The organism is Arhodomonas sp. AD133 (genome assembly GCF_051195215.1).
Classification (GTDB): domain Bacteria; phylum Pseudomonadota; class Gammaproteobacteria; order Nitrococcales; family Nitrococcaceae; genus Arhodomonas.
Window position 1 is genome coordinate 1 of the sequence record NZ_JBNAZM010000018.1, and the last position, 56,838, is coordinate 56,838.

General features: G+C 65.6%; 48 protein-coding genes, 2 tRNA genes, 1 pseudogene and 1 CRISPR repeat array (1 of these 52 only partly in view). Of the genes and pseudogenes, 24 read left to right on the top strand and 27 right to left on the bottom strand.

Translation table 11 applies throughout. The features are described from left to right. Nucleotides 1–142: 142 nt before the first annotated feature. A pseudogene (locus tag ACPEES_RS11875) lies at nt 143–414 on the top strand (integrase core domain-containing protein); the annotation flags it as partial. 253 nt (nt 415–667) lie between these two features. Here the strand turns inward: ACPEES_RS11875 and ACPEES_RS11880 are convergent. The 7 genes from ACPEES_RS11880 to ACPEES_RS11910 all read right to left on the bottom strand — a co-directional run bounded on the left by ACPEES_RS11880 (nt 668) and on the right by ACPEES_RS11910 (nt 6,829). Continuing rightward, nucleotides 668–741 (bottom strand) — tRNA-Cys (locus tag ACPEES_RS11880). 108 nt (nt 742–849) lie between these two features. Continuing rightward, a tRNA-Gly gene (locus ACPEES_RS11885) sits at nt 850–925 on the bottom strand. A gap of 40 nt (nt 926–965) precedes the next feature. Further along, a complete protein-coding gene (gene pgsA, locus ACPEES_RS11890) occupies nt 966–1,547 on the bottom strand; it encodes a CDP-diacylglycerol--glycerol-3-phosphate 3-phosphatidyltransferase (protein ID WP_435103706.1) in 582 nt (193 codons plus the stop codon). An 82-nt stretch (nt 1,548–1,629) separates the two neighbouring features. Then, nucleotides 1,630–3,456: an excinuclease ABC subunit UvrC gene (uvrC, locus tag ACPEES_RS11895; RefSeq protein WP_435103707.1), complete on the bottom strand. Its 1,827-nt coding sequence runs from the start codon at nt 3,454–3,456 to the stop codon at nt 1,630–1,632. A gap of 15 nt (nt 3,457–3,471) precedes the next feature. Further along, the gene (uvrY, locus tag ACPEES_RS11900; protein ID WP_435103708.1) at nt 3,472–4,110 is read right to left on the bottom strand and encodes a UvrY/SirA/GacA family response regulator transcription factor; all 639 of its coding nucleotides are present in this window, start codon (nt 4,108–4,110) and stop codon (nt 3,472–3,474) included. A gap of 83 nt (nt 4,111–4,193) precedes the next feature. Next, nucleotides 4,194–5,528, bottom strand: a complete 1,335-nt coding sequence (locus tag ACPEES_RS11905; protein WP_435103785.1) for an MFS transporter — start codon at nt 5,526–5,528, stop codon at nt 4,194–4,196. A 5-nt stretch (nt 5,529–5,533) separates the two neighbouring features. Further along, nucleotides 5,534–6,829 carry an MgtC/SapB family protein gene (locus tag ACPEES_RS11910; RefSeq protein WP_435103709.1) on the bottom strand — a complete coding sequence of 432 codons (1,296 nt, stop codon included), beginning with the start codon at nt 6,827–6,829 and terminating at the stop codon, nt 5,534–5,536. 72 nt (nt 6,830–6,901) lie between these two features. On the opposite strand from ACPEES_RS11910, the gene ACPEES_RS11915 reads away from it, so the two are divergent. After that, nucleotides 6,902–7,726, top strand: a complete 825-nt coding sequence (locus ACPEES_RS11915) for a RibD family protein (RefSeq protein WP_435103710.1) — start codon at nt 6,902–6,904, stop codon at nt 7,724–7,726. 12 nt (nt 7,727–7,738) lie between these two features. On the opposite strand, the gene ACPEES_RS11920 is transcribed toward ACPEES_RS11915, so the two are convergent. Further along, on the bottom strand, nt 7,739–9,133 hold the full coding sequence (locus tag ACPEES_RS11920) for a class II fumarate hydratase (protein WP_435103711.1): 1,395 nt from the start codon (nt 9,131–9,133) through the stop codon (nt 7,739–7,741). 98 nt (nt 9,134–9,231) lie between these two features. Between ACPEES_RS11920 and purB the strand changes: the two genes are divergently transcribed. From purB to ACPEES_RS11935, 3 genes are read left to right on the top strand one after another with little or no spacing between them, the layout of a single operon-like run. Continuing rightward, the gene (gene purB / locus ACPEES_RS11925) at nt 9,232–10,599 is read left to right on the top strand and encodes an adenylosuccinate lyase (protein WP_435103712.1); all 1,368 of its coding nucleotides are present in this window, start codon (nt 9,232–9,234) and stop codon (nt 10,597–10,599) included. After that, nucleotides 10,600–11,790, top strand: coding sequence for a cupin domain-containing protein (locus ACPEES_RS11930; protein ID WP_435103713.1), 1,191 nt, complete (start codon nt 10,600–10,602; stop codon nt 11,788–11,790). It abuts the gene before it with no gap. Next, the gene (locus ACPEES_RS11935) at nt 11,780–12,211 is read left to right on the top strand and encodes a GNAT family N-acetyltransferase (RefSeq protein ID WP_435103714.1); all 432 of its coding nucleotides are present in this window, start codon (nt 11,780–11,782) and stop codon (nt 12,209–12,211) included. The genes ACPEES_RS11930 and ACPEES_RS11935 overlap by 11 nt, the downstream gene beginning before the upstream one ends. Before the next feature lie 25 nt (nt 12,212–12,236). Here the strand turns inward: ACPEES_RS11935 and ACPEES_RS11940 are convergent, their stop codons facing one another. From ACPEES_RS11940 to ACPEES_RS11955, 4 genes are all read right to left on the bottom strand, one after another. Then, entirely contained in the window at nt 12,237–12,575 is a 339-nt protein-coding gene (locus tag ACPEES_RS11940; protein WP_435103715.1) for an aldo/keto reductase, read from the bottom strand. A gap of 155 nt (nt 12,576–12,730) precedes the next feature. Then, the gene (locus ACPEES_RS11945; protein WP_435103716.1) at nt 12,731–13,108 is read right to left on the bottom strand and encodes a hypothetical protein; all 378 of its coding nucleotides are present in this window, start codon (nt 13,106–13,108) and stop codon (nt 12,731–12,733) included. Between the two features lie 111 nt (nt 13,109–13,219). Next, nucleotides 13,220–14,335 (bottom strand): branched-chain amino acid aminotransferase, encoded by a 1,116-nt coding sequence (locus ACPEES_RS11950; RefSeq protein WP_435103717.1) that lies wholly within the window; start codon nt 14,333–14,335, stop codon nt 13,220–13,222. Nucleotides 14,336–14,522: 187 nt separating this feature from the next. Continuing rightward, nucleotides 14,523–15,359, bottom strand: coding sequence for an alpha/beta fold hydrolase (locus tag ACPEES_RS11955; RefSeq protein WP_435103718.1), 837 nt, complete (start codon nt 15,357–15,359; stop codon nt 14,523–14,525). Between the two features lie 214 nt (nt 15,360–15,573). Here ACPEES_RS11955 and ACPEES_RS11960 point away from each other — a divergent pair, with 214 nt between their 5' ends. The 12 genes from ACPEES_RS11960 to csb2 (ACPEES_RS12015) all read left to right on the top strand — a co-directional run bounded on the left by ACPEES_RS11960 (nt 15,574) and on the right by csb2 (ACPEES_RS12015) (nt 31,552). Further along, on the top strand, nt 15,574–17,607 hold the full coding sequence (locus tag ACPEES_RS11960; RefSeq protein WP_435103719.1) for a CocE/NonD family hydrolase: 2,034 nt from the start codon (nt 15,574–15,576) through the stop codon (nt 17,605–17,607). 90 nt (nt 17,608–17,697) lie between these two features. Beyond that, a complete protein-coding gene (locus ACPEES_RS11965) occupies nt 17,698–20,160 on the top strand; it encodes an ABC transporter substrate-binding protein (RefSeq protein ID WP_435103720.1) in 2,463 nt (820 codons plus the stop codon). Then, nucleotides 20,157–21,269, top strand: coding sequence for an ABC transporter permease (locus ACPEES_RS11970; protein WP_435103721.1), 1,113 nt, complete (start codon nt 20,157–20,159; stop codon nt 21,267–21,269). The genes ACPEES_RS11965 and ACPEES_RS11970 overlap by 4 nt, the downstream gene beginning before the upstream one ends. A gap of 28 nt (nt 21,270–21,297) precedes the next feature. Continuing rightward, the gene (locus ACPEES_RS11975) at nt 21,298–22,629 is read left to right on the top strand and encodes an ABC transporter permease (RefSeq protein ID WP_435103722.1); all 1,332 of its coding nucleotides are present in this window, start codon (nt 21,298–21,300) and stop codon (nt 22,627–22,629) included. Nucleotides 22,630–22,704: 75 nt separating this feature from the next. Beyond that, the gene (locus ACPEES_RS11980) at nt 22,705–23,673 is read left to right on the top strand and encodes a helix-turn-helix transcriptional regulator (protein WP_435103723.1); all 969 of its coding nucleotides are present in this window, start codon (nt 22,705–22,707) and stop codon (nt 23,671–23,673) included. A gap of 103 nt (nt 23,674–23,776) precedes the next feature. Next, nucleotides 23,777–24,025 (top strand): DUF6364 family protein, encoded by a 249-nt coding sequence (locus ACPEES_RS11985; RefSeq protein WP_435103724.1) that lies wholly within the window; start codon nt 23,777–23,779, stop codon nt 24,023–24,025. A gap of 194 nt (nt 24,026–24,219) precedes the next feature. Further along, complete coding sequence (locus tag ACPEES_RS11990) at nt 24,220–24,627, top strand: type II toxin-antitoxin system VapC family toxin (RefSeq protein WP_435103725.1); 408 nt, start codon at nt 24,220–24,222, stop codon at nt 24,625–24,627. Between the two features lie 121 nt (nt 24,628–24,748). Beyond that, complete coding sequence (gene cas7g, locus ACPEES_RS11995; RefSeq protein WP_435103726.1) at nt 24,749–25,912, top strand: type I-G CRISPR-associated RAMP protein Csb1/Cas7g; 1,164 nt, start codon at nt 24,749–24,751, stop codon at nt 25,910–25,912. Between the two features lie 5 nt (nt 25,913–25,917). Beyond that, a complete protein-coding gene (csb2, locus tag ACPEES_RS12000) occupies nt 25,918–27,273 on the top strand; it encodes a type I-G CRISPR-associated protein Csb2 (RefSeq protein ID WP_435103727.1) in 1,356 nt (451 codons plus the stop codon). A 5-nt stretch (nt 27,274–27,278) separates the two neighbouring features. Further along, a complete protein-coding gene (gene cas3g, locus ACPEES_RS12005) occupies nt 27,279–29,915 on the top strand; it encodes a type I-G CRISPR-associated helicase/endonuclease Cas3g (RefSeq protein ID WP_435103728.1) in 2,637 nt (878 codons plus the stop codon). After that, nucleotides 29,912–30,796 (top strand): type I-G CRISPR-associated protein, Cas3-extension family, encoded by an 885-nt coding sequence (locus tag ACPEES_RS12010; RefSeq protein WP_435103729.1) that lies wholly within the window; start codon nt 29,912–29,914, stop codon nt 30,794–30,796. The genes cas3g and ACPEES_RS12010 overlap by 4 nt, the downstream gene beginning before the upstream one ends. A gap of 78 nt (nt 30,797–30,874) precedes the next feature. Then, entirely contained in the window at nt 30,875–31,552 is a 678-nt protein-coding gene (csb2, locus tag ACPEES_RS12015) for a type I-G CRISPR-associated protein Csb2 (RefSeq protein WP_435103730.1), read from the top strand. 16 nt (nt 31,553–31,568) lie between these two features. Here the strand turns inward: csb2 (ACPEES_RS12015) and ACPEES_RS12020 are convergent, their stop codons facing one another. Together ACPEES_RS12020 and ACPEES_RS12025 are read right to left on the bottom strand one after the other, a co-directional pair. Further along, nucleotides 31,569–31,910 (bottom strand): type II toxin-antitoxin system PemK/MazF family toxin, encoded by a 342-nt coding sequence (locus tag ACPEES_RS12020; RefSeq protein ID WP_435103786.1) that lies wholly within the window; start codon nt 31,908–31,910, stop codon nt 31,569–31,571. Then, entirely contained in the window at nt 31,910–32,206 is a 297-nt protein-coding gene (locus tag ACPEES_RS12025; RefSeq protein WP_435103732.1) for a ribbon-helix-helix protein, CopG family, read from the bottom strand. Before ACPEES_RS12025 ends, ACPEES_RS12020 begins: the two co-directional genes overlap by 1 nt. Nucleotides 32,207–32,279: 73 nt before the next feature. On the opposite strand from ACPEES_RS12025, the gene cas4g/cas1g reads away from it, so the two are divergent. From cas4g/cas1g to ACPEES_RS12045, 4 genes are all read left to right on the top strand, one after another. Further along, on the top strand, nt 32,280–33,992 hold the full coding sequence (gene cas4g/cas1g / locus ACPEES_RS12030; protein ID WP_435103733.1) for a CRISPR-associated endonuclease Cas4g/Cas1g: 1,713 nt from the start codon (nt 32,280–32,282) through the stop codon (nt 33,990–33,992). A 10-nt stretch (nt 33,993–34,002) separates the two neighbouring features. After that, on the top strand, nt 34,003–34,299 hold the full coding sequence (gene cas2 / locus ACPEES_RS12035; protein WP_435103734.1) for a CRISPR-associated endonuclease Cas2: 297 nt from the start codon (nt 34,003–34,005) through the stop codon (nt 34,297–34,299). A gap of 240 nt (nt 34,300–34,539) precedes the next feature. Beyond that, nucleotides 34,540–37,133: a CRISPR direct-repeat array (repeat unit 36 nt; unit sequence GTATTCCTCGGCAAAACGCCGAGGCCTCATTGAAGC). A gap of 255 nt (nt 37,134–37,388) precedes the next feature. After that, a complete protein-coding gene (locus ACPEES_RS12040) occupies nt 37,389–38,363 on the top strand; it encodes an ABC transporter ATP-binding protein (protein ID WP_435103735.1) in 975 nt (324 codons plus the stop codon). After that, nucleotides 38,360–39,376 carry an ABC transporter ATP-binding protein gene (locus ACPEES_RS12045; RefSeq protein ID WP_435103736.1) on the top strand — a complete coding sequence of 339 codons (1,017 nt, stop codon included), beginning with the start codon at nt 38,360–38,362 and terminating at the stop codon, nt 39,374–39,376. Before ACPEES_RS12040 ends, ACPEES_RS12045 begins: the two co-directional genes overlap by 4 nt. A 210-nt stretch (nt 39,377–39,586) precedes the next feature. Here the strand turns inward: ACPEES_RS12045 and ACPEES_RS12050 are convergent, their stop codons facing one another. The 3 genes from ACPEES_RS12050 to ACPEES_RS12060 form a co-directional block, all read right to left on the bottom strand. Then, nucleotides 39,587–40,678, bottom strand: coding sequence for a hypothetical protein (locus ACPEES_RS12050; protein WP_435103737.1), 1,092 nt, complete (start codon nt 40,676–40,678; stop codon nt 39,587–39,589). 258 nt (nt 40,679–40,936) lie between these two features. After that, on the bottom strand, nt 40,937–41,992 hold the full coding sequence (locus ACPEES_RS12055; protein WP_435103738.1) for a D-alanine--D-alanine ligase family protein: 1,056 nt from the start codon (nt 41,990–41,992) through the stop codon (nt 40,937–40,939). 91 nt (nt 41,993–42,083) lie between these two features. Then, complete coding sequence (locus ACPEES_RS12060; protein WP_435103739.1) at nt 42,084–42,872, bottom strand: methylenetetrahydrofolate reductase; 789 nt, start codon at nt 42,870–42,872, stop codon at nt 42,084–42,086. 382 nt (nt 42,873–43,254) lie between these two features. Between ACPEES_RS12060 and ACPEES_RS12065 the strand changes: the two genes are divergently transcribed. Together ACPEES_RS12065 and ACPEES_RS12070 are read left to right on the top strand one after the other, a co-directional pair. Continuing rightward, nucleotides 43,255–43,752: a hypothetical protein gene (locus ACPEES_RS12065; protein WP_435103740.1), complete on the top strand. Its 498-nt coding sequence runs from the start codon at nt 43,255–43,257 to the stop codon at nt 43,750–43,752. Then, nucleotides 43,749–44,519 (top strand): hypothetical protein, encoded by a 771-nt coding sequence (locus tag ACPEES_RS12070; protein WP_435103741.1) that lies wholly within the window; start codon nt 43,749–43,751, stop codon nt 44,517–44,519. The genes ACPEES_RS12065 and ACPEES_RS12070 overlap by 4 nt, the downstream gene beginning before the upstream one ends. 6 nt (nt 44,520–44,525) lie before the next feature. On the opposite strand, the gene ACPEES_RS12075 is transcribed toward ACPEES_RS12070, so the two are convergent. The 6 genes from ACPEES_RS12075 to ACPEES_RS12100 form a co-directional block, all read right to left on the bottom strand. Next, nucleotides 44,526–45,122, bottom strand: a complete 597-nt coding sequence (locus ACPEES_RS12075; RefSeq protein WP_435103742.1) for an NUDIX domain-containing protein — start codon at nt 45,120–45,122, stop codon at nt 44,526–44,528. 41 nt (nt 45,123–45,163) lie between these two features. Next, the gene (rlmD, locus tag ACPEES_RS12080) at nt 45,164–46,495 is read right to left on the bottom strand and encodes a 23S rRNA (uracil(1939)-C(5))-methyltransferase RlmD (RefSeq protein WP_435103743.1); all 1,332 of its coding nucleotides are present in this window, start codon (nt 46,493–46,495) and stop codon (nt 45,164–45,166) included. A gap of 26 nt (nt 46,496–46,521) precedes the next feature. Then, a complete protein-coding gene (locus ACPEES_RS12085) occupies nt 46,522–47,301 on the bottom strand; it encodes a 3'-5' exonuclease (RefSeq protein WP_435103744.1) in 780 nt (259 codons plus the stop codon). After that, nucleotides 47,301–48,191 carry a cysteine synthase CysM gene (gene cysM / locus ACPEES_RS12090; protein WP_435103745.1) on the bottom strand — a complete coding sequence of 297 codons (891 nt, stop codon included), beginning with the start codon at nt 48,189–48,191 and terminating at the stop codon, nt 47,301–47,303. Before cysM ends, ACPEES_RS12085 begins: the two co-directional genes overlap by 1 nt. A gap of 903 nt (nt 48,192–49,094) precedes the next feature. After that, entirely contained in the window at nt 49,095–50,642 is a 1,548-nt protein-coding gene (locus ACPEES_RS12095; protein WP_435103746.1) for an aldehyde dehydrogenase (NADP(+)), read from the bottom strand. Further along, nucleotides 50,639–51,550, bottom strand: a complete 912-nt coding sequence (locus tag ACPEES_RS12100; RefSeq protein WP_435103747.1) for an SMP-30/gluconolactonase/LRE family protein — start codon at nt 51,548–51,550, stop codon at nt 50,639–50,641. Before ACPEES_RS12100 ends, ACPEES_RS12095 begins: the two co-directional genes overlap by 4 nt. Before the next feature lie 348 nt (nt 51,551–51,898). Here ACPEES_RS12100 and ACPEES_RS12105 point away from each other — a divergent pair, with 348 nt between their 5' ends. Continuing rightward, the gene (locus ACPEES_RS12105; RefSeq protein ID WP_435103748.1) at nt 51,899–52,669 is read left to right on the top strand and encodes an SDR family NAD(P)-dependent oxidoreductase; all 771 of its coding nucleotides are present in this window, start codon (nt 51,899–51,901) and stop codon (nt 52,667–52,669) included. 390 nt (nt 52,670–53,059) lie between these two features. On the opposite strand, the gene ACPEES_RS12110 is transcribed toward ACPEES_RS12105, so the two are convergent. The 4 genes in view from ACPEES_RS12110 to ACPEES_RS12125 are tightly spaced (at most 36 nt apart) and all read right to left on the bottom strand, a layout consistent with a single transcriptional unit that may run on beyond the window. Beyond that, on the bottom strand, nt 53,060–53,848 hold the full coding sequence (locus ACPEES_RS12110) for an ATP-binding cassette domain-containing protein (protein WP_435103749.1): 789 nt from the start codon (nt 53,846–53,848) through the stop codon (nt 53,060–53,062). Further along, on the bottom strand, nt 53,845–54,873 hold the full coding sequence (locus tag ACPEES_RS12115; RefSeq protein ID WP_435103750.1) for an ABC transporter permease: 1,029 nt from the start codon (nt 54,871–54,873) through the stop codon (nt 53,845–53,847). Before ACPEES_RS12115 ends, ACPEES_RS12110 begins: the two co-directional genes overlap by 4 nt. Nucleotides 54,874–54,876: 3 nt before the next feature. Then, nucleotides 54,877–55,968 (bottom strand): sugar ABC transporter substrate-binding protein, encoded by a 1,092-nt coding sequence (locus tag ACPEES_RS12120; RefSeq protein ID WP_435103751.1) that lies wholly within the window; start codon nt 55,966–55,968, stop codon nt 54,877–54,879. A 36-nt stretch (nt 55,969–56,004) separates the two neighbouring features. Then, nucleotides 56,005–56,838, bottom strand: the 3' portion of a protein-coding gene (locus tag ACPEES_RS12125; RefSeq protein WP_435103752.1) for an aldose epimerase family protein. It continues 315 nt past the right edge of the window; the window shows 834 of its 1,149 coding nt (coding positions 316–1,149); its start codon lies off the right edge, out of view; the stop codon is at nt 56,005–56,007.

Below are 56,838 nucleotides of genomic sequence, written 5' to 3' on the forward strand. Positions count from 1 at the left end.
ATCAACGCATGCATCACCTCGCGACCCATCCATAATGCATATCGTGACGGGTCTATGCAATCGTCGGGGACCCGACAGCTAGGCGGCGTCGGTGTCGTCCGGGTGGTGGTCAGACGGCGCCTTCGTGGCCGGTGGGGTTCGGCGCCGGGCCGCAGCCGGCATCGAGCCCTCCATGGGTAGCGTTGGAGACTCGTGTGACTATGCTCTCGCCGAGAGCATCAACGGCCTGTACAAGACCGAGATGATTCGCCGCCGCGGTCCCTGGTCAAACCTGGGGATCATCGAGTCCGTGACGCTCGAGTGGAGGGACTGGTACAACCATCAGCACATCAGGAAACCATCGGCAACCGGCCTCCGGCGAAAGTCGAGATCGCCTGCTACCAGCAACTCAACGAGTCAGCCGAAGCGGCCTGACTCACAACAAACGGTCCCCGGAGAAGCTGGAACGGTTCACTCCAACAGTCCGCTGAATGGGTTTCAACGAAGTGTCCGCGCGAGAGTGCCCAAGCGTGCAACACGGTGCAGATGCAACGACGCAAATTCTTGTATTGCTGAGAGAGGTCGCGCCGCTGACGGGACCGAAGCCACGCCCAACGATCGTCGTTGTACCTCGGTCGTGTACCCGGGCCGCGGAATGGACGCTGTATCGAGAGAAGGCAAGGAAAGATGGAGGCTAGGGCCGGAATCGAACCGACGTACACGGCTTTGCAGGCCGCTGCATCACCACTCTGCCACCTAGCCTCTGATGCGGGCGGGATCATATCAAGATCCTCGCCGCTTGGCGAGCCCTGAATCCGGGTCCGGCTCGCCGAAACTAAAAGGCCCCGGCGATTGCCGGGGCCAGATATCTGGAGCGGGAAACGAGACTCGAACTCGCGACCCCAACCTTGGCAAGGTTGTGCTCTACCAACTGAGCTATTCCCGCTGTGTTGATGGCGCGTATTTTACAGGGATGTGTCTTCGCGTCAACCCCTGTTTTTTTCGGCTTCGGCGGTTCCGTTCACCGCGCGCCACGCCGCAGAAAGATACAGAACCATGGAGTAGATAGTCAACACCGCCGCGATGTACAGCAGACCAAAGCCCACCATGAACGCGGACACGCCCATAATCGGCTCAGCGTAGAGCATGAGCAAGATTGCCACCATCTGTGCAGTGGTTTTGATCTTGCCGAGCCATCCAACGGCCACGCTCGCCCGCAAGCCGAGCTCGGCCATCCACTCGCGCAGTGCCGAGACAGTGATCTCGCGGCCGATGATCACGGCCACGGGTACGGCGACCCATGCGTTGGCGTTGGCGGTGAGGATCGCCACCAGGGCGACGGCCACGATGAGCTTGTCAGCCACCGGGTCGAGGAAGGCGCCGAACGCGGAGGTCTGCTTCCACAGGCGCGCGAGGTAGCCGTCGAGCCAGTCGGTCACCGCCGCCACCCCGAAAATCGCTGCGGCGATGACGTTCGACCACGGGTACGGTAGCAGGAACATCAGCCCGAGTACCGGGATCATCGCGATGCGCAGAAGGGTGAGAATGTTCGGCAGATTCCAGCTCATGTGCGGGCCTTGATTGGGTTCGTATGGCCTGATGTAGAGACGGCCGGAACGAGACTCTATCACGCTCCGCGGGTATCACTGTCTACCCGTTGAGGCTGTCATGGATGCGCTCGGCGAGCGCCTGACTGATCCCCGGAACACGCATGAGGTCCTCCACCCCGGCACGCTGTACGCCACGCAGGCCACCGAAGTGCTTGAGCAGCGCCTGACGCCGCTTGGGACCGAGCCCGCCGATGTCCTCGAGCACGGAGTGGGTACGCTGCTTGCCGCGCCGACCGCGGTGGCCGGTGATGGCGAAACGGTGGGCCTCGTCGCGGACGTGTTGCAGCAGGTGCAGGCCGGGAGCATCCGGGGCCAGGCGGAACTCGCCGGCGCGCCCGGCGATGTGCAGGACCTCCTCGCCGGGCCGCCGCCGCGGCCCCTTGGAAATGCCCACGATGGTGACATCGACGAGCTGAAGCTCCTGGAGCACCGCCTCCGCCTGGGCGAGCTGGCCCTTGCCGCCGTCGATGAGCAGCAGGTCGGGCACCGGGGCCTCGCCCTGCTTCACGCGGGTGTAGCGCCGCTCCAGCGCCTGACGCATGGCGGCGTAGTCGTCGCCGGGTTCGATACCGGAGATATTGAAGCGCCGGTAGTCGGACTTCAGCGGCCCCTCGCGGTTGAACACCACGCAGGAGGCGACGGTGGCCTCCCCCTGGGTATGACTGATGTCGAAGCACTCGATGCGCTCCGGAATGGCATCCAGGCCCAGGCCTTCCTGCAGATCCTCGTAGCGCCGATCCATGCTCGCCTGGGTACTCATGCGTGCGGCGAGCGCGTGTTCGGCATTGCTGCGCGCGAGTTGCACCCAGCGACGGCGCTCGCCGCGAACGCGGCTGGCGATGCGCACGCGGTGCCCCGCGTCACCGGAGAGCGCTTCCTCGAGCACCTCGCGGTCCTCGATCTCGTGGCTGACGAGCAGCTCCGTCGGCGCGCTGTCGCCCAGGTAGTGCCGTGCGATGAAGGCGTAAAGAATCTCGCCGGCTTCCGTGCCCTCCGGCGCCTTGGGAAAGAACGTGCGGTTGCCCAGGTTGTTGCCGTTGCGCACCACGAAGACCTGCACGCAGGCGACGCCCTCGCGCAGCTCACAGGCGATGACATCCACGTCGCCCTTGGCGCCGGCGACGTACTGGCTCTCCTGGATGCGGCGAAGCGCGGAGATACGGTCGCGCAGGCGCGCGGCCTCCTCGAATTCCAGCGCCTGCGAGGCCGCCTCCATGCGGCGGACGAGCTCGTCGATCACCGCATCGCTGTCGCCGTCGAGGAACATCTCCACGTGGCGCACGTCACGGGCGTACTGCTCCTCGCTGACGTAACCGACACAAGGCGCGGTGCAGCGCTCGATCTGGTACTGCAGGCATGGCCGGGTGCGGTTCTCGAAGAAGGTGTCCCGGCACTGGCGCACGGGAAAGACCTTCTGCAGGTGGTTGAGCGTCTCGCGCACTGCCCCGGCGCTGGGGAACGGGCCGAAATAGCGCCCCGCGCCACGCCGGCTGCCGCGATGGAAAGCGAGCCGCGGAAAGCGCTGCTGGCTCGACAGGTAGATATACGGATAGCTCTTGTCGTCGCGCAGCAGGACATTGTACCGGGGCCGATGCTCCTTGATCAGGTTGTTCTCGAGGATCAGGGCCTCGGCCTCGGTGTGCGTGACGGTGATCTGCACGTCCCGCACCTGCCCCACCATGGACTGGGTCTTGGCGTTGTGGGCGCCGCGATTGAAATAGCTGCTCACCCGGCGCTTGAGGTTACGCGCCTTGCCCACGTAAATGATCGCGCCGCGGGCATCGAGCATGCGGTAGACGCCCGGGCCCTGGGGCAGCGTCCGAAGTATCGGTTTGGCGTCGAATGCGGTTTCGGGGGTATGGGTCATGAGCGATCGTCCGGCTCAGGCATCACCGTCGACCAACCCATAGCGTATCACCAGACGGGTGAGCTCGACGTCATTGGAAACGCCGAGCTTCTCGTAGAGGCGGTAGCGGTAGGTGCTCACCGTCTTGGGGCTCAGGCACAGGCGGTCGGAAATCTCCTGGAGGCGATAGCCCTCGGTGACCATCATCATGACCTGCATCTCGCGCTGGGAGAGCTTGTCGAAGGGCCGGTCACCGCCCTCGAGTCCGGCAATCGCCATCTGCTGGGCAATGTCCGCGCCAATGTAGCGCCGCCCTGCCGCCACGGTACGAATCGCGCGGATGATCTCGCGTTCATCGCAGCCCTTGGTGAGATAACCCATGGCGCCGGCTTCGAGCAGACTGCTGGGGTACGGTTCGCGCACGTGTACGGTCAGCGCGATGACCCGCAGGCCCGGATCCACCCGCAACAGTTTGCGCGTGGCCTCCAGACCGCCGATGCCGGGCATGTGCACGTCCATGAGCACCACGTCCGGACACTCGGCACGCACCAGGCGCAGGGCCTCCTCACCGGACTCCGCCTCGCCGACCACGTGGATGTCGTCGGCCTCGTCGAGGATCCGATGAATCCCGGCGCGCACCAATTGATGATCGTCCACCAGCAGAACCTTGGTCATCCCGACCGTGGCCTCCCTCTTCGTCCAATGCCCGTCAACCGCCGGGCGCCGCCACCCGGCAATAGCAAATGGTTGTTATTCTATCATTCCCCCCCCGTATCCGAGGCCAGCATATGCTCCGCCTCGGGCATGGCTACCGCGGCGAATGCCGCCAGAACCCCCATCGCACCGAGCACAGTGATCACCCAGGTGACCCCCGCCACCTGTGCCAGCACGCCGAGCAGTCCGCCCGCGAGCGCCAGCAGGCCGACAGAGGTATTGGAAAACGCCACGTAAAGCGGGCGCTCGTCCGAGGGCGCGGCATCCACCAGATAGGTCTTGCGCCCGAGGCGCACCCCCTGTTCCGCGATGCCGAGCAGCACGAAAACCACCGCATAGAGCCACGGCGAGCGTATCGCTTCCGGCAGAGCGCCCACGGCCAGCGCCATGACCGCGATGGCCATCGCCAGCCAGCCGCTGGCGATCATCACCGAGCGGCTGGAGCGATCGGAGAAACTGCCCCATACGGGGCTGCTCAATACATTGCCCAGACCCACGGTTATGACGAAGAGGCCCAGCGCCGCAACGCCGTCGGTGAAGAGATCCTGGGCGTAGAGTGCATAGAACGGCATGGCGAGCTCCACGCTCAGCAGCAGCGCCCGCACTGCCAGAAAACGGCGATACCCGGGTACTTTCGCCACCAAACCGAATCCCGCCCGCAGCTCATCGGCGAGCCGGCGGCCACCCTGGGTCGCTCCAGCGCGCTCGGTGATGGCGGCGAAAAGCGCCGCCGCAAGCGCCCACAATCCGGCCGCCACGAGCACGGGCACGACGTAAGCGGACGCAGGCGCATCGGTACCCAGCCAGTACTGCAACAGGCCGCCGGCGACCATGGTGAGCACGCCACCGATCATCGCACGATTGGAGAGCATCATGCCGCGCCGGCCCTTGGGCACGGTTTTGCCGGTAACGTCCTGAAACGCCACGGAGCCGGTGCCGCTGGCCACGCTGAATGCGGTGAAAAGTACCAGCGTGGCGATACCCGCCGGCAGTGGCGGCAATGCCACCGCCGCTACCGCGATCAGCACGAGTGCCGCGGCCTGGGTCGAACCGGCCCCTGCCCAGACCGTCTTACGCCGCGCCACGGCGCGGATACGCCCGGCCACGAACAGCTGCGGCAACAACGACCCCACCTGCTTGATCGGCATGAGCAGTCCGACGACCGCCGCGGGTGCGCCCAGCGCCCCCAACAGCCACGGCAGCACGAGATTGGGTCCGGCGATCTGCTCGGCGAGCTTGGTGCACGCCCCGTTGGCCACATTGAGCATGTAGTTGCGCGGCAGATCGGTACAGGCGGAATCGGGAATCGCCTCACAGGCACGTTCGTCGGAATCGTCACCGCTTAGAATTCTGTACGCCTGATCCAGGCGCTGAGCCATGGTGCTCAAGCTGACCAACCTCCCGTCACCAACAATTGCCCCCAAACGGCGGCGCCACCCGCCATGGGCACCGCCAGCAACAGCAACGCCGCGCGCAACGCCAGGCGCGGACAGCCCGCCGCGGCGATAAGCCCGACCTTCACCACCACCGAGCTCGCCGCCGCGATCACCACGGCGAGGACGGCCGCGGTAACGCCGAGATCCCCGCCGTAGAGCTGCGCAACGGACAGGGTGATGGCGTTGACGTCGGCGATGGCCGTCACTGCGGCCACCGCATACAGCGCCCCCGTGCCCAGAAAGCGGTAGCCGGCTTCGGCAATGGCGGTCACCGCCACCAACAAGACGCCGAACCGCAGCGTCTCGCGGAGCCGGAACGGCGAGCCGGTCGCCAGCGCCTCTCCGACGTCCTGACCGCGCACCCCCAGCCACAGAATCACCGCCACCAGCACACACACACCGGCCATCACGGCCAGCGACGGCGCGGCGGCCAACGCGAGCGACGGCGAGACCACAAAGGCCACCACCAGCATACGCGGGAAGACCATCGCCTGCGCGAGCGTGATGCCGACGAGCAAAAGCGCGTCGCGGCCGCCGTTGTTCCGCGCGAGCCGGGCGAAACTCAGCGTCAGCGCCGATGACGAGGCCATGCCGCCGAATACGCCGGTGAGCAGGATGCCCCGCGTCTCGCCCAGCAACCGTACGGCGAAGTGCCCGGTGAATGCGATGGCAGCGATCAAAACCACCAGCCACCACAGGCGATTGGGGTTGAACGCCTCCCAGGGCCCCATGCCGGTATCGGGCAGCAGCGGCAACACCACCACCGAGAGCATGAGAAGCTTGAGCGCGGCGAGCAGCTCCTCACGGTCCAACCGCTCCAGCCAGTCGTGCAGCTCCGGCTTGAGCCCGAGCAGCACCGTGACCACGACCGCGCCGGCCCCCGCCACCGCGGGTTGCCCCATGGTGGCGAGCGCTCCCAGCGTAAACGCGATGAACGAGGCCATTTCGCTGGTGATGCCGTATTCCCGGCGCTCCCAGGTGGAGACGATGTGCGCGGAGACGAGAATGACGGCCATGGCGAACAGCGCCACCGCCATGACGACGGCACCGAGCAGCGCCGCGAGCAGGCCGGACGCGCCGCCGGCGAGGCCAATGAGCGCGAACGTGCGCAATCCCGCGACGCGTTGCCCCTCACCCGCCTCGCGTTGCTGCCAACCCCGTTCCAGGCCGATCAACAGACCGATGCCCAGGGCAACCGCCAGATTGGCGAACAGCTCGATGTTGGCTGCCTGTTCGATCTGCATGATTTGATACGTTACCAGTCAGCGCGGCGCGGCGGCACCGCGTGATACAGCAGGCGGCCCATGGAGAACGCGATGGCGCAACGGATCACCCCCCTCCACCCCACCCCCGGCGAGCCGTGCACCCTGGAAGGTACGTACCTCACCGCACCGCTGGCACCGGAGGAGCACCAGGGCTTGTTCGTCTACGCCAACTTCGTCACCAGCCTCGACGGGCGCATCGCCGAACATGGCGCCGACGGCGTGGATGCCGTGCCCGATGACATTGCCAATCCGCGGGACTGGCGCCTTTTTCAGGAGCTCGCCGCGCGTGCCGACGTGCTGATCTCCTCCGGGCGCTATTTCCGCGATCTGGAGGCCGGCCGTGCACAGGACGTGCTGCCCGTGGGCACGACCGGGGCGTTCGCCGACCTGCGTGCGTGGCGGCGGGAACAGGGCCTGCGGGAACAGCCCGACGTGGCGATTATCAGCGCCACGCTGGACTTCACCGTACCGGCGCTTCTGCGCCGCCAGGGGCGGCGCATCCTCGTACTCACCGGCAGCGACGCAGACGTGGAACGTCGCCGGGCCCGCGAGGCGGAAGGCGCCGACGTGGTGGTCGTCTCATCCGGGGCAGGCGTGCGCGGCGCCGACGCCACGCGCGCCCTCGCCGAGCGCGGCTACCGGCATGCCTACTCGGTCACCGGTCCGTGGGTGCTGCAAACCCTGGTGGCGGACGGCTGCCTCGATACGCTCTTTCTGACCACCGTGCCGCGTCTCATCGGCGGGCGGGGGTATACCAGCATCTTCGAGGGCGAGCGCCTGTCACCCGCCGCGGACTGGCGCCTTCGCTGGCTCTACCACGACCCCCATGCCCCGGGGCCCGGCGGGCAGTTCTTCGCCCGCTACGACCGGCCCTGAGCGACCGTCAGCTCATCCCTTGCCCGGCAGGCCACCGTGGGTGAGCGCCTGCGGGTCGAGCAGGCGTTCGAGCTCGGCCTCGGAGAGGTCGGTCATCTCGGCGGCCACCTCGCGGACGGGTCGGCCCTCCTGATAGGCCCGCTTGGCGATGGCCGCGCCTTTCTCATAGCCGATGACGGCATTGAGCGCGGTCACGAGGATGGGATTACGCGAGAGGGCGTCATCGAGCTTGTCCTCGTTCACCGTGAAGCCGGCGACGGCGTCGTCGGCGAGTGCCCGGGAAGCATTCGCCAGCAGCGTCACGCTCTGGAGCACGTTGTGGGCGATCACCGGGAGCATCACGTTCAGCTGGAAGTTACCGGACTGCCCCGCGACGCCCACGGTCGCGTCATTGCCCATCACCTGCGCGGCGACCATGGCCACGGACTCCGGAATGACGGGATTGACCTTGCCCGGCATGATGCTGCTGCCCGGCTGCAGCGCCGGCAGCGCGATCTCGCCGAGCCCGGCGAGCGGGCCGCTGTTCATCCAGCGCAGATCGTTGGCGATCTTCATCAGGCTCACCGCCACGGTGCGGAGCTGGCCGGAGAGCTCCACGGCCGCGTCCTGGGCGCTCAGGGCCTCGAAGTAGTCGTCCGCCGCCCGGAACGGCACCTTGGTCTCGTCGGCGAGGCGTCTCGCGACCCCCGCGCCGAAGTCCGGATGGGCATTGATGCCCGTGCCCACTGCGGTGCCTCCCTGGGCGAGCGCGCACACGCGCGCGAGCGAATCCCGCAGCCGCGCCGCACCGTTTCGCACCTGCGCGGCCCAGCCGCCGAGCTCCTGGCCCAGAGACACCGGCATCGCATCCATGAGGTGGGTGCGCCCTGTCGTGGTGACGCCCCGGAGCTCCTTCGCCCGGGTTTCGATGGTCCCGGCGAGATGATCCAGCGCCGGCAGCAGGGTCTCGTGACAGGCGAGCGCCGCGCTCACGTGGATGGCGGTGGGGATCACGTCATTGCTACTCTGGCCCATGTTGACGTGATCGTTGGGGTGCACGGCGGAGGCAAGCTCTTCACTGGCGAGGTGGGCGATCACCTCGTTGGCGTTCATATTGCTGCTGGTGCCCGACCCCGTCTGGAAAACGTCCACGGGGAAGTGCTCGTCGTACTCGCCGCTCGCCACGGCGCGGGCGGCGACGGCGATCGCGGCGGCGATGTCGTGATCGAGCAGGCCGAGATCGGCATTGGTTTCCGCGGCCGTGGCCTTGATCAGGCCGAGGGCGCGGATGAACTCCCGCGGCATCGTCAGCCCGCTGATGGGGAAATTCTCCACCGCGCGCTGGGTCTGCGCCCCGTAGAGCGCCTGCGCGGGCACCCGCAGCTCGCCCATGCTGTCGTGCTCGATGCGATAGTCCTGGTCGCTCATCAGTTGCCTCCCTTACCGTGGATGCGACGCCCCCTCGCCGGGGGTAAAATCACTGGTTTTCTCTTCTCGCCGTTAGCAACCTGGAGACCCTCGACCTCATGGAGCTCACGCGACTCACCGCCATCTCGCCCGTGGACGGCCGCTATGGCAGCAAGGCCAGCGCCCTGCAGCCGCTGGTCAGCGAGTACGGTCTCATCCGCCAGCGCGTCACAGTCGAGGTGCGATGGCTGCAGGCGCTCGCCGCCGAGCCGGCGATCGCCGAGGTACCGGCGCTCTCCGCGGACGCCAGCGCCGCACTGGATGGGATCGTCGAGCATTTCGATCTCGCCGCCGCCGAGCGCGTGAAAGCCATCGAGGGCACCACCAACCACGATGTAAAGGCGGTGGAGTACTTCCTCAAGGAACGCTTCGCCGACCATCCGGAGCTCGCGCGCATCAGCGAGTTCACGCACTTCGCATGTACCTCCGAGGACATCAACAACCTCGCCTACGCCCTGATGCTCCGCGCGGCGCGCAACGAGGTGCTGCTGCCGTGCATCGACGCCATTATCGAACAGCTCCGCGGGCTCGCGCACGCCTTCGCGGAGCTGCCCATGCTCTCGCGCACCCATGGCCAGCCCGCCTCTCCCACCACCCTGGGCAAGGAGATCGCCAACGTCGTGGTACGGCTGCGCCGCCAGCGCGAGCAGCTCGCCGGTGTCGCCATCCTGGGCAAGATCAACGGCGCCGTGGGCAACTACAACGCCCACACCGCCGCCTACCCGGAAGTGGACTGGCCAGCGTTCGCCAGGCGTTATGTCGAGGGCCTGGATCTCGACTGGAACGCCTACACCACCCAGATCGAGCCCCATGACTACATCGCCGAGCTCTTCGACGCGCTCGCGCGATGGAACACCGTGGCCATCGACCTCGCCCGCGACGTCTGGGGCTACATCAGCCTGGGCTACTTCCGCCAGCGCCTGGTGGAAGGCGAAGTGGGCTCATCGACCATGCCCCACAAGGTCAATCCCATCGACTTCGAGAACGCCGAGGGCAACCTGGGTATCGCCAACGCGATGCTCGAGCACCTGGCACGCAAGCTCCCGGTCTCGCGCTGGCAGCGCGATCTCACCGACTCCACGGTGCTGCGCAACATCGGCGTGGGCCTGGCCCACACCGTGATCGCCTGCCAGGCGCTGGAGAAAGGCCTGGGGAAACTCGAAGCGGACGAAACCCGGCTCGCCGAAGATCTGGACGCCAACTGGGAAGTCCTCGGCGAGGCGATCCAGACGGTCATGCGCCGCTACGGCATCGAGCAGCCCTACGAAAAGCTCAAGGCGCTCACCCGCGGCAAGCGCGTGGACCAGGCCGGCCTCGCCGATTTCGTGGACACGCTGGAGCTGCCGGAGACGGTCAAGGCCGAGCTCGCCGCCCTGACCCCGGCACGCTATATCGGCCTTGCCGCGGAACAGGCGCGGAACGTCTGAATGACGGCACTACTTGGCGGCCTGACCCCGGAGGCGTTTCTCGCGGAGTACTGGCAGCAGCGCCCGCTGCTGGTGCGCGGCGCGTTCGAGCGCCTGCCGGTGGCCATCTCACCGGAAGAGCTCGCCGGCCTCGCTCTGGAGAGTGACGTGGAGTCGCGGGTGGTCATGGGCGAGACCGCGCGCGAGGACTGGATGGTAGTGCACGGACCGTTCGAGGCGGAGTTCTTCACCGAGACACCGGACGACGACTGGACCCTGCTCGTCCAGGACGTGGACAAGCACCTGCCGGCCTTCGCGGCGATGCTCGCACCGTTTCGCTTCCTGCCGGACTGGCGGATCGACGATCTCATGGTGAGCTACGCTGCCCCCGGTGGAACGGTCGGCCCCCACCTGGACCGCTACGACGTCTTCCTGATCCAGGCGAGTGGCCACCGGCGCTGGAAGATCCAGCAACCGGCCCCGGCGCACGAGCGCCTGCGTGACCACCCGCAGCTGCGCCTGCTCGCGGACTTCGAAGCCACCGATGAATGGGTCCTCGGCCCGGGTGACATGCTCTACCTGCCGCCGGGGGTGCCCCACTACGGCATCGCCGAAGACGACTGCGTCACTTATTCCGTGGGTTTCCGGGCCCCGTCCGGCCCGGAGCTGCTGGCCGCATGGGCGACAGAACGTCAGGCCGCCCCCGGCGACGACGACCGCTACCGCGACCCACCGGGGGCAACCGCCACGCCGGGCGCACTCTCCGCCGACACCCTGGCGGCGCTGCGTCGGCTCGTCCGCGAGGCCGCAGCCGCCCCGGACGCGACCCTGGACGACTGGATCGCCCGCCACCTGACCGAGCCCAAACCCGCCTTTCGGCAGCTTCACGCAACCGGCAACAATGATGCCGACGCCATCGCCGCGCGCCTTGCCGCCGGCGAAACCGCTCATCTCAACCCGGCCGTGCGCCTGCTGATCGCCGATACGGCGAGCGGACGCGCCGTGTACATCCATGGCGAGCTGGCGGAGGTTGCCGCGCCGGCGCACGCTGTCGCCGAGCGACTCGCCCACCACCACCGCCTTGAACACGCCGACCTGCCGGCTGCCGGCGCCGGGCGCGATACCGCACTCGAGCTGCTGGCGCGCTGGCGTGGTTACGGCTATGTGCTGTTCGACGAGGATCTGGAGGACGTCGAGAGCGATGAACATTGACGACCTGGAGTTCCGTACCGGCGACTGGGAGACCCTGGCGCCCTATGCTGCGCCGCTGCGCGCTGCCGTTTTCATCGAGGAACAGTCCGTCCCCGAAGACCTGGAATGGGACGGCATCGACGACGAGTGCCTCCACGTGGTGGCACTCACGCCGGACGGCACCTGTGTAGCGACCGCACGGCTGACCACCGACGAACACATCGGCCGCATGGCCGTCCACCCCGACTGGCGCGGCCGCGGCGTCGGCCTCGCGATGCTGGAACGTCTCGTCGGGCTCGCCCGTGAGCGCGACTACACCCGCCTCGCCCTCGCCGCGCAGGTCCAGGCCCAGGCCTTCTACGCCAAGCTTGGCTTCGAGGCCTACGGCGACGTCTTCGACGACGCGGGCATTCCCCATCGGATGATGGCGCGGGATCTCTGATCCCGCGCCCGCTCCGGTTGGCCATTCAAAGCCTGGCTGTCACCGGCGGCGGATTACGCTCGGCGAACTGCCCGTTCCAGTACGGGTAGGGCGGCATCACGGTGCTCGCTTCGTCCAGCCGGGCCACCTGCTCGTCATCGAGCTGCCAGCCGACGGCGCCCAGATTCTCGCGTAACTGCACCTCGTTACGGGCGCCGATGAGCACACTGGACACCGTCGGACGCCGCAGCAGCCAGTTCAGAGCAACCTGGGGCACCGTCTTGCCGCTTTCGCCGGCGATGGCATCGAGCACATCGACGAACCGATACAGCCGTTCCTCCTCGATCGGTGGCGGCGAACACGCGATCAGGGTGACGGGACGCATCCAGACCAATCAGGGGGACCTCTCAGGGCCGCCGCAGTGGGAAACGTAACCACGGGGCAGCACCGCATCGGTACGTTACCGGGAATCAGCGTGCGAACGTCATGGCATGGCGTTGGGAACGCTCGCGACGCAACGCGGCCGCGTAGAGCGGTTTGTCAGAACGGCTCACCAATTCCCCAATGAGCAAGGCCCTCAGGCAGGTTCGCCTTGCTGCCAATATACCGTCCTTCTTTGAACAGGAGTTTCGTACCGTCGACCACGAGCACGCGGCCATGTGAACCCAACCACGCGTCTCCTGTCTCCTGTGCGGGTAAGGCCTCGTAGTCCCCGAATTTCCGCTCGACAATCGTCTTTACCGACTCGTACGAGACATTGGCCTCGGACTCCATATACAACCGCTCGACAGTCGACGTCGCGAGGATTTGTTGCGTCCAAGCCTCCTGCCACTGACTAATCCGACCGAACAGGTAGGCATTCGCAACTACAGAACCGAGCAGGCCAAGAGCCAGGAACCAAGAGATCCTTCTACGCATGAGACCTGCCCCATTTCGGCCGTCCAACAGGCATCACGCAGAGGTGAACCGGCTCCCGGCGGGGAAGACATTGGAGCCGGTTTCGTGACGGGTACACTGGGCGCCGGGCGGTCAAACCGCCGTCAACCAGCCCCAGCGGTCCTCGATCTCGCCCTTCTGAATGCCGCGCACGCGATCGTAGAGTCGCTGCAATACGGGCCCGACGCCTTCCCGTGGGCCAGCCTCGACCACCTCGTCGCCGCGCACGATGCGGTTCACCGGGGTGATGATGACCGCCGTGCCGCAGGCGCCGATCTCACTGAATCCGGGGAGCTCCTCCCAGGCCACCTGACGCCGCTCCACCGGCATGTCGTCCTCCTCTGCCAGCGTCATCAGGGTGTCGTTGGTCACGCTGCGCAGGATGGATTCGGCCGCTGGCGTGACATAGCGACCGTCGCCGGTGATGGCGATGAAGTTCGAGGTACCGAACTCCTCCACGTACCTGTGCTCTCGCGGGTCCAGGAACAGATTGATCGGATAGCCCTGCGCCGCGGCGATCCGGCTGGCCATCATGCCCGCGGCGTAATTGCCCGCGACCTTGACGTTCCCCACGCCCTGGGGCGCTGCGCGGTCGTGGCCGTCGACCACCAGGGCGCTCACCGGCGAAAGACCGCTGGGGTAGTAATCACCCACTGGCGTCACATAGACGAGAAACGTGAATTCCTCGGCTGGCTGCACGCCGATGCGCGGCCCGCTACCGATCAGCAGTGGCCGGATGTAGAGCGCACCGTTGGTGCCATAGGGCGGTACGTAGTCCTCGTTGGCCTTGACCACCTTTCGGATGGCGTCGACGAAGAGCTCGGTGGGCACTTCCGGCATGAGCACACGCCGTGCCGTAGTGGCGAACCGGCGGCCGTGGTCCTCGGCGCGAAACAACCTGACGGCACCGTCCTCACAAGCGAACGCCTTCAGCCCCTCGAAGGCGGCCTGACCGTAGTGCAGGGAGGTGGCGGCAATGTGCATGGGCAGGTAGGGGCTTTCTTCCATTACCTCATCGCCCCACTCGCCATCGCGCCAGGTATATCGGATGTGGCAGCGGGTATTGACGTATTGGAACCCGAGCCGGCTCCAGTCGATTGCCATGAATTGTTTCTCCGAGAAATTGGATCGCCGCACTCGGGCACAGGACGCCCGGCGCCCAAACGTTGTATCAACGGTAATCCTTTTGAGATTGCCACTTCCGCCCACCGCCGATCAAACGCCGGCCGTCGACCGCCCGGGAAACGGTGTGTCCGTTGGCCGCGGGCAGAACGTGGCACGCAACGGCACGTCGACTATCGGACGATCCATTCACGTTTGGCGACCAGGCCGTTGTCGGAACACGCCGGTTGACGCGCGCTGGCACGAGCCCGGTATCCGCCGGGCAGCGCAATGGTCAGCCCCGCGCGGTGTCATCACCCGCGAGGAAAGGCCGGATCGTAGCAATAACCTCCTCGGGCCGTTCCTCGATCACCAGGTGTCCGGCATCGTCGATCACGCTCAGCCGGGATCCCGGAATCATGGCGTGCAGCCTCTCGCCGCGCTCCAGCGGAATCCAGGCATCCTCCCGCCCCCAGACGATCTGAACCGGTATCGAGATACCCGCATAGGCAGCCTGAACTTCGTCGGTGTAGGCAGAGTCCGCCTGAGCGATTTGCCGGTAGAACGCCGCCTGACCGGCGCTGCCCGTCCACGGCGCGACGATGCCGTCGAGAATCGCCTCCGCCAGGGGCTCGAAAGCGGCCGTCTTCACGTACGCCCGCACGATGGCGTCGTGGATGAAATCCGGCAGCCCGGCGAACGCCGCCTCATGGTCCCGGACGTGCCGAAAGAACGGCGACCCCCAGGGCGAGACCGCGACTGGATCGATCAGCACTAGCTTCTCGAATGCGCGGCCATCGATGAGATAGGTGCGCAGCGCCGTGGCACCGCCGAAGTCGTGACCGATCACCAACGGCCGGTGGAGTTGCCAATGATCCAACAGTGCGCTCAGCACGATGTTCTGGACACCCAGCGAGACGTCGCCTTCCGATTTATCCGATTGTCCGTATCCGAGGAGATCGTAGTAGTAGACCGTATGGTCGGCGGAAAGGCGCCGTATCAGGTGGCGCAGATTGAACGACGACCAGGGCGTGCCGTGCACCAGCACGACCGGCGGACCGCTACCGCAAACGTCGTAGCGCACCGTGCGGCCGTGAAAATCGAACGACCTTTCGAGCTGCCATGCGGTCATCGAATTGTTCTCCCCGTCTGTCGCTGCTCATCACGTGGATCCTGGACGATCACTTTACCCGGTGAAGCGCGCCGGCACCGGGTATACGTTCCCACCGCCCGCCACCAACTGCGACGGCCCGTGTGCCATCGGCCGCGACGCCAGCTGCTATACGTTAAGGGCAGCGGTCCGAGACCATGGTGGCTGTCCGCGCACCGCCGCAGAGGGGGCGATCATGAAGGTGATCGAGACATTCCCGCGCCGGGTGCGGGTGATCGAAAACGCCTGGATCCCGATGTCCGATGGCTGCCGGCTGGCAGCACGCATCTGGCTGCCGGAGGACGCGGATTCCGATCCGGTGCCGGCACTGCTCGAGTACATGCCCTACCGCAAGCGAGACTTCACCCGTTTACGCGATGAGCCACTGCATCACTACTTCGCCGGGCATGGCTACGCCTCGGTGCGCCTGGACCTGCGCGGCTCGGGGGATTCCGACGGCCTGCTGGCCGATGAATACTTGCCCCAGGAACAGGAAGACGCGGTGGAGGCCATCGCCTGGCTCGCCGCCCAGCCCTGGTGCACCGGCGCAGTGGGGATGCTGGGCATCTCCTGGGGCGGCTTCAACGCTCTGCAGGTCGCCGCGCGCCGACCGCCGGGTCTGCAGGCGATCATCACCATGTGCTCCACCGACGACCGCTACGCCGACGATGCCCACTACAAGGGCGGTTGCCTGCTCAACGAGAATCTCGCCTGGGGCTCGGTGTTCCTCGCCTGCGCCGCCTGCCCGCCGGACCCTGCCATCGTCGGCGCATCCTGGCGGGAACGCTGGCGCGAGCGGCTGGACAACGCCGTGCTCTACCCCGCCACCTGGCTGCGTCACCAGCAACGCGACGAGTACTGGAAACAGGGATCGGTGTGCGAGGATTTCGACGCCATCGAATGCGCCGTGTACGCCGTCGGCGGCTGGGCGGACGGTTACAGCAATGCCGTGCCGCCGCTGATGCAGAACCTGAGCGCACCGCGCAAGGCGCTCATCGGCCCCTGGGCCCATGCGTTCCCCCACGTCGGCGCCCCGGGACCGAGCATCGGTTTTTTCCAGGAGGCGCTGCGCTGGTGGGACCACTGGCTCAAGGGCAAGGACACCGGGATCATGGACGAGCCCATGTTCCGTGCCTGGATGGAGGAATACACGCCGCCGGCGCCCTACCATGACGAGATCCCCGGCCGCTGGATCGCCGAGGATAGCTGGCCCTCCCCCCGGCTGCAGAGCCGCTCCTGGCACCTGAACGTGCTCTCCCTGGGCGAACGCCCGGACGCGGAGGACAGGGTATTCATCGCCTCGCCACAGACCATCGGCCTGGCCGCCGGCGACTGGTATGGCTTCGGTGCGGAGGGGGAATCCCCCATCGATCAGCGCGAGGACGACGGCAAGTCCCTGGTGTTCGATTCAGACCCGCTCACCGAGCGCCTGGAAATCTTCGGTGCCCCGACGGTGACACTCGAACTCGCCGCGGATCAGCCGGTGGCCTACGTCGTCGTACGCCTGAACGACGTTGCTGACAATGGTGCCGCCTCGCGCGTGAGCTACGGCGTGCTCAACCTCACTCAGCGGGAAAGCCGCGAGCAGCCGACGCCCCTGGAACCCGGTCGGCGCTATCGCGTAACCATGCGGCTCAACGACATCGCGTACGCTTTCGACCGGGGGCACACCATGCGACTGGCAGTCTCTACGGCGTACTGGCCCGTGGTCTGGCCGGCGCCCCGGCCAGTGAAGCTAACACTCTACACGGGCGTCAGCACGCTCACTCTGCCGGTCCGCCCGGAACGTCGCGAGGACACCGACCTGCCTCCCTTCGACCCGCCCGAGCGCGGACCGGCGCCGGAATACACGACATTGCGCATGACACCGTTCCGCCGCCAGGTCGAGCGCGACCTGACCACCGAGGAGACGCGATACACCGTCTCAAGCGATGGCGGCGATTTCGGCGGCGCCGCCCTCGCACGCATCGACGACATCGACCTCACGGTGGGCTATACGATCCGCAAGCATTACCGCATCCACGAGTACGATGCGTCCCAGGCGCGCACCATCATCGAACAAACAACGCTTCACGCGCGCCAGGACTGGACCACACGCCTGGAATGCCGCACCGAGCTCACGGCCACACCCACCCACTTCCGCATTCAGGGAACGATACGCAGCTACTGCGGCGAGGAACCGTTCGTCTCTCGGGACTGGGACGAATCCATTCCGCGCCACCTGATCTGAGCCGTGACGCGCCGAGCCACCCCGGCTGGCACCACGGGGACGCGCAGGACACCGCCTGCACGGTGGCATGCCCCGCGCGCCGCAGCGATCGTGGTGGCCGCCGCCCTGGCCGCGATCGGCACCCCGGCGCCGGGGGCATCCGGCTCGGATCCGGCCGGGTCCGAGCCGTCACAACGGCGCGGCGCCCTGGTCGACCGGGTCGTATTCACCGAGGAATCCAATCCCGGCAAGGTGGTGGGGCAGATCGAAACCGGCGCCCGCCACGTCCTGGCACAGGGCATCACCAACGCCGTCATCCACCGCCAGCTGCTCAACGCGCGGCAGGTGACGTTCGCCGTATCCTATGGCTCTTCCGCGGAGCTCACGTTGAACCCGGCCGGCCCGGCGCTCGCCGACGGCTCGCTCAACCCCTTCGGTGTGCCGGCCATCCGGGAGGCGTTGAACTGGCTCGTCGACCGCCAGTACATCGCGAGCGAGCTCTACGGCGGCCTGGCGGAACCGCGGTATCTGCCGCTGAGCACCGCCTTTCCGGACTACGCGCGCCTGGCCGCGACGGCACGGAAGCTGGAGCTGGCGTACAGCTACCAGCCCGAGCGTGCTCGCCGCATCATTACCCGCGAGATGAACGCCCTCGGTGCGAGACTGCGCGACGGTCGCTGGCACTACGACGGTGAACCGGTTCGGCTGAAGCTGTTGATCCGCACCGAGGACGCCCGCCGCCAGGTGGGCGACTACGTGGCCAACCGACTGGAAGCTGTGGATTTCGCCGTGGACCGGCTCTACCGCACCGCCGACCAGGCAGCCCCGATCTGGCTGGCCAGCGACCCCGCCGCGGGCAAGTGGCACCTCTACACCGGCGGCTGGGTGTCGACGGTCATCAACCGGGATCAGGCCCAGAATTTCGCCGATTTCTACACGCCGCGGGGGCGTCCCTCCCCCTTGTGGCAGGCCTATGAACCGTCCGACGAGCTGGACGAAATCGCCCAGCGGCTGGAGCGCCGCGACTATGACTCGTCGGCGCAACGCCGTGAGCTGATGATCCGCGCCCTGACCCTCGCCATGGAGAATTCGGTGCGCGTCTGGCTCGTGGATCAGCTCAACCTCTGGCCCCATGCCGCGAACGTCGAGCTGGCAGTGGATCTTGCCGGGGGCGTCGCCGGCTCGCGGCTGTGGCCGTACACGCTGCGCTTCACCGACCGGGTGGGCGGCGAAGTAATCGTCTCCTCCCCGAGCGTGCTCACCGATCCCTGGAATCCGGTGGCCGGCACCAACTGGCTCTACGACCAGATGATGATCCGCGCCCTCCAGGACGCCGCAGTGCTGCCGGATCCGTTCACCGGCCTCTATTGGCCGCAACGCCTCGCCGGCGCCGAAGTGACCATCGTCGAAGACACTCCGGTTCAGCGCACCCATGACTGGCTCACCCTCGACCGGCAGGCGGAGATCACCGTCCCACCGGATACGTGGATTGCCTGGGACGCCGGGGCCGGGCGATTCGTCACCGTCGGCGAGCGTTACCCGGAGGGCCTGACAGCGCGAACCCGCACACGGCTTCGCTTCGAGCAGGGCTACCTGGACCGCCGGTGGCACGACGGCACGCGCATGTCCCTGGCCGACATGGTGCTGCCCTGGATACTCGAATTCGCCCGGGCCGACGAAGCGAGCGCGCTGATCGACCGCAGTCACGTGCCCACCCACGAGACCTTCCGCGAGCATTTTCGCGGCTGGCGGATCGTCTCGCGGGAACCGCTGGTGGTGGACGTGTACAGCGATCAGATCTATCCGGATGCGGAAACCATCGTCGCGGCACGCACTCCAGTGGTGCTCCCGTGGCACGTGTTGGCGCTGGGCATCCGCGCGGAGACCTCGGGGGAGCTCGCGTTCTCCTCCGACAAGGCCGACCGCCGCAGCGTGCCCTGGCTGAGCCTGGTCTCCGGACCGAGCCTGCCGGTGCTCGACCGTCACCGCGAGGGCGCGCTGGCCGACGGCTACGTGCCCTTCCGCCGGACACTGGCGGAATACGTCGGCGAGAGTGCGCCCGCCCGCCGCTACCGCGCCCTCGGCGAGTGGCGCGCCGAGCGCGATCACTACTGGGTCGGTGACGGCCCGTTCTATCTCGAATCCGTGCACCCGGTGGCCGGCACCCTGGTGCTCGCGCGCTTCCCCGACTTTCCCGACCGCAGCGACAAGTGGCTTCGCTTTACGTCCGTGCCGATTCCCGAGCCCGCCGTGGATGGCCCGATCACCGTGGCACTGGACGAATCAGCGCGGTTCCGGCTCTCCATCACTTCCGGGGGCGACCCCTATCCCCCGGAGGCCATCCGGACGGTCAGCTATCTGCTGTTCGACGGCGCCGGCGTGCTGAGTCACCAGGGCACCGCCGAGCCCACTGACGGTGGCTGGCGCATCACCCTGCCACGGGATCGAATCGAGACCCTGGGCGCCGGCGCCAACCGGCTGGAGGTCACGGTGCGCTCCGACCGCGTCGCCCTGCCACGCTTCGCCACCCACGTGTTCGCCACCATCCCGGCGGACGGGGAGCTCCCGCAATGACAGTATCGAAGCCGCAAACGAGGCGACAACGCCGCGGCTGGCTCCGGGATCTGCGGCGGCTCGCGCTGTTCGTGCTCAGGCGTACCCTTGCCCTGCTGGTCACCGTGCTGATGGGCGTCTATCTCACCATCATCATCGCCAACATGGGCGGCCGGGTGGACGAAATCCGCCGGGTACAGATCCGCAGCACCATCGCCGAGGAAGTCCGCGCCAGCCCCGAGTTCAGCGACCTCGGCGCGGAACGGCGCAACGACCTCATCGAAGAGCGCGTACAGCTCGAGGTCGAGCGGCTCAACCTGGACGAGCCGTTCATCTACCGCAGCTTCGACTACCTCAATCAGGCAGTCCGGCTGAACCTGGGGCGCGCCGAGCAGATGACCAGCGATCGGGGCTCGCGACGGGTGCGCGACATCATCACCGAGCGCCTGCCGGCGACCCTGGTGTTGTTCGGCACGGCCAACCTGCTGGTGTTCTTCACCGCCGTGTTCGTCGCGCTGCGGCTGTCCCGGCGCTACGGCAGCGCGCTGGACCGCACGGTCATCGGTCTGGCACCGAGCTCCGCCGCGCCCGGCTGGTTCTACGGCATCTTCCTCATCCTGGTGTTCGCCTTCATCCTGCCCGTACTGCCCGCCGGCGGCATGCTCGCGGTGCCGCCGCCACAGGGAACGCTCGCCTATGCGCTGAGCGTGCTCCAGCACATGGCCCTGCCCGTGGCGGCGATGTTCATCTCCCAGATATTCATCTCCATCTATTCCTGGCGCACCTTCTTCCTCATTCACGCCAGCGAGGACTATGTGGAGATGGCACGGGCGAAAGGTCTGCCCGAGCGCGCCATCGAGCGGCGCTACATCCTCCGCCCGACGCTGGCGCCCATCGTCACGAGCTTCCTGCTGATGCTCATCGGCCTGTGGAGCGGCGCCATCATTCTCGAGCAAGTATTCAACTGGCCGGGGCTGGGCACCCTGCTCTTCCAGGCCATCGGCCACCGGGACACACCGGTGATCATCGGCGGCGTGGTGATATTCGCCTATCTGCTGGCAGCCACCGTGTTCGTGCTCGACATCCTCTACGCCATCCTCGATCCCCGCGTGCGAGTGGGGCCGGAATGAGGGAAGGAGCCACCATGGAGGTCGCCCGATGAGCCGCTGGCGCGAAGGCCTGGCGCAGCTCCGCGAATACCCCTCCGCCATCGCGGGTGCGGTGATCGTGCTGTTCCTCGTGGCGCTGTCGGTCTACACCGTCATCGCCATTCCGTACAGCGAGGCCCTGGAGAAATGGCGCGGCGGCGCGGTATGGCAGCGTAACCCGGTGAACGCCTCGCCGGCGTGGGCGGACCGTCTCGCTGGGGGCAACCTGCCCGCGACGCTCACGGTAACGAGCGCTGCGGCGGATCAAAGCGTCGAGACGTTCCCCGGCGGCCGCCGCATCAGCATCCCGCTCGCGTTCCGGTTCGACGCCGGCGGATTCCCCAGCGAGATCAGCCTGTTCCTGGAAGCGCAGTTCGACAAGCGCCCGCCGTTCGTGCGACTGACCTGGGAAACACCCGACGGCCGCACGATCCCCCTGGGGAGCTATCAGGCCGCCGAGCAGGAGCGCATCGCCCTTTCCCAGGACTGGGCCCTGCAGCGCCGTCTCGGCGAACCCGCCCACGTCGGCCTCTTCGCCCGGCCCGACGGCCAGAGCCCTCCTGAAGTGCAGACCGGCGACTACCGCCTGACCGTGGATGCCATCGTCTTCGAGGAGAATGCCGGCGTCTCCGCCGACCTGGTGGTCTACGGCCAGGTCCACGGCCTCGCCGGCACCGACCACCAGCGCCGCGACCTTCTGCTGGCGCTGCTGTGGGGCACACCGGTGGCACTGGCCTTCGGCCTGCTGGCCACCGTCGGCACCACCGTCACCACCCTCGTGGTCGCGGCGGTGGGCGTGTGGTACCGGGGCTGGGTGGACGCCCTGATCCAGCGGCTCACCGAGGTCAACATGATCCTGCCGATCCTGCCCGTGCTGGTGATGGTGGGCACCCTCTACTCCACCAGCATCTGGGTATTGCTGGCGGTGGTGATCGCGCTGGGCATCTTCAGCGCCAGCGTGAAAATGTACCGCGCCATGCTGCTGCCCATCCGCGAAGCGCCCTACATCGAAGCCGCCCAGGCCTACGGCGCGAGCAACGCCCGCATCATCCTGCGCTACATGATCCCGCGCATCCTGCCGGTGCTCATCCCCACGTTCGTGACGCTGATCCCCACCTTCGTGTTCCTGGAAGCATCACTGGCGCTGCTCGGCCTGGGCGACCCCGCCTTGCCTACCTGGGGCAAGATCCTCAACGACGCCCAGAACCAGAGCGCGCTCTATCACGGCTTCTTCTACTGGGTGCTGGAGCCCGCGGCGCTGCTGATGGTCACCGGCCTCGGCTTCGCCATGTTCGGCTTCGCCCTGGACCGGATCTTCAACCCCAGGCTGAGAAGCGTCTAAATGAGAACTGGTTGGCAATACCGAAGACGAATGACCTAAGATTCAGGGCAAATGACGATTCGGGGCAGGACGCCCATGAGCCGTACCGCACGCATTTACCGCATCCACGAGCTGCTCCGCGGCAATCACCGGCCCGTGCCGTTCCAGCGGTTGCGCGAAGCCCTCGAAGTGTCCGACGCCACCATCAAGCGGGACATCCAGTTCCTGCGCGACCGGCTGGGAGCGCCGCTGGAATACGACCCGCACGCCAACGGCTACCACTACGATGAGCGCGACGGCCCCTTCGAACTGCCCGGCCTGTGGCTCAACCACAGCGAACTCTATGCCCTGCTCGCCGCCGAGCAACTACTGGAGGCGGTCCAGCCCGGCGTATTGAGTGACCGCATCGGCCCGCTGCGCAGCCGGATCCGCCAACTGCTCGGCGACAGCGGCGCCGACGCCGAGGACTTCGCGCAGCGCGTCCGTATAGACAGAGTCACCTCACGTGCGGCTCCCGGCGAGGCGTTCACCCTTGTCGCCGACGCTACACTGGCGCGCCGCCAGCTTGCTTTCCACTACCACGGCCGCGCCCGCGACCGGCGTAGCCACCGGCGCGTGCACCCACAGCAGCTGATCCACTATCGGGGTAACTGGTACCTCTCCGCCTGGTGCACCGAGCAACAGGCCCTGCGGGTCTTCTCCCTGGATCGGATCGAGGGCGCCGAGATCCTGGACGCCCCGGCACAGGACGAAAACCCCACCGCCCACGATCGCCACCTTCGCAGCAGCTTCGGCATCTTCACGGGCACCGCCGAGTCCTGGGCAGTACTGCGCTTCTCGCCCCACGCCGCCCGCTGGGTCGCCGACGAACACTGGCATCCCGACCAGATCGGCCACTGGACGCCGGACGGGCAATGGGAGCTCCAGGTGCCCTACTCCGACCCCACCGAGCTGATACAGGAAGTGCTGCGCCACGGGCCGGACGTAGAGGTCTTAGCTCCAAACGAACTGCGAGAGCACGCCACTCATCGTCTGCAAGAAGCGACTAGACTGTATAAGAAGTGAGGATCGTCGCCTGTAGCGGAGCCGCGTATAATGGTGATGTATAGCGACGCTTACGGAACACGTAACGGTGTTCCTGTGTCATCACCCTACAGGAAAGCTACCGATGGGCGACAAACTCACCCTTAGAGTCGATGAGGAACTCATTAATAGGGCCAAGCGCTATAGTCGCGCACATGGGATAACCGTGTCACAGCTTGTAGCGGAATACTTCGCGTTGCTTCAGAACGGCACAGACAACGAAGAGCATACTTGGCCTCCAATCACGCGTTCGTTATATGGTGCGCTGAAGGGGGCAAATGTCTCGCGCGACGATTATCGAGCGCATTTGGAGCGTAAATACCTCGGCGACTGACGGCGTTTGAGAAGTGAGTCACAAAATAGCGGCACTAAGCTATTACCTTTTTGGATAGTCCAATGTAGAGTATAAACAAGCTGGACGGTGGCTCCATTGAAGCTGGATCGTCCAAAGTAGAGATTCATCAGGACGATGCCGAATCCACCGTCCAGCTCCCAAAGTGCGACTTCCTGTGACTCGGAGCAGCCCCCATGAAGGTGGCCGTCGACATCAACATCCTTCTCGATGCGCTCTTGAAACGCGAACCTCATGCCCATCAAGCAGCACACCTACTCACCGCATTCGAAAGGGGCATCATCGCAGGCCACCTCTGCGCGGCTTCCGTCGACACACTCTATTACCTGCTCAACCGCGCTTCCGACCAACGAACCGCGAAGAGACTGCTGACGGATATCCTAGGGCTCATGTCGATCCTCCCCGTCAATGACCAAGTCATTCTCGCGGCGCTCCAACTCGGCTGGACCGACCTAGAAGACGCGATCATCCACGAATCAGCGAGACTATCGGGCATGGACGCGATCATCACACGTGACAAGGGATTTTCGGCTGGGACCTTGCCAGCGCTAACAGCTACTGAAGTTCTCGCACACCCCCGATAGCCACCGCCGCCCCATGTGGCTGGCTCACCCTGTGAGCTACCCCGTATGCCACAGTCCAGACAACCGCCTAGCGGATAACACACCACTGACAATCGAAAGGGATATTTGAGAGGGGGCCACCATGCAGGCATTAACCTGGAAGAACCTGAAAGAAGCGCTAGCCCATGGCTCCATGCTTCGGATTCAACAGCACTTGGAACCCACCGGCTCAGGTGGACTCGTCTATCCGCCCACCTACGGCGGTGGCGGACACATATTCCGAGAAGCGTGGATCGAAGATGAGCGCCGACAGATAGTGGTGCTCGATTCACCGCAGAGCCAATCCAACCGCATCGAAGAGGCCCTGCTTGCGGCCCATCGCCGGGGCGACATTCGATACCCGGATATCGAAATTACCGTGCCTTCACCCATGGGCCAAGAACACTACTCCATCCTGCAACTGTCCCATCGCGTCTATGACGCGGCGTTGCTGTTGACGGAACAGGACGGCATCCCTTTCAAACGGACCGATGTCGGTAAAGCAATATACGGAGCACGGCTGGAGCGGGCCACCGGCCTTCATGTGCATGCGCCAGTGACACTGGTACTGGGCGGCTGGGACAGCCACAGCGGCGGCGGACCGCTAAGCGCCAAGATCCCCCGCGTGGTCACCTCCGAAATCGTCGGGGTCGATGCGATCCCAGCGCAGCGGGGGGCAGTGAAGTTCGACCCCATGGATATCCGCAAGGGCGCTGGGCCTGTGTACGAAAGCCAGGATCCTGAACGGGTCTTTGAGCTAGACAAGAAACATGCCAAGGAAAAGAAGGATAAAAACCCGTCCGATGTAGGCCTTGGCAACGTGCCGAGCACCGAGGAACGCGGCGCCTCCATTCGCTATGCACTGCAGAGCTCACTCGTCTCCCTGGCCGCCGTACGTCGCCTCCGATTTGAGGACGATCAGGGGCAACTCGACCTGCAAAGGGACCGCGCGGGTCAAGTCAGCACAGTGGCCCTCGGACTCTACGGGCTACTGGCACAGATGGAGGCCGGGTACTTCCTGCGCTCAGGCTGCGACCTCATTCCCACGAGCACGCCGACCCTGGAGGTTGTGGGCCGCACGCTAGAGGAGGTGGAACACTTCGCCATCGGGCCGAACGACGCGCGCGCCCTGCTCGAACGTAGCCTCGAAGAAGCAGAAGAAGTGGGACTCGCCTGGCGCCGCGAGACCATGTCGGTAACCGCTGACGACCGGTTACAGGTACTCGTGCGCCGAAGCCGCGAGACAGCCCAAGCGGAAGAGGAGTAGACGACGTGCTGGTGGTCGAGGTCTCCTTTCCCGGTGGGCGCTGCTATGCGGCGAGCAGCCATGCCCCAGAAGAGCCGGAATGGCCGCCCCATCCTTCCCGACTGTTCTCTGCACTCGTGGCAGCAGCCGGCAACGGGGAAGGCAGTCTAGACCAAGCCCGCCCGGCTCTGGAATGGCTAGAACGACAGGCGCCACCGATGATCCAAACACCGGCGGCCGACCGGAGCCCGGCACCCACAAATTACGTGCCACCAGCAGATCTCAATACCCAAAAACAAGTGGTGGAGCACCCCCTGTTTCGAGTGCGCAAACCGCGTCAGTTCCCAGTCGCCTATCCACTCGGCATTCCGGTAGTGCGGTATGGGTGGGACACCGATGCACCGGCCTCAGTAGTGGACATGCTGGACGGACTTTGCGGGCGCCTCACGCATGTGGGCACCTCCCACTCCATGGCCGTGGCGCGTGCGTATCGCGGTGAGCTGAACGAGCCTGATTTCGAGCCAGGCACAGAGGGCGATGAGTACTTCCGAGTAGTCGCTCCGGGTCGGTTGCAGGAGCTGGAAGCCCTTTACCATCGCAAACATCCTGATGTCCGGCGTCCGCCTTCCGGACTGGAACCATTGAGCGGTTACCGCGACCTGAGGCGATGGACGGCTACGGCCAGTGGCCCCTTTGACACCGTGCACATCCTGCGCCTCGCTCATATCACCCACGACCTGGGCTCGGCCAAAATGCTCGCAGCCGCGATGCGTACCACGGTGCTCGAAGCGTGCAAGGATTCTCCGCCGGCGGCAATTCTGGGACGGTCCGACCGCACTCACGTGGCGTGGCTATCTCTAGGGGATATCGGCCATCGTCACGCACGCGGACGTGTCCTCGGTATGGCAACCGCCCTCCCCCGTGACATGAGCGAAGAGGACCGGCTCACTTTTCTGCAGGCAATGGGAACAGTACAGAACGAAGGGCTACAGCTTCCAGACGGGCGCCGCGTACCGGTAGAACCTCCCGATCCGGAACGACAACCACCCGTGGCGCTAATGCCGGCAACCTGGATACGCCCCGCACGGCAGTGGACCACGGCGACTCCAGTTGTTCCCGATCGGCTCCCCAAACGACGCAATACTGATGCGTATGCGCGGGCCATAGGCGACAGCTTGAGCCGTGCGGGCTATCCCGAACCAGAAGAAATATACGTGCTATCCCGCCCGTTCTGGCAGGGAGCTCCCTCAATTGAGGCGTACAACATCCGCCTGCCCCGATTCCATGCCTTGATCCGTTTCCCGGAGCCGGTGCAGGGACCGGTGATCGCCGGGCGTTTACGGTACTTCGGGATCGGGCTTTTCCGGCCCTCGGAGGAATGACGGCCATGGAGTTCGAAACATTCTTTGAAGCCATTCACGGTCATCGTCCCTTTCCCTGGCAATCTGAAGCAGCACGTTGGCTCTGCGCGGGACGTCCCCCGGAAGTCGTCGGAGTTCCCACAGGATGCGGCAAGACCGCGATGATCGACGTGGCCCTCTACCACGCGGCATATGGAGGGCCAAGACGCATATTCTTCATCATCGACCGCCGTGTGGTAGTCGACGAAGCCTACCTGCGCGCAGAGCGCCTGCGACAGGCGCTCACCGATACAACTAGCGGTCCGCTGGCCGAACTCGCCCAGCGGCTGGGTGAGCTCCAAGTGGTGCGTCTGCGTGGCGGAGTGCATACCGACGAAAGTTGGCCTTGGTACCCGGAACGGGTCTCCATCGTGCTCAGTACCGTCGATCAGGTCGGATCCCGACTTCTTCACCGGGGCTACGGAGTGTCATCGCGCATGTGGCCCGTGCACGCCGGTTTCGTGGGCAACGATGCCCTTTACCTGGTGGACGAAGCCCACCTTTCGAGTCCGTTCGTGGCCACCGTGCAGGCCGCCGCATCCCAAGGAGCCGATCTCCGGCTCATTCGACTTTCGGCTACGCCAGGAGAAAATTCCGGTGACATGCTCACCTTGTCGGAACAGGACCACGAACTCCCTGAGCTGAAACGACGCCTCAACGCCCGCAAACACGTTTCACTGACGTCTGCACCAAGCGGTGACGCGCAATTCGTGCCAACCATGGTGGAACAAGCCGAAACCGTGGCTGCATCGCACGGTTCCGGCGCGGTAATCGGCGTCGTCGTAAACCAGGTTCGTACTGCACGCCGAATCTTCGAACGGCTGCATGGAAAGCGACACGAAACCGTATTGCTCACCGGTCGGGTGCGCCCCAATGACCGCCAACGAACCCTGGACCAGCTGCTACCACGTATCCACGCCGGTCGCGACCGACACCGAGAAGGATCGCCGCTGTTTGTCGTAGCGACCCAGACGGTGGAAGTTGGCGCTGATCTGGACTTCGACGCCCTGGTCACAGAGCTTGCCCCTTTGAGTGCGCTGCGACAGCGATTCGGACGAGTGGATCGCCTCGGCCAACTGGGGCAGAGCAACAACCATATCGTTGCCCGTGACAAATTCCTTCAGAAGAAGGATTCGGCCAAGGCGCCAGTCTACGGCGCTGATCTGCGTGAGAGCTGGCTATGGTTGGAGCAGGCGACGCAGGAAAACAGCGGCATCGACTTCGGGGCTCTGGCCATGGCACATCTCCTTGAGGCCATGCCACCCCCGAAAGAGTCGGCGAGTCACTGCCCCCGGCTACTGCCCACTCACCTGGAACGTTTTGCACAAACCGGTCCCGATGCACCTAGGATGGAGCCTGCGCCTTGGCTGCACGGGCCAAGCCGACCCTATCGGGAAGTCTCTGTGCTCTGGCGTGCCGATCTCAATACAGAACGACCAGAACATTGGCCCGGGCACGTCTTGGAGCGACCGCCACAACTTGGAGAGGCCCTGCAGCTACCCATTCATCTCTTCCGGGAATTGCTCTCCGGCAAGGGACGAGGTGATGCCTCCGACCTGGAAGGTACCGAGGAACCTGGCTCATCGTTTTCCGACCACCTAGGGAAAGTAATGCGCTGGCGTGGCGCGGACGAAGCCGAGATCGTCGACGGCGCCGACGTAGTGCCCGGCGATACCGTGCTCCTTCCTGCCTCCCTCGGCGGCTGTGACGCATTCGGCTGGGCGCCTGGTCATGCCGGCCCTGTAGAAGATATCGGCGAAGCTTGCGCGGTAGCCGAGGACAACAGGGAACGCCCTTTCGTATTGCGCTTGCATCCGACGGTAGACCACTGGATGCCGGCAGAATCGCGCGCGGAAATCCATGAAGCCATTCGAACTCTTCACGCCGCCGAGCACAATTTCGACGAAGAAGACGGGCCCGACGAGGAACACATCGAGACAGCCCGTATCGCACTTAGGAAACGCTTGAACGACCTTGATCATCCTTGGCTTCGTAGGCTTGGCTCCACGTTCGGCTATCGATGGCTCCCCGACGGCTGGCTGGTACTGCGCAGAGAAGGTATCGAGGAATCGGCGGCAAGGGGTACCGACAACGGTAGAAAAGTTCCTCTGAACGAACACAGTGACGGCGTTGCAGCATATGCCGCCAATCTTGCCGCAAACCATCCCGAGCGGGACCGCATTGTCCGAGCAGCCAAGAACCACGACGAAGGCAAGCGCATCCACGGCTTCCAGATTCTACTTCATGGCGATGCGGTGCGGGCAGCAGCCGGCCCGCTACTGGCGAAATCCGGTCTTAGCAGTCGCAGTGCCCAAAAAGCCGCGCGGGAACGATCCGGTCTGCCACGCGGTTTCAGACACGAACTCTGTTCCTTGGACTACCTAGACGATGACGACGGCCTGCTTCGCCATATGGTAGCCACTCACCACGGCCACGGCCGACCCTGGTTCCCACCGCTGGAGGATGAGGATGGGCCTAGCGCAGAGCGAGTCCACCTGCGGGGTCGCTGGGCCTCGGCCTTCGCGAATCTGCTACAGCGGATGGGACCTTGGCGCCTTGCGGAGTTGGAGCTATTGGTGCGTGCCGCCGACATCCGGCGCTCCATTGAGGAGGCACAGGCATGATCGAACTCGACGGCCTGCCCGGAACCACACCTATTGGTTTCATGGCCACGCTTGGCTTGCTACGTGTGCTCGGCGAGGACCAAGGGTTACCGGTACGCCTGTCATGGGATCAGGCCAAACCGCGCTTGCACGGACTCGCTGATCGCGAGGACCTCTTGAGTGTTCTGGTCACCCATATGCAAGGACGTCATAACGATTTCGAATGGAACTGGGCTGATACGGCAAAGGGAGTCACGCCGGAGAACTACAGTTTGGCATGCGACGAAGCGGCACATCGGGCATCCAGTCCCCGTCGCGCCCTGGCCTTTCTTTCGGCTTGGGCTACGGATACGAGTGTTACTGACGATGGCCTGGTTCGCTACACCCGGCTCGATATGACATCGGGGCGGCAACGATTGATCGCTGATCTGCGCAAGATTGCCGCGACCCTGGAAACACCTGAAGAAGCCGAAGGTGCCTTTCATAGGGCCTTGTTCGGAGGACCTTATGAAGATCTGTCCAGTTTCGGGTGGGATCCTGCAACGGTCCGCCAGCACGCTCACGAACCACGCGCTCCGACCAAAGTAAAACCCGCGGGCAAGAGCGGTTGGATATGGCTGGCTGCCGAATCATTGGCCTGGCATCCAGTACTCCCCCGGAGCGACCGAGCGGTTACCACCGGCTGCGAAGTCCTAGAGGGGCAAGGTATGTCCTATTTTTGGGGGCTGTGGTCGGCAAGCGCGGAACTGGGCCCCGAGGAAGTGCGCTTTCTTCGTGCATTGGATTTTCGGCGCCTTTCCCGGCGAATGGGGGTGGAAAGCCTATGGAGTTCCACGTTCGGCAAGAGTGGCAATTACACCATGCTACTACCTGCCCAACGGACGACTGGAACACGTCGGTAGGTCAGCCATGTTTGGTTATCGCACGTTATGACAGCAACCACCGTCCGACTTGCCCTCACAAGCACGCCCTTGCCTCCCATGGAAAGCGCCCTGCACATCGGCGAGATCACTCGCAAGGCGGCAATAAGCCACGCCGACCGGGCAAATGGTGGTCGCGTACCTGCGGTGCTCTCCGGCCACGGACTCTCCGCAGGCAATTGCCATGAACACGCGTTTTACCTGCCGGAGGACTCTGACGACGACGGCTACATCGACCACCTGCTAATCCATGCACCAGCCGGCCTATCACCAGCGGTGATCCACGCCCTCGATTCCATCACCCGCCTGTGGCAACGCGAAGGGCTCGAGTGGCAAGTGCTGATGAAGGACTACGGCAAACCTGCTGATCTGAACGAGTCCTGCTACTTGGGGACGAGCCGGGTGTGGACCTCCGTCACCCCATACCTACACCCCTGGTTCGCGAAGAAGCACTTCGGCATCGCCGAGCAGATCGCCCGTGAGTGCCGGCAACGCAATCTGCCCGAGCCGGCGCGCATCGAGCCGGTGGAGCGGCTAACGGTCGGCGGCACGCCGCGGCGGCCCGTGCACTTCCGGCGTTTCCGAAGCACGCCAAAACGGCTACGCCAGCCGGATACACGGGGGCAGTTCGTCAGGCTGACGTTCCCCGAGCCGATAACCGGGCCGATCGCGCTCGGCTTCGCCTGTCACTTCGGGCTGGGCCTGTTCCGGCCGGAAGCCGGGGAACCGGAGGACTGACAGTGAGCGGATCGCGCTACACGATGCCCAGCGCCGTGGACAGGCCGCGCTCCACCGCCGTCATCTCCTCGGCGCTCAACGTGGTCAGCGGACCGTCGCCGATACAGGCGGCGTCCAGGGTGCGGGGCTGCTCGACGACGACGAAGGAGTCCCGGAGCAGCCGGTCCCGTGCCGGCAGTTGGGGCCGGAAATGCGTCATCGACGCACGCGCCTGCGTAGTGAGAGGGAGGACGATAACCATGCCCGTTTCCAGCGCCAGCAACGCGTCATGCTGCATGATCACCACCGGGCGCATCCTGCCGATCTCACGGCCACGGTTCGGGTTGAGATTGGCGACCCAAACCTCTCCGCGACGCATCACCGCCACCAATCCTCCCCCGCATCATCATCCGCGGGCGAGGGCCGGGACGCCTCGGCCTCCGCTACACTCATCTCCCGGGCGATCTCGTGCGCATCCGCGCGCAGCGTCCGATCACCATAGACCGCCTTCGCCTCCGCGACGAACGCGCCCAGGTAGCGCTCCCGCTCCAGGCGTTCCAGATACTCGCGGATCGCCTCACGGGCAAGCTCCGACCTCGGTCGATGGCTCAGCTCCGCCTCGCGCTCCAGGCGCCTGGTCAGCTCATCGGGAAGGCGGACATTCAGAGTGCCCATGGCACCACCCTCTCGTGTGATGCATGTCAGATCGCTTTACGTAATGTAACACGAAACATGTTACGGCAACGCCATGACGGACCGACAACAGCGTGACCTCCCACTCCCGTTTCCCGAGCTCAACGACGACCAGCCATTGCTGCCGGCAAGGATGATCAACGAGTACGAATACTGCCCGCGGCTGGCGTATCTGGAATGGGTGCAGGGCGAGTGGGCGGATTCCGGGGACACGGTGGACGGGCGCCGTGTCCACCGGCGGGTGGATCGGCGCGACACCCCGCTGCCCGAGCCGGACCCGGAAAGCGACGAACGCCTTCACTCCCGCTCGGTAACGCTCTCCTCCAACCGCCTCGGCCTCATCGCCAAGCTGGACATCGCCGAAACCGAGGGCGATGAGGCCATGCCCGTGGACTACAAGCGCGGCAAGCGCCCACACGTGGAAAACGGGGCCTATCTGCCGGAGCAGGTCCAGCTCTGCGTCCAGGGCCTATTGCTGGAGGAACACGGCTACCGGGTGGAAGCGGGCATTCTCTACTTCCGCGGTTCCCGGGAGCGGGTGCGAATCGCCTTCGACGACGAGTTGCGCGAACGCACCGCGAACGCGATCAACGGCCTCCGGGCGACGGCCGCCGGCGGCCATATCCCGCCACCGCTCGAGGACAGCCCCAAGTGCCCGCGTTGCTCGCTGGTCACTATCTGCCTGCCGGACGAAGTGAATAACCTCAAGCGTCTCAGCGAAGGCGTTCGCCCGCTCTCGGTGATGAACGACGAGGCCATGCCGCTCTATGTGCAAGCCCATCGCGCTTCGGTGCGGAAGAAGGGCGAAACCCTCGAAGTCTCGGTGGAGGACGAAGTCACCACCAAGGCGCGGCTTCGCGACATCTCCCAGGTCGTGCTCATGGGCAACGTTTACCTGACGACCCCCACCCTGCACGAGCTGATGCGCCGGGAGATCCCGGTGAGCTGGCACTCCTATGGCGGCTGGTTTCTCGGCCACAGCCATGGCACCGGTCACAAGAACGTGGAGCTCCGCACCGCGCAGTATCAGCGCAGCTTCGACCCCGCCGCCTGCCTGCACATCGCCCGTCGCCTGGTGGCCAACAAGATCGTCAACTGCCGCACCCTGCTACGCCGCAATATCAAGGACCCCGACGAGGAGTCGAAAGCGCTGCTCGACGACTTGAGCCGTGACGCCCGCAAGGCGATGCGAGCGGAACGCCTCGACGAGCTACTGGGCATAGAAGGCACCGCCGCCGCCCGCTATTTCGGCGCATTCTCACGCATGATCCGCCCGCCGGGCGGTGACGACGAAATGGTCTTCGACTTCACCCGGCGAAACCGGCGGCCGCCCGCGGACCCGGTAAACGCGCTGCTCTCCTATGCCTATTCCGTGCTGGTCCGCGCCTGGCTGGTCACGCTCACCGGCGTAGGGTTCGATGCCTACCGTGGCTTCTACCACCAGCCCCGCTACGGCCGCCCCGCTCTGGCCCTGGACATGATGGAGCCGTTCCGGCCACTGATTGCCGAGTCCGCCGTGCTGACGGCGATCAACAAGGGCCAGGTGCGCCCCACGGACTTCATCAGCGCCGCATCGGCGGTCAACCTGACCCAGGACGGCCGGAAACGGTTCCTCGGGACCATCGAGCAGCGCATGGATCAGGAGATCAGTCACCCGGACTTCGGCTATCGGGCCAGTTACCGCCGGATTCTCGAAATCCAGGCCCGTCTGGCGGCCCGCCACGTCATGGGTGAGGTGCCGGAGTTCCCCGGATTCGTGACCCGTTAGGAGGCACCCCATGAAGGCACCCCGACTGTACATCGTCGCCTACGACATCGCCGATCAAAAACGCTGGCGCCGCGTCTTCCGTCTCATGCACGGTTACGGCGACTGGCTGCAGCTTTCAGTGTTCCAATGCCGATTGGACGATCGCCGGCACGCCGAGCTCGTGGGGATGGTCAATGAGATCATCCACGCCAACGAAGATCACGTCCTGATCATGGACATGGGCCCGGCCGAGAACGTGGAACCGAGGATCACGAGTCTCGGCAAGGCACAATTCGAACCTGTACAGCGACAGGCTGTCATCGTGTAATGGAAAAGGTGGGAACGCGGCTGGCAACCGCGTCGCGCTCTGCCGGCTGCGCGCGAGCGCTCCGGCAACGCCGTCCCCCCGGGGGGACGCTCGCATCCCACTCGTTCTTTGACAATCAGGATGTTATGTTTCCCAGGACGAGTCCCGAGACCTCGCTTGGGCGTGAAGCGCTTCCGTTGGCTGCCGACGCTCGCAAAACGGCGCCCCAGAGCGCCCGTGCAGCGGCCTCCCGGGAAGTCTGTATTCCTCGGCAAAACGCCGAGGCCTCATTGAAGCGTTGGCCCACTTCTTCGGATTGTCCACTTCGATCTCATGTATTCCTCGGCAAAACGCCGAGGCCTCATTGAAGCTCCTCCCAGCGCAGAGAGCTGATGTACGCATTCGTCCCGTATTCCTCGGCAAAACGCCGAGGCCTCATTGAAGCCGAACGAGCTCGCGGAACCCCGGGAGGTATTTCCTGGTATTCCTCGGCAAAACGCCGAGGCCTCATTGAAGCAATGCGATTGGCCATATCATTTACGCCGCTTACGCCGTATTCCTCGGCAAAACGCCGAGGCCTCATTGAAGCAGTCCAGAGGCAATCGCGAAGCCTTCTGTGAATCGGAGTATTCCTCGGCAAAACGCCGAGGCCTCATTGAAGCATTCGAGCCGCTGTGCTTCGTGACCGACACGAGCGGTATTCCTCGGCAAAACGCCGAGGCCTCATTGAAGCGGATTGGCGAACGCACGTCGGGCCTGGCTATGGGCGGTATTCCTCGGCAAAACGCCGAGGCCTCATTGAAGCAGCCGTAAACATTCGCACGAAGCTGTCCGACCTCTGTTGTATTCCTCGGCAAAACGCCGAGGCCTCATTGAAGCGCCGGGTCTGCCAGCGCCAGCTCGTAGAGGCCTTTGTATTCCTCGGCAAAACGCCGAGGCCTCATTGAAGCATTGGGGATGCCGATACGCGTGAGCGCCAGCACAGGGTATTCCTCGGCAAAACGCCGAGGCCTCATTGAAGCATCGAGAGGCTTTCGGAGAGCGCCTCGACGTAATCCGGTATTCCTCGGCAAAACGCCGAGGCCTCATTGAAGCGCTGGAACCCCCTGTACGAGCAAGGCATGTCGCGCGGTATTCCTCGGCAAAACGCCGAGGCCTCATTGAAGCATCGCCACGTGCACGATTTCTCCTGGCGTCAGCGTCCCGTATTCCTCGGCAAAACGCCGAGGCCTCATTGAAGCGCAAGGTCCGGCCCGACTATGTCGCGAGCTGTCAAGCGGTATTCCTCGGCAAAACGCCGAGGCCTCATTGAAGCAATCTGATCGTCGCGGCGCATCTCGTCGAGAATACGCGTATTCCTCGGCAAAACGCCGAGGCCTCATTGAAGCGGGTTCGTGGAATGCGGGCGCCAACGTGCATCCGGGCGTATTCCTCGGCAAAACGCCGAGGCCTCATTGAAGCCCGATTTCCCCCGTCGTCAGCCATTCACCCCGAACTTCGTATTCCTCGGCAAAACGCCGAGGCCTCATTGAAGCACGTTCATCGGTCTTGCTCGCGTCCGGGGGGGTCGGGAGTATTCCTCGGCAAAACGCCGAGGCCTCATTGAAGCCATGGTAACCGTGTGGGCCGAACTCGTTTGCGAACGTATTCCTCGGCAAAACGCCGAGGCCTCATTGAAGCGCGCCACACATGGCGATGTCTTCGAGCAGGCGGGCCGTATTCCTCGGCAAAACGCCGAGGCCTCATTGAAGCCCTCCGGATCCACATCCCACACACGTTCCTTGTCATGGTATTCCTCGGCAAAACGCCGAGGCCTCATTGAAGCCGCGAGGTATTGGGCGATGGCGACTGAGCTACTCATGTATTCCTCGGCAAAACGCCGAGGCCTCATTGAAGCGTGACCGACGATTTTGCGGACCTCGTGGACAACGAGAGTATTCCTCGGCAAAACGCCGAGGCCTCATTGAAGCCGAAGGCCAAAGGTGACGTTGTCACCGAAGTCCTTCAGCGTATTCCTCGGCAAAACGCCGAGGCCTCATTGAAGCCCGACGACGTTCTGTAGATCCGCTAGTGCCTTGGGTGAGTGTATTCCTCGGCAAAACGCCGAGGCCTCATTGAAGCGCAGATACGACAGATGGCATCATCGACCTGATGCCGCTGGTATTCCTCGGCAAAACGCCGAGGCCTCATTGAAGCAATCGATGCGCAGCAGCGCACGTATGATCGCTTTGCCGAGTATTCCTCGGCAAAACGCCGAGGCCTCATTGAAGCATCAAGGATCTGGATTCCCAACTTCCAACGATCCGGTGTATTCCTCGGCAAAACGCCGAGGCCTCATTGAAGCGACTTCGAGCAACGCGCGCCGCGAGAGGCGGTGAACTAGTATTCCTCGGCAAAACGCCGAGGCCTCATTGAAGCGCCCTTTCAGGCTATTGCGCTGCTCATCCGTTGCCCCTGTATTCCTCGGCAAAACGCCGAGGCCTCATTGAAGCATGCTGACCAGGTTGGTGCGTTTCCCGGTAAATTCAAGTATTCCTCGGCAAAACGCCGAGGCCTCATTGAAGCGCTATGTAACACATTGTGCCTTTCCTTGGAGCCTCGTATTCCTCGGCAAAACGCCGAGGCCTCATTGAAGCGCCGGATTTTCGCCACCCGTAGACGGCTTGCTCCGACGTATTCCTCGGCAAAACGCCGAGGCCTCATTGAAGCTTATGGGTTTTGTATAGGCCTAGCTCATCGACGTTTTCGTATTCCTCGGCAAAACGCCGAGGCCTCATTGAAGCTTGGTCATGACTCATCCCGCTCGCAGAACTGCATGGGTATTCCTCGGCAAAACGCCGAGGCCTCATTCTGCCGCCTTTTCTGCAAGCACGGGCATTCCTTGGCATAACGCCGAGACCTCAGGGCGCTATACCGGCATTGCGGAAGACCGGATATCAAGAGCCCGAACCGCGACTTTCTGTGTGCGAGCGGCTGCGAGCAAATGCTGTCTCTATCCTACTCTGTGAGTGAGAAGGCGTATGTAGCGTCTGGACGTGGGGACGAAGAGGTATCTGCCGCTTTACGGCCGCGCACAGACACGCAGATGAACACCTGACCAGAGGCCCAGCATGGCGGAATTGCCGCTTCTCGCCGTCGACGACCTGCATCTGCACTACCGCACCCGCCGCGGGACCGTGCGCGCCGTCGACGGTGTGAACCTTACTGTGGATCGGGGCGAGGCCCTGGTCGTGCTGGGGGAGTCCGGCTGCGGCAAGAGCTCGCTGGCGCGGGCGCTGATGCGTGTGCTGCCGCGCAACGTCGCCGAGCTTACGGGCCACGTGGCGTTGGCGGGTACCGATGTGCTGGCCTTCGACGAGGAGCGCTTCCGCCGGGAGGTGCGTTGGCAACGCATGGGGCTGGTCATGCAGACCGCGATGAACGCGCTCAATCCCGTCGTACGGGTGGGCGAGCAGGTCGCCGAGCCCATGCGGGTGCACCTGGGTGCTACCCGGGCACGCGCCGCCGAACGCGCCCGCGAGGTCTTCGAGCTCGTCGGCGTCTCGGCGGACTTCCTGGCGCGTTATCCCTTCGAGCTCTCCGGTGGCATGCGCCAGCGCGTGGTGCTCGCGATGGCGCTCATCACCGAACCCGATCTGGTGATCCTGGACGAGCCCACCTCGGCGCTGGACGTGCTCACCCAGGCGAGCATCATGAACCGGTTGAAGCGCATCAAGCGCGAGCTCGGCACCAGCTTCATCCTCATCACCCATGATGTGGCCACCTCCAGCGAGCTCGCCGATCGCGTGGCGCTCATGTACGCCGGTCAGATCGTGGAGCTGGGGAGCGCGTATGCCTTCTTCCGCGACCCGGCACACCCTTACGCGCGCCTGCTGATGGCCAGCGTCCCACGCCTGCGCCAGGCCGAGCGTCCGGTCGCCATCGCGGGTGAACCACCGAGCCTCGCCGCACCGCCGGCCGGTTGCCGATTCGCCGACCGCTGCCCGCACCGGTTCCGGCGCTGCGCCGAGGATCCGCCGGGCTTTCGCGTGGCCGGACGCGAGTCGGTGCGTTGCTGGCTGTATGCCGGGGAGCCCCGCGCATGAGCGCGTCCACCGACAGCCGCAAACGCCGCGGCCATTCCGGCGGCGCTGCGCTATCCGTTCGTGGCCTTCGCACCTGGTTCGAGCTGCGCCAGTGGGGATTCCTGCGTGCGGGTTGGGTACGCGCCGTGGACGGGGTGAGCTTCGAGCTACAGCCGGGGGAGGCAGTCGCCTTCGTCGGCGAAAGCGGCTGCGGCAAGAGCTCGCTGGCGCGCACGCTCCTCGGCCTGCACCGGCCCACCGAAGGCGACGTCGTCTTCGGCGGGCAACCCCTGAGTACACTGCGCGGCCCTGAGCTCAAGCGCTACCGCGCCCGCGTGGGCTACGTGCAGCAGGATCCCTACGGTGCGCTGCCGCCATTCATGGACATCCGCCGCATCCTCGCCGAGCCGTTGATCGTCCACGGCGTGCGCCCCCGCTCGCAACGCCAGCGGCGCATCGAGGCGGCGCTGGCGGAGGTACGGCTGACACCGCCGGCGGAATTCCTCGGCAAATTCCCGCACATGCTGAGCGGCGGCCAGCAGCAGCGCGTCGTCATCGCCCGGGCCCTGGTACTCGAGCCCGCCATGCTCATCGCCGACGAGCCCGTCTCCATGCTCGACGCCTCGGTGCGCGTGGAGATCCTGGAGCTGCTGCGCCGCATTCAATCCGAGCGCGAGCTCACCCTCGCCTTCATCACCCATGACCTCTCCACGGTCCGGCATTACGCCTCACGGGTGTTCGTGATGTATGCCGGCCGCATCGTCGAAGAGGCACCGGTAGACGACCTCCTGGCGCACCCGCAGCACCCCTATACCCAGGCCCTGCTCGCCGCCCTCGCCGACCCCGACCCGGACAACGCCCGGCGCGAGCGCCCCGTCCCCGGCGGCGAACCACCCAGCCTGCTGACGCCACCACCGGCCTGCCGTTTCCACCCGCGGTGCCCCCACTTCATGGCCGGGCTCTGCGACGTGAACGATCCGCCCGATTTCGAGCCGCGGTCCGCGCACTACAGTGCGTGCTGGCTGCATCGGTGATCCCACGCCCCCATCGCACCAGCGGGCAGCCATCACCACCCAACTAGTGCCCACGGACGTCCTTTCCGCTCGGCATCGTACCCATCGCTCGACGTCGCCGCGCGCCTGCACGGGCTCATACGTTCGACCGACTGTTGATCATTGTCCTCACACCGGTGAGACACCAACGGCCTGTCTCCACGGGCCGTTGGTGCCTCGCTCGCCGGGCTGTCACTCGGCGGCTTCTTCGCTACGCTGTTGCTGGCGGGCGGCTTCCAGATCCTGCTGCACATCCGCCAATTGTTCTTCCCGCTCGGCGATGCGGTCCGCCAGGGCGGTTGCCCGTTGATTGCGGGCCTCGATCTCGCTCTGAAGCTCGGCGAGGCGATCTTCGGCCTGCCCGATGCTCGCTTGCAGGTCTTCGAGCTCCGTCTGAGTCTCCTGACGCTGCGTTTGTGCGCTACCGATGTCGTCGTCCAGTTCCGCGAGCGTGTCTTCGCGCTTCTCCATTTGGCTGGTCAACGAGCTCAACCGGTCGTTCTGGCTCTGGATCTGACTCTGCAACTCCGAGAGGCGATTCTGCGCGTCGTCGATGCTCGTTTGAAGCTGCTGCCTTTGCGCTTCGGCCTCGTCGCGTCGTGTCGCCGCAGCATCGGCCCTATCTGCAAGTTTCTCGAGCTCGCCTTCACGATTACTGATTTGGCTGTCCAACGATTGCAGGCGATCGTTGCGGCTCTGGATCTGGCTCTGTAACTCGGAGAGGCGATTCTGCGCGTCGTCGATCTTCGCTTGAAGCTGCCGCCTTTGCGCCTCGGCCTCGTCACGCCGTGTCGCCGCGTCCTCGGCCTCTGCGGCGAGCGCCTCGAGCTCGCTTTCGCGCTCCTCGAGCTGGCTGGTCAAGGCATCGAGCCGTTCGTTGCGCCCGGCTATCCGCTCATCCAGCTCAGTGAGACGTTCTTCGCTCGCGCTGACCTGCGACCGTAGCGTCTCGGTTTGCTGCGCCAGCTCCGAGCGCCGCGCCTCGGCTTCCTCGGCCGCTACCTCGGCCTGCTCACGGGCCTTCTCAGCGGCTTCCAGTTCCTCGCGCGCCGCTGTCAGCTCCTCCTGTAACGATTCCAGCTTGGCGTTCGCCTCGTCGATGGCGCCGTGCACCGCTTTGAGCTCGTCATTCTCGGCGGTCAATTCCTCGTTGTTGGCTTCGAGCGACGACAGGCGCTCCTGGAAGGACGTTCTTTCCTGCGCCCAGGCGGCCTGCTGGCCCTGGAGCCGCGTAGCGAAGTAAATGGCCGCCAGTATCGCCACGATTGCCACGGCCGCGAGCACACGAACGCGATTGTCCCTGAATAGCCCGGCAAGTGATTGTTCTGCCATGAGCGTTGACTCCCCCGTTGGTCACAGCAATGTTGTCACCCAGCTCTGCTGGCGGAGTGTCCGGTCATCCCGGCAGAGCCCACTGACGTAAGCGTAGTGCCTTTGAGCACGACGACCATTGCACCCTGCGGACGGTCGGCGCGATACCGGAAGCACTCCGATAGGAGTGACACGCAGGCGCCAGGGCGAGGGCATCATTCGCGCCCGCGATCAGAGACCACCGTTTGACGCCCGGGCGAGACCGACGCGACGCTCTGCCGCTTTCAACATCAATTCCATCATGGCCGCATAGTCATAACCGGCCCATTCGGCCATCATTGCCATCTTGCCGTCCCAGTACCACGTGGGGTTGGTGTTGGCATCGATCAGCCGGGGCTCGCCGTCCGGGCCGCAGCGGAAGTCGATACGAGCGTAGTCCCGGAAGCCGAGCCGTGTGAAAAGCCTGCTGCAATGCTCGACGAGCTTTGCCCAGGTGATGTCGTCGATATCGGCCTGACGGAACTGAAGCTTCGACCAGTACGGGGATTCCGGATCGGCCTTGGAGGCGTAGGTCAGAATTGGTGGCAACTCCGGGTCCAGCGCGCTGTAGTCCACCTCCAATGGCGGCAGCACGGTGAAACCGTCCGCCGGGTTGCCGATCAGTCCGACGGTGAATTCGGTGCCGGTGAGCATGTCCTGGATGAGGGCCTGGGGAATCTCCAGCACGCTGCGCAGCCACGCCATGTACGCCTCCGCTTCGACGGCATCATTCACGACGCAGTCCTTGGTGATACCAAAGCTGCCACCGCTGGCGTTCGGCTTGATGATGGCCGGATAGAGCACCGGCATTACCGGCGGGTCGGCGGTGAGGTCGACATAGGTTTCGTTGGGCACGGGAATGCCCAGCGTCGCCGCCGCCGCGCGCACCAGCGCTTTGTCGGTGCTCACGCTGATGGCCATGGGGTCGGAGCCGGTATACGGTAGCTCGAGAATCTCCAGCAGCGCGGGGACGTTGCGTTCGTAGTCCCAGTTGTTGCGGAAGCCCGTATCACAGAGATTGAGCACCAGCGCCGGACGGGCGGCCTTCAGGGACTCGAACAGCCGGTCGTGATCGTCGAAGTAGGTAAAGCGGTAGCCATTCAGGTTCGCCAGAGCGGTGCGCAGGCGTTCGACCCCCGTGTATTCCTCCTCGCCGAAACGCCCGTCGGGGGCGTATGGATAGGGATAGCGGGGGTCACCGAGGAGCACCGCCACGTTGACCGGGCCATGCGGACTCGTCTCACCCATGCGTACGGCCTCCCTTGCGCCGCCCAATATCGATAGGCCTCTGAGTCAACATAGACGCTCCCCACGCCAGCGGGCACGCCCGTCACTCCGGTTAGTAAGCGTGCGGCGTGGACAGCGAACGCGCGGCGTCGATCAGCCTGGAGGCATCAGCGCCGTAGGAAAACACGTGGAAGCCGTCGTCGCCGCCCATCTCCGGCGAGGCACCCACCTGCCGAACGAACTCGACCGGGTCGGGCAGGCGCGAGCGCAGCATACGCAGAAACAGATCCAGGCTGACTCTGTTCGCCGCCCTCACCCGCGGGTGCGAGAACACCTCGGCACGGGCATTACGCATCACCGCCTGGAACACCCGCCTCGGCACCCGCACCATGACGCCGACGTGCACTGGAATGACCACCCCGCGGGCGCGCGCCGTCTGCAACCACTGGCGCATGTTCCCGACGCTGAAGCTCGCCTGCGTAATCACCCGTTCGGCCCCCGCGGCCTGCTTATCGAGCACGATGGCGGCGCTCCTCGCACGGTGGGCGCTGCTGGTGAGCGTGAAGTAGCTTTCCGGGTACGCGCCCACGGATACGTGGATGCCCTGGTTCCGGAATCGTTCGATGAGCTCGTAGACCGTACGCACACCCTCCCCGTGCCCCGGATTGCCCGAGACCACGAGTGCACGCTGAATGCCGCTGGCATCGAGTCGCGCAACGACTCGCTCGACGTCGTCCACCCGGTTGGCGGGCACGTGCACGGTCACCGGATCGGCAACGCCGGCCGCTTTGTCGATCGCCTCGTCGAGATCTCCGGTACAGGGGATCAGTATCTCCTCGGCCCCGGCCTCGATCAGCCGGGCGGCACTGCGAATACCCAACGCTTCCGCGCTTACGTGCATCGATCCCGCGCCCGGCAATGACCACGATGTGTACCGGTCATCTCATGACTTCCGGGCGCTGCCGCGGATATCAACCCTTGAACGCGATTTTCAAGCGCTACACGGCAGCCACCCCGGAATGAGGTATTCGCTGGCGGGGCCGGGTCACGCCATGCGAGCGCAACGCCGCCACCGGGCCGCTGCGGCGCGCCCTTCGGGCGAGGCTGTCGGGCGCTCTCGCGGCGTTGCTCGTCGCTCATGTAGCGCTTGCTACACCACGCTCCTCGCGCCTTGCGAGAACGCCCGACAGCCTCGCTGACATGTGGCATTACCTGTGATCGGATTAGTAGTAGTAGGCTTGCAGGCAAACGCAGGCAAACACCGATGCAGAACGGGCCCCGCCATGCAGGACGCTGAGCCAACCGCGGCACTTTCGCAGATTGCCGATTTCGAGACCCTGGCGACGTACACGGACCGGTTCGCCTCGTCGGCCCGCACCCGGGTGGACGTGGTTACGCCGAACCTGGAGCCCCAGCTTTATGACCGGCCGGCATTCGTCGCGGCGGTCGAACGGTTCGCGCTCGACCGCCGCGACGCCCGAGTGCGCATACTGGTCGCCGACGCCCAGGCCGCAGTGCGCTACAGCCGCCGGCTGATACCGCTCACCCGCCGGCTGCCCAGCGTCTTCGAGCTGCGCCAGTTGCGCCCGAAGCACGCGGACTCCCCGCGCGCCCTGCTGATCATCGATGGCCGTCATGTCATCGACCGGCCTCAGGGCGGGCGGCCGGACGGTGTCGCAAGCGAAGACTCGCCCGGCAGAGCGAAACCGTATGCGGAAACGTTCGAGGCACTCTACGCCGAGAGCGACCCGCACACCGAATTCCGGGGGCTGCAGCTATGAGGCGGGCGACGGCACGGGTGGCGGCAATCCTCGCCGTGGCCATCATTGCCTGCAGCAACCAGGCGTTGGCGGCGATCGACACCATCACGCTGAAACACCGGCCCGCGGAAACGATTCTCCCTGCGTTACGGGAGCTGGCACCGCAAGGCGTGGGCCTGGCGGCGGACGGGTTCCGGTTGATCGTGCGAGGCGAGCCCGGCGAGATCGCCAGCATGCGCGAAGCGGTGGCGACGCTCGACCGGCCGCTGGCCAATCTGCTCGTCAGCGTCCGACACAGCGGGCGCGCCACCCGGGAGCAACGGCGTATCGAAGGGCGCGGCCAGGTAGGCAACGACGGTGCCTCCGGCCACCTGGAGATCCGCCGCACCCACAGCGAGCGCGACGAGACCGGCAACCAGCGCGTACGCACGCTCGAAGGCCATGCCGCACGCATCGATACGGGCATGACGGTGCCCGCCGGCAGCCGCTGGCTGTGGGCAGGCCGACGCGGTGCGGGCTACGCGGAAGCACCCGCCTACCGCCATATGCCCGACGGCTTCTACGCTGTACCGTACCTCAACGGCGAGCGCGTACGCGTCGAGATCGCGGTACGCCGGGAGCGCCCCGATGGCGAACGCACGCGCAAACGCGAGGTGGTAACCACGGTCAGCGGGCGCCTGGGTGAATGGATTCCCCTGGGCGGGGTCAGCAGCGGCGATCGGGCCGGACATTGGCGCACGGCGAAATCCGCTGCGCGCATCGAGTTGAGAGTGGAGCGGGTGCGGTAGCGGGCTTCAGTCCGCGCCCCAGAGGCTGCGCACGCGCTCCCGGTTGAGGGCGAGCCACTGCAGCGCGATGAGCGGCATGGCGGCGTGGATGGTGCCGTCGTCCACCATCGCCATCGCCTCGTCGAAGCTCACCACGTGCACGCGGATATCCTCGCCCTCCTCGGCGAGCCCGTGCACACCGCCCAGGTTGCTGGTATCGGTGCGGGCGCAATACAGATGCACCTGCTCCGAGGTGCCACCGGGGCTGACCAGATAACGGCAGATGGAGAGCACGTCCGCGAGCTCGCAGTTCGCCTCCTCCACGGATTCCCGCCGGGCGACCGCCTCGGGTGATTCCCCCGGCTCGATGATGCCGGCGATCACCTCCATCAGCCACGGCCCCCGGGGCGCCTCCAGCGCGCCCACCCGGAACTGCTCCACCAGGACCACCTCGTCGCGCGCCGGGTCGTACGGCAGAACGCCGACGGAGTGGCCGCGCTCGAAGACCTCGCGGTCGAGCTCCGGGCCCATGCCCCCCTCGAACTGGGCATGGCGCACGCGGTAGCGGCGGATGCGGAAGTAGCCGTCGTAGGCGTCCTCGGCGTCAACGATCTCGTAGTGCATGCGACTCCCTCTCTGCGCGGACAGACCCGCCGCCAGCTGTCTCAGTCGCCGCGCTCGAACACGGCGATGCTCTCGACATGAGCGGTGTGCGGGAACATGTCCATCACCCCGGCCCTGGCAAGGCGGTAACCGTACTCGTGCACCAGAATGCCGGCATCCCGCGCCAGGGTCGAGGGCCCGCAGGAGACGTAGACGATACGCTCGGGACGCAACCACGCCACGTTGGGCAGCACCTCGGCGGCGCCTGAGCGCGGCGGATCCAGGAGCACGCGGTCGACACCACCGGCAAGCCATTCACGACCGGTGACGTCGCCGGTGAGATCGGCGGCGTGGAACGACACGTTGTCGATGGCGTTACGCCTGGCATTTTCCCGCCCCCGCTCCACCAGCGATTCCGCGCCTTCCACGCCAATGACGTGACCGGCGCGGCGCGCCATCGGCAGCGTGAAATTGCCGAGCCCGCAGAAGAGATCCAGCACGCGGTGATGCGGCTCCAGTTCGAGAAACTCGACGGCCCGGCTGACCATGTCGCGGTTGATCTCGCCGTTGACCTGGGTGAAGTCGCTGGGGTCGAAGCGCAGCTCCAGATCGAACGCCGGCAACCGGTAGGTAAGCTCGGGGGCCTCCGGCCAGAGCGGTGCGATGGTGGACTCGTTGCCGGGCTGCTCGTAGACGTAGAGCCCGGTACGCTGGCCGAACGCAACGAGCGCGGCGCGGTCGTCATCAGTGAGCGGATCCAGGTTCCGGAACACCAGCCCGCCCACCTCGTCGCCCATCGCCACTTCGATCTGCGCGAGCCGCGCGCGAATGGACAGCCCCCCGATCAGCTCGGCGAGCTCGCCCAGGTGCTCCGCCACCCGGGGGTCGAGCACGTGGCACTCGCCGATATCGGCCACGAACGGGCTCATTTTCTCGCGAAAGCCCACCAGTACGCGGTCGCCCTTCGCCGGCACGAATTTCACGCCGAGGCGAGCCTTGCGGCGATAGCCCCAGACCGGTCCCCGCAATGGCTCCAGCCATTCCTGCGGGCGTACGCGGCCGACGTGCTCGAAGAGCTCGGCGAGCACTCCCGCCTTGTGATCGATCTGATCCTCGTCGCAGAGATGCTGCAGACTGCAGCCCCCGCACAGGCCGAAATGCGGGCAACGCGGCTCGATACGATTGGCCGCCGGCTCCAGCACTTCCAGGGTGCGGGCCTCGTCGCGGCGGCGGTGGCGTTTCACGTACTGGAACCGCACCCGCTCACCGGCGAGCGCCCCGTCCACGAATACGGTCTTGTCGTTGACGTGGGCGATGCCCCGGCCTTCGTGGCTGAAGCCTTCGATCACCGCTTCCACCGGCTCACGGGGAATGCGTCGCTTGCGTCGTGCCATGGAACCCTTTGTCGGTGGGGTGGCGGTCAGCGCTCCTGCCAGGCCGCCAGGAATTCGTCGAGATGGGGGAGTTTCGCCTCGGCGAGCGCATCACGCACCAGAGCGCAGGCTTCATCGTAGCCGGTGCGGTCCAGGCGCCCGCGCAGCAGCTCGAAGCGCAGGTAGAGCAGGTACGTGTTGAGTACGTCCGTCTCGCAGTAGTTGCGAACCGCCTCGTAGTCACCGGCCTCGATGCACTCGCGCACCTTCGCGCCGCTCATGCCCATCTTGCCCGGAAAACCGCACAGCGAGGCCATCTCGTCCAGGGGCGCATTGGCGCGGGGCTGGTAGCCGGCGAGCACGTCCATGAGGTCCGTGTGGCGTTCGTGGAAACGGTTGAGGTAGTTGTTGAATCGAAACGCCTGGTCGTTGTCGCCACTCTCGAAATAGCGGGGCGCGCTCACACCGTGGATCATGCCCCGATAGTGGAGCACCGGCAGATCGAAACCGCTGCCGTTCCAGGAGACCAGGCGCGGGACGTACCGGTCCAGCCCGTCGAAGAAGCGCTGGATCACCTCGCCCTCGCCGGTCTCCGCATCGCCAATGGAAAACACCCGGAACTTGTCGCCGATGCGCGCGGCCACGGAAATCACGGCCACGCGATGCAGGTGCAGGCGCAGGAAATCGCTGCCGCCGGTGTCGGCACGGCGCACCGCCAGCATCGCCTCGGCGACGTCACTGTCGGGCAGCGACTCGTCGAGACCCAGCAATCGCCGCCCACCGGTGACGTCCGGCACCGTCTCGATATCGAATGCGAAGACGTTCATCAGTCCGGGAAGACGCCGCTGGAGAGGTAACGGTCGCCGCGGTCGCAGACGATGGTCGCGATAGTGGCGTTGTTCAGGTCCTCGGCAAGGCGTAGCGTCGCCGCGAGCGCGCCGCCGGAGGAGATACCCGCCATGATGCCCTCTTCGACGGCGAGACGCCGCGTCATCTCCTCGGCTTCGGCCTGGCTGACCTCGATGACACGGTCGACGCGTTCACGCTCGAAGATACGCGGCAGATAGGCCTCGGGCCACTTGCGGATGCCGGGGATGCTGGAACCATCGTCGGGCTGCACGCCCACGATCTCCACCGCCTCGTTGCACGCCTTGAGGTACCGCGACACCCCCATGATGGTGCCGGTGGTGCCCATGGAGCTCACGAAATGGGTGATCCGCCCGCCGGTGGCGTTCCACAGCTCCGGGCCGGTGCTCTCGTAGTGGGCGCGCCAGTTGTCCGGGTTGGCGAACTGATCCAGGACCCGGCCGTGACCTTCCGCCTGCATGCTCTCGGCGAGGTCACGCGCGCCCTCCATGCCCTGCTCCTTGGAGACGAGCACGAGCTCGGCACCGTAGGCCTTCATGGACGCACGGCGCTCGGCGGTCATGTTCTCCGGCATGATGAGCACCATGCGGTAACCGCGGATCGCCGCGGCCATGGCCAGCGCGATGCCGGTATTGCCACTGGTGGCCTCGATGAGCGTATCCCCGGGACGGATCTCACCGCGTTCCTCGGCGCGACGGATCATGTTGACCGCGGGGCGATCCTTGACGGACCCAGCCGGGTTGTTGCCTTCGAGCTTGAGCAACACCGTGTTCGAGCCGGTATCGGCAAGCCGCTGCAGGCGCACCAGCGGCGTACCGCCGACGTAATCTTCGATGGTCGGATAATCCATGCGCGGGATTGTACTAACCTTTCGACAAGCATGGCCATGCCTCGGCGTTCGCTAACGCGCGTGTGGCAAGTCGCGAGGGGCGAGGTGCCGCAAGGTCCGCACGAGCGGCGGGCAATGCAGCTCCCGAGCGCGCTGACGAACGCCCGGAGGGAGTGGTCGTGCGGCGCTCGCCGGCGGCTGTTGCGCCGGCTCGACGGTGGGTCGCGACGCCGGCCGCTCATGCGCCTTGTCGACAAACCGCACAACGGCTCCAAAGCATGGCGATACGTGTCGAAAGCCTCCGCCCCGCCACTCGGCGGCGCGCTGTCGTGTAGCTAATCCGGGCGCGTCGCCGTAGCACAGATGTCGGCTGCCGAGTGCAGCCGACCTACCCGATCGCCAGCAACGCCGTCGGTCGGTGAGCGGGATGCGCTGGCCAGCGCGCGCCCCGCATCACGGCACCGCGGTTACCAGGCGCGCTTGCCGTTTTGAGCTTTGCACTTCGAGCTGCGTGTTTCAAAGAGGTCATGGACGTCGGGACGCAAACACGAACGGCGCCAGCAGTTACCGTGGTTGCCGTAGGTTGGCGAGCGCAAAGCGCTGGCCAACGTGCGTTCCCGCATTACGGCACCGCGGTTGCCGGGCGCGCTTGCCGTTTTGAACTTTGCGCTTCGAGCTGCGTGTTTCAGAGAGGTCATGGCCGTCGGGACGCAAACGCAAACGGCGCCAGCGGTTGCCGTAGGTTGGCGAGCGCGAAGCGCTGGCCAACGTGCGTCCCCGCACCACTATGCGGCGGTTGCCGCTTTGAGATTTGCACGTCGAGCTGTGTATGTCAGGGGCGTCTCGGCCGTCGTGGGGTAGCGGCTGAACGCGAATGGCGCCGGGAGTCCGCCGGCGCCGTTCGCGTTTGGAGGGAAAACGGTGTCAGGCCGATGGCAACGCTGCGTCGCTCCACTCACCGTCGACGAGACGCCGCAGCCCCAGCGGGTTGTCGTCGCGCAGCGGCGACGGCAGCAACGGTGCCGGGCAATCCTGAAAGCAGACCGGGCGCAGGAATCGCTCGATGGCGAGCGTGCCCACCGAGGTGGTCGCCGAGTCCGTGGTGGCCGGCCAGGGCCCGCCATGGACCATGGCATCGCAGACCTCGACGCCGGTGGGGAATCCATTGAACAGCACCCGTCCGGCGCGTTGTGTCAGGCAGTCGACGAGCGCCCCTGCCCGTGCCAGCTCACCGTCGGCACCGTGGACGGTGGCCGTGAGCTGCCCCGGCAACGCGGCCGCCACCGGCGGCATCTCCTCGGCGCTGTCCAGCTCCACGATCAGCGACGCCGGACCGAAGACCTCTTCGGCCAGGGCGGGATTCGCCTCGAACGCCGCCCGGGTGACGCGGAACACACAGGCCGAGGCGCGTCCCGGCTGGGTGCCGCCGGCGGCGACCGCGCGCACTCCGTCGATGCCCGCGAGCCGTTCCACGCCGGCCTCGTAGGCGGACTGGATCCCCGGATGCAGCATCTCCGCCGGCTCCCGCTCCGCCACTTCCCGGGCCACCGCGTCGCAGAAGCGCTCCAGCCCATCACCGGTGACGGCGAATACCACCCCGGGATTGGTGCAGAATTGCCCTGCCCCCAGGGTCACCGACCCGACATAGCCACCGGCGAGCTCATCCGCGGCGCTGGCGAGGCGTTCCGGCAGGAGGAACATCGGGTTGACGCTGCCCATCTCGGCGAACACGGGAATCGGCACGGCGCGTTCCTGCGCGAGCCGCGCCAGCGCACTCCCGCCACGGAATGACCCGGTGAACGCGACGGCGGTGATGTCGGGATGCTGCACCACGGCGGCGCCCACGGCATTACCCCCGCCGTAGACGATATTGAAAACGCCATCCGGCATACCCGTGGCCACCACCGCGCGCCGAAGCGCGGCCGCCACGATGGCACTGGTGGCCGGATGCCCCGGGTGGGCCTTGACCACCACCGGGCAGCCCGACGCCAGGGCCGAAGCGGTGTCACCACCGGCGACGGAGAACGCCAGCGGGAAATTGCTCGCGCCGAACACCGCCACCGGGCCCCGCGGAACGCGGTACTGGCGGATGTCCGGTCGCGGCGGGGTGCGTTCGGCATCCCCACGGTCGATCCGTGCCCCCAGAAAATCGCCGCGCCGGACCACCGTCGCGAACAGGCGCAGCTGGCCGACGGTGCGCGCGAGCTCGCCGCGTACCCGGCCTTCGGGTAACGCCGTCTCGGCGGGCATGGTCTCCACCAGCTCGTCGGTGACGGCTTCGATCTCCGTGGCGGCGCGATCGAGAAAGGCTGCCCGGTCTTCCAGGGTGCGCCCGCGATAATCGGGCCAGGCAGCGGCGGCCTCGCGGCAGGCCGCGTTCACCTCGCCGTCGGTGGCCTCGGGCACGGCGCCGCCGTCAAAGGCGTCCGCGCTGACCCGCGCACCGATCATGTGGCGAATGTGCACTGTCATTGCGTCCCCTCCGTAAGGTTGTCGATAGGTGTCCCGAAACACGCCGCGGGCAACCCGCGCACACCGGGGCGAATCCGGTAGAGGCCGCCGCCGGCGCCGGCATCGTCGTCAAGCCCGAGCGAGGCCGTGGTGATATAGAGATCGGTGAGCGCCTCGCCGGCGAACGTGCACGAGGTCACCCGCCGCGCGGGCAACGGCACGCGGATATCCCGGCGCCCATCCGGCAGGAACCGGGAGAGGCAGCTTCCGCCGAAGTGGGCCACCCACAGCCCCCCTTCCGCATCGCAGGTCATGCCGTCGGGCCCCCCTTCGGAGGAGTCCACGCGGATATGGACGCGCTTGTTGGAAAGACGGCCGTCGGCGCCGAGGTCGAAGGCGTAAATGGTTCGCGCCAGGGAGTCGGTGTGATACAGGGTCCGCCCGTCGGGACTGAGGGCGGGTCCGTTGGAGACGACGTAGCCCGTGTCGACGACGGTCACACCGGCATCGTCGATGCGGTAGAGACTCCCGGTGGGCTCGCGCTCGGCATCGTCCATGGTCGCCGCCCACACCCGACCGGCAGGGTCGGCCTTGGCGTCATTGAAGCGGTTGCCCGGACGGTGGGGCTCCGGCTTCGCCACCTCGGCGACGATTTCAGGGCCGTGCTCGTGCAGGCGCAGGTGCACGATGCGCGAGCGCAGCCCGGCGAGAAAGCCATCGCCGTCGGCCCGCGCCACCAGCCAGCAGCATGCTTCCGGCAACGGCCAGCCCCGGGTCCCGCCATCTGCCACGTCATGGCGATAGAGGTAACCTGCGTGAATGTCCACGAACAGCACGGCACCGAGCGTCGGTACCCACACGGGCCCCTCGCCGAGGCGTGCGCGCCCGTCCCAGACACGTTCCGGCACCGGTATCTGTGGCTGGCTCATAGTCTCTCCTCGCTTTGACGACCACCCGGCGTGGATCGATTCCGGGCGCACGGTGACGACACCCGTCCACGCACTTCTAGTAGCTGCCAGGGGTCCGCGGCACCGGGTTCAGCATAGAAGCACGTCGATAACCTTTAAATGTCATTTTTCTGAAGGCCTTATATAGATTTCCATATATCCGAGAAAAAACCGGACACCCGGGATTGTTGGTAGCAGATGCCGTGCCGGCTTGACTGGATGACGGCTGACAAGCCGTTCCACAAGTGCTATCAATAGCACTGTATAACCCATACCGTTAACTTGGTTATCGATTGATAACAAAATATGCATACCTGAACGGAGGACGAGATGACATCCCAGACTGCGATCTACCCCAGCCTCGACGGCCGGGTCGTCTTCATAACCGGCGGCGGCACCGGCATCGGTGCCAGTCTGACGCGGGCATTCTCGGCACAGGGGGCGAAGGTGGCGTTCGTGGACATCGCCGAGGACGACAGCAACCGGCTCGTGGCCGATATCGAGCGCGAGACGGGGCGGCGGCCGCTGTTCATACCCTGCGATATCCGTGACGTGCCCGCACTGCAGGGCGCCATCGCCGAGACACGCGACGCACTCGGCGACGTCGGCGTGCTCGTCAACAACGCCGCCAACGACGATCGCCACCGCCTGGAGGAGGTCACGCTGGAGTACTGGAACGACCGCATCGCCATCAACCAGCGCCCGATGTTCTTCGCCGCCCAGGCGGTGGTACCGCAGATGCGACGCCTCGGCGGGGGCTCCATCATCAACTTCGGCTCGGTGAGCTGGCGGATGGGCACCGCCAACGTGCCTGTCTACGCCAGCGCCAAGGCGGCCGCCCACGGCCTGACCCGCAGTCTCGCCCGGGATCTCGGCGGCGACGGCATACGCGCGAACACGGTGGTGCCCGGCTGGGTGATGACGGATCGCCAGAAACGCCTGTGGGTCACCCCCGAGGGGGAGAAAGTCATCGACGCCAACCAGTTCCTCAAGGGCCGGGTCCAGCCCGAGCACGTGGCAGCCATGGCGGTGTTCCTGGCGGCCGATGACAGCGCCATGTGCAATGCCCAGGAGTTCATCGTCGACGGCGGCTGGGTTTGAATTACTAACCTTTGCGACAGTATTGCCAGGTCTCAGCGCCACTGCGCGGTGTCTCGGCAAGGCGCGGGAGCGCCGGCGTGGCGAGGCTCACGTCAAGCGAGCGCAACGCCGCCGAGGCGCCGCGCAGTGGCGCCCTGCGGGTGGCCGTGTGCGCCGCTGTGGACTGCGTTGCTCGTCGCTCATGGTGACCTTGCTACACGTCGCTCCTCGCGCCACTGACCATCGAGGCGAGTGACTCGGGATATCGCAAGCCCGTTGTGGCGGCATACCCACGAAGGCCTGTCGAAGCGAACAGCGGCGGACACGGCCACTGAGACATGGCAATACTGTCGCAAAGGTTAGTACACGACCGGCGCCCTGCGGGCGCCGGCCCGTGCCGCGCCGGATGGTTCAGGCAGTGGCCCCGGCCGCCTCGCTCGCCGAGCGGTACTCGTTGACCACCAGGTCCGTGAGCTCCTGGATGGATGTCTCCCGGGTCGCCCGATCGAAGGTGATGCGCCCGTCCTGGACCAGGTTGATGCGGTCGCAGACGTCGAACACCTGGGCGTAGTTGTGGGCGACGATGATCACCGATACCTCCGAGTGCTCCTTGAGCCGACGGATGACGTCGAGGATCAACGCGCTCTCACGCACCCCCATCGCCGCCGTCGGCTCGTCGAGCAACAGGATGCGGGCGTCGGAGTAGACCGCACGCGCGACCGCCACCGCCTGGCGCTGACCGCCGGAGAGCTTGGAGATCTCCACGTCCACCGACGGCACGTTCACGCCCATGCGCTGGAGATGGGATTCCGCGGCGCGGCGCATGGCCCGATCGTCGAGAATACGCAGGGCACCCCCCCGGGTGATCTCCCGTCGCAGGAACATGTTGCGGAAGACGCTGAGCTCGTTGACCAGCGCCAGGTCCTGGTAGACCGGTTCGATGCCCAGCGACCGGGCGTGGATTACCGATTCCAGTGTCACCGGCTGGCCGTCGATGTACAGCGAGCCACTGGTGGGCGGATGAAAGCCGGTGAGGATCTTCATCAGCGTGGATTTGCCGGCCCCGTTGTCCCCCAGCAGGGCGAGCACTTCCCCACGGGCGAGCCGGATGTTGATGTCGTCCAGCGCCCTCACCGCGCCGAACGACTTCGACAGGTGCTCCCCACGCAGAATATCGTCGGCGTTGGTCGCCTCGTTCATGACTTGCCTCCCGCTCGAATCCGGCTCAGGTGCACGTTCATCATCATGGTCACGACGATCGCCAGCCCCAGGATCATGTCGAACGTGTAGGCATTGACGCCGGAGATCGTGAAACCGTCCTTGAGAATCCCGAGCACCACCGCACCGAGAAACGCGCCGATCACGGTGCCCGATCCCCCGGTCAGCAGGGTGCCGCCGATGACCGCCGAAGCGATGGCCATGAACATGATCTCGGTTCCGCCGGCGAGCGGATCCACGGATTCGATGCGGAAAGCGTCGAGAATACCCGCGAAGCCACCCAGCAGGCTGCAGATCATGAAGTTACCGATCTTCACACGGCCGGTGCGGATGCCCACCTCCGCGGCACCCAGCGGATTGCCGCCGGTGGCAATGGTGTGCAGCCCCCAGCGCGTCTTCGTGAGCACGAACTGAAAGACGATCGCCAGCACGATGGCCCAGGTGATCTGCACGACGATGTTGCCGCCGAACAGCGTCGCCCAGAACGCACTCGCCTCGGGCTGGACGGGAAAGCCGCCGGAGATCGTGAGATTGAAGCCGTTGACGAAGAACAGCATCCCCAGCGTGGTCACGAACGAGGGCACGCGCAGTCCCACCGTGATGGCGCCGTTGATGAGCCCCACGAATGCGGCAGCGGCCAGTGCCAGTACGATGGCCAGCGGCAGCGGTGCGCCCGCCTGCTGCGCGAAGTACATCACCAGCGGTGACAGCGCGTAGACCTGGCCGACGGAAAGGTCGAGCTCGCGATTGACCAGCACCATTACCTCGCCGGCGGCGATGATGGCCGTGGCCGCGGCGAACTGCGCCAGTACGCCGAGGTTGTCCGCCGACAGGAAGTACGGCGAGGTCCACTGGAAATAGATGACCAGCGCGATGCCCGCGAGCATGATGCTGGCCTCACGCCACTGCAGCAGCAGGATCGCTTTCTGGCGCCATCCGCCCGCCGGCGCCCCTCCCGGGCGCCGGCGGACTACACCTGTGGTATTGACGTTTTCCTGATAAGCCATGACTCACCCGACAGCGATGGGACCGGAACGCTCAAGGAGCTTCGACGCCTCGGCATTGCCCTGGAACCGGCTCTCCGTCTCGAGATAAGGCGTGACGTTCTCCGAAGTCACGAACTTCAGGCCCGTGTTGATGTCGCCCGGGCCGGTAAGGCCGCCGGAGACCTTGAACATGAACAGCTCCATGACCGTGTAGAACCCTTGCAGGTAAGCCTGCTGGTCGACGGTGAAATCCAGGTACCCCTCGTCGATGGCCGTCAGCGTGCCCGGCAGCAGATCGAAACCGCCGCCGCGCACGCCTTTCTCGCGCAGCCCGTGCTTCTTCATGGTCTTGGCCACCGCCGCGGTGCTGCCCGCATCGACGGCGAACATGCCCTTGAGGTTCTGGTGGCCGAGGTAGAACGACTCCACCCGCGAGAATTCCTCGTTGATGGTCGCCCCGGTGGCCGTCTCGTGCAGCGTGATGTCCTTGCCCGATTCCTCGATGGCAGCCTTGGCACCGTCGAGACGCGGCTGGATGTTGAGCTGGCCCGGCGTGGCGATGAAACCCGCGACCTCGCCGGAGCCCACCAGCTCCACCATCCGCTGGCCCACCGCCTTGCCGGCGAGGAACAGCTCCTGGCCCACGTAGGCCAGACGGTTGTTGTCGACGTCCGCGTTGTAGGAGAACACCGGGATGCCCTGTTTCAGGGCCCGGTCCACCGGCGCGTTGAAGGCGTTGCGGTCCACCAGCGCCACGGCGATCCCGTCGGCCTTGGAAGCGATGGCGGCATTCATCGAATTCACCATCTCGCTGGCGACGGACGTCTGCGAGCCGGTCCACTGGTAGGTACAGCCGAGCAGCGCGCAGGCATCGGCGATGCCGTACTGGGTGGGCACGAAGAACGGATTCGTGGACACGTGGTTCACGAACACGAAGTTCCACTTCGGATGCGAGGGATAAGCGCCTTGATCGGCCGCATGGGCAGCGCTGGGCAGCCCCAGGGTAGCCGCCACCGACAGCAGCGCGCCGCTGCCGGCGGCACGGCGCAGCAGAGCGCGACGGGACGGCGATGGAACGTCTTCCAGGTCCAGGTAATCCTGCGGTTCGTTGCTCATGTCACTCTCCTCCGGTCACAGTGCGAAACGTCCGCCTCAGGGCGAGAAGTGAAAGACGGTTGTCTGGTGGTACGGCTCCCCGGGTTCGAGCCGGGTGGACGGAAAATCGGACTGGTTGGGCGCATCCGGGAAATGCTGCGCTTCCAGCGTGAAACCGCCCCAGTGGGCATAGGATTCACCGTTCTTGCCCGCGAGCGATCCGTCGAGGAAGTTGCTGGTGTAGAACTGAACCCCGGGTTCGGTGGTGTAGAACGTCAAAGCCCGCCCCGACGCCGGATCGACCACGCGGGCGGCAAGAGCGTCCAGATCGCCATCGGTGTTCAGCACCCAGTTGTGGTCATAGCCCCCGTGCTCCGGCTCGGCCCGCTGGAGCTGGACATGGTCGTCGCGGATTTGCTCACCAATGGCCTTGGGCGTGCGAAAGTCGAACGGCGTCTGCGCCACCGGCGCCAACCGCCCGGTGGGAATCAGCGTCTCGTCCACCGGCGTGTACCGGTCCGCATTGATCATGGCGACCTGGTCGAGGACGTCGCCCTCGCCCGCGCCGGCGAGATTGAAATAGGCGTGATTGGTGAGGTTGACCACGGTGGGCTCGTCGCTCAACGCCGTGTAGTGAATGCGCAGGTCGTTGTGCTGGTTGAGCGTGTAGCGCACCGTCACTGCGAGGTCACCGGGGAAGCCCATGTCCCCGTCCCGGGAGAGCAGGCTGAGCTCCACACCCACCCATTCCGCCCCTTCGATGGGCCGGGCCTGCCAGATGCGGCTGTCGAAACCGTCGGGCCCGCCGTGCAGGGCATTGGGGCCGTTATTCGCAGGAATCCGGTAGGTCTCGCCGCCGAGCTCGAACTCACCCCCGGCAATGCGATTACC

Bases quoted from the DNA above. Each gene is read 5' to 3' on its own strand.
- pgsA (WP_435103706.1), bottom strand. From the start codon at position 1,547: ATGAGCTGGAATCTGCCGAACATTCTCACCCTTCTGCGCATCGCGATG.
- uvrC (WP_435103707.1), bottom strand. From the start codon at position 3,456: ATGACCCATACCCCCGAAACCGCATTCGACGCCAAACCGATACTTCGG.
- uvrY (WP_435103708.1), bottom strand. From the start codon at position 4,110: ATGACCAAGGTTCTGCTGGTGGACGATCATCAATTGGTGCGCGCCGGG.
- ACPEES_RS11905 (WP_435103785.1), bottom strand. From the start codon at position 5,528: ATGGCTCAGCGCCTGGATCAGGCGTACAGAATTCTAAGCGGTGACGAT.
- ACPEES_RS11910 (WP_435103709.1), bottom strand. From the start codon at position 6,829: ATGCAGATCGAACAGGCAGCCAACATCGAGCTGTTCGCCAATCTGGCG.
- ACPEES_RS11915 (WP_435103710.1), top strand. From the start codon at position 6,902: ATGGCGCAACGGATCACCCCCCTCCACCCCACCCCCGGCGAGCCGTGC.
- ACPEES_RS11920 (WP_435103711.1), bottom strand. From the start codon at position 9,133: ATGAGCGACCAGGACTATCGCATCGAGCACGACAGCATGGGCGAGCTG.
- purB (WP_435103712.1), top strand. From the start codon at position 9,232: ATGGAGCTCACGCGACTCACCGCCATCTCGCCCGTGGACGGCCGCTAT.
- ACPEES_RS11930 (WP_435103713.1), top strand. From the start codon at position 10,600: ATGACGGCACTACTTGGCGGCCTGACCCCGGAGGCGTTTCTCGCGGAG.
- ACPEES_RS11935 (WP_435103714.1), top strand. From the start codon at position 11,780: ATGAACATTGACGACCTGGAGTTCCGTACCGGCGACTGGGAGACCCTG.
- ACPEES_RS11940 (WP_435103715.1), bottom strand. From the start codon at position 12,575: ATGCGTCCCGTCACCCTGATCGCGTGTTCGCCGCCACCGATCGAGGAG.
- ACPEES_RS11945 (WP_435103716.1), bottom strand. From the start codon at position 13,108: ATGCGTAGAAGGATCTCTTGGTTCCTGGCTCTTGGCCTGCTCGGTTCT.
- ACPEES_RS11955 (WP_435103718.1), bottom strand. From the start codon at position 15,359: ATGACCGCATGGCAGCTCGAAAGGTCGTTCGATTTTCACGGCCGCACG.
- ACPEES_RS11960 (WP_435103719.1), top strand. From the start codon at position 15,574: ATGAAGGTGATCGAGACATTCCCGCGCCGGGTGCGGGTGATCGAAAAC.
- ACPEES_RS11970 (WP_435103721.1), top strand. From the start codon at position 20,157: ATGACAGTATCGAAGCCGCAAACGAGGCGACAACGCCGCGGCTGGCTC.
- ACPEES_RS11975 (WP_435103722.1), top strand. From the start codon at position 21,298: ATGAGCCGCTGGCGCGAAGGCCTGGCGCAGCTCCGCGAATACCCCTCC.
- ACPEES_RS11980 (WP_435103723.1), top strand. From the start codon at position 22,705: ATGAGCCGTACCGCACGCATTTACCGCATCCACGAGCTGCTCCGCGGC.
- ACPEES_RS11985 (WP_435103724.1), top strand. From the start codon at position 23,777: ATGGGCGACAAACTCACCCTTAGAGTCGATGAGGAACTCATTAATAGG.
- ACPEES_RS11990 (WP_435103725.1), top strand. From the start codon at position 24,220: ATGAAGGTGGCCGTCGACATCAACATCCTTCTCGATGCGCTCTTGAAA.
- cas7g (WP_435103726.1), top strand. From the start codon at position 24,749: ATGCAGGCATTAACCTGGAAGAACCTGAAAGAAGCGCTAGCCCATGGC.
- cas3g (WP_435103728.1), top strand. From the start codon at position 27,279: ATGGAGTTCGAAACATTCTTTGAAGCCATTCACGGTCATCGTCCCTTT.
- ACPEES_RS12010 (WP_435103729.1), top strand. From the start codon at position 29,912: ATGATCGAACTCGACGGCCTGCCCGGAACCACACCTATTGGTTTCATG.
- csb2 (WP_435103730.1), top strand. From the start codon at position 30,875: ATGGAAAGCGCCCTGCACATCGGCGAGATCACTCGCAAGGCGGCAATA.
- ACPEES_RS12020 (WP_435103786.1), bottom strand. From the start codon at position 31,910: ATGCGTCGCGGAGAGGTTTGGGTCGCCAATCTCAACCCGAACCGTGGC.
- ACPEES_RS12025 (WP_435103732.1), bottom strand. From the start codon at position 32,206: ATGGGCACTCTGAATGTCCGCCTTCCCGATGAGCTGACCAGGCGCCTG.
- cas4g/cas1g (WP_435103733.1), top strand. From the start codon at position 32,280: ATGACGGACCGACAACAGCGTGACCTCCCACTCCCGTTTCCCGAGCTC.
- cas2 (WP_435103734.1), top strand. From the start codon at position 34,003: ATGAAGGCACCCCGACTGTACATCGTCGCCTACGACATCGCCGATCAA.
- ACPEES_RS12040 (WP_435103735.1), top strand. From the start codon at position 37,389: ATGGCGGAATTGCCGCTTCTCGCCGTCGACGACCTGCATCTGCACTAC.
- ACPEES_RS12045 (WP_435103736.1), top strand. From the start codon at position 38,360: ATGAGCGCGTCCACCGACAGCCGCAAACGCCGCGGCCATTCCGGCGGC.
- ACPEES_RS12055 (WP_435103738.1), bottom strand. From the start codon at position 41,992: ATGGGTGAGACGAGTCCGCATGGCCCGGTCAACGTGGCGGTGCTCCTC.
- ACPEES_RS12060 (WP_435103739.1), bottom strand. From the start codon at position 42,872: ATGCACGTAAGCGCGGAAGCGTTGGGTATTCGCAGTGCCGCCCGGCTG.
- ACPEES_RS12065 (WP_435103740.1), top strand. From the start codon at position 43,255: ATGCAGGACGCTGAGCCAACCGCGGCACTTTCGCAGATTGCCGATTTC.
- ACPEES_RS12070 (WP_435103741.1), top strand. From the start codon at position 43,749: ATGAGGCGGGCGACGGCACGGGTGGCGGCAATCCTCGCCGTGGCCATC.
- ACPEES_RS12075 (WP_435103742.1), bottom strand. From the start codon at position 45,122: ATGCACTACGAGATCGTTGACGCCGAGGACGCCTACGACGGCTACTTC.
- rlmD (WP_435103743.1), bottom strand. From the start codon at position 46,495: ATGGCACGACGCAAGCGACGCATTCCCCGTGAGCCGGTGGAAGCGGTG.
- ACPEES_RS12085 (WP_435103744.1), bottom strand. From the start codon at position 47,301: ATGAACGTCTTCGCATTCGATATCGAGACGGTGCCGGACGTCACCGGT.
- cysM (WP_435103745.1), bottom strand. From the start codon at position 48,191: ATGGATTATCCGACCATCGAAGATTACGTCGGCGGTACGCCGCTGGTG.
- ACPEES_RS12095 (WP_435103746.1), bottom strand. From the start codon at position 50,642: ATGACAGTGCACATTCGCCACATGATCGGTGCGCGGGTCAGCGCGGAC.
- ACPEES_RS12100 (WP_435103747.1), bottom strand. From the start codon at position 51,550: ATGAGCCAGCCACAGATACCGGTGCCGGAACGTGTCTGGGACGGGCGC.
- ACPEES_RS12105 (WP_435103748.1), top strand. From the start codon at position 51,899: ATGACATCCCAGACTGCGATCTACCCCAGCCTCGACGGCCGGGTCGTC.
- ACPEES_RS12110 (WP_435103749.1), bottom strand. From the start codon at position 53,848: ATGAACGAGGCGACCAACGCCGACGATATTCTGCGTGGGGAGCACCTG.
- ACPEES_RS12115 (WP_435103750.1), bottom strand. From the start codon at position 54,873: ATGGCTTATCAGGAAAACGTCAATACCACAGGTGTAGTCCGCCGGCGC.
- ACPEES_RS12120 (WP_435103751.1), bottom strand. From the start codon at position 55,968: ATGAGCAACGAACCGCAGGATTACCTGGACCTGGAAGACGTTCCATCG.